Here is a 56037-nt window from a genome sequence, read left to right as displayed (position 1 = left end):
GTGTGGTGGGTATGCCGTGGAGGCGGACCGGCAAGGTGCCGACGCCCAGCGCGCACACGTCAAGACGTGCACACACTTTCCCAAGTGTAATGGTGCGTAACCTGCCGGTCAAATGGGCGGATGCTGCGCACCCCGGTGGGCCTTGAGCATCCGGCGCAGCAGAAGGAAGGCGCCTCCCTCGCGGGAGACGCCTTCCTCACTGGATCTGCCGGGGATTACTCCGCGGACCGGATCGCTGCGGTCTTCGCGCGCATGCGGGCGAAGATCATCAGCGCACCGGCGGCCGCGATGGCACCGAAGCCGAGCAGGGCACCGGTGAGCGCCGCTCCGGTGTCCATACCGGTGGCGGGCAGGTTGCCACTGCCATCGCCCGAGCCGCCGCCGTTGCCGCCGCCGTTACCGGGGGGAGGCGTGGGAACGACGGTGTCGGCGAGGATCGTCACGTCGACGGTCGTCACGGCACTGGACACGCCATCGACGACCTGGACGGCCTCGATCTTGTGTGCACCGAGCTTGAGCGCGGCGGGAAGGTCGATCGTCCAGACGCCGCCCTTGACCGTGGCGGTTCCGACCTCGACGCCGTCGACGGTCAGAGTGACCTCGGCGCCGTCGATACCGGTTCCGGACACGGCGGTCGGAGCCTTGGAGACCGGCAGCGTGCCGTTCACCGGGCTCGAGATGACCGGTGCGGCAGGGGCGACCGTGAAGTCGACGGAAGCCGCGGGCGAGGTCTTGCCGCTCTTCGACTGGATCGCCGTCACGGTGTACTCACCCACACCCAGGTCGACAGTGATGCTCCAGTTGCCGTCGGTTCCGACGGTCGTCGTGCCCGAGGCGTCGCCGCCGAGGGTGACGGTCGCGCCGGCGACGCCGGTGCCGGTGATCGCGGTGACCGGGGCGGTCGCGGTGGCGCCGTTGGCCGGCGACCCGATGACCGGTGCGACGATCGGCGGGATCGCGACGGTGAAGGCATGGTTCACGGTCTCGGACTCGTTGAAGCCCTGGACGGACTTCAGCGCGACGGTGTAGTCGCCCTCGGCCGCGGGGGCTGCGTAGGACCAGCGGCCATCGCCTCCGACCGCGATCTCGACGGTGGTGCCGTTCTGGACGACCTCGAGGGTCGCGTTCGCCTGAGCCGTGCCGGAGATCGCTGCGCCCGGTGCGACGGTCGCGCCGTTCGCCGGCGCGCTGACGACGGGCTCGGCCAGGTCGAGCATGACCGTGTAGCCGGGGGTCTGCTGGAGCGCATTCACGAGGTCGGTGGAGAAGAGCACGGTGCCCGCGTCGTTGCCGCCTGAGACGACGCCGAGAGCGGTGTTGCCGGAGAAGACAGCACCACCGGAGTCACCCCCGAAGACGGTTCCCGGGTTGCCGGTGCTGAGGAATCCGTACACGAACTGGCCGGAGACGGAAGCCCAGACGCCGATCTCTTCGACGGTGCTGGTTGTCAGGCCGGTCGTGCGACCGCTCTTGGAGATGGTCTGGCCGACCGCAGGAGAACCGACGGCCGTGACGGCCGTCGAGCTGGCGGCGAGGTCACCGCTCGCGTACGACGTCCAGTCGGTGACGGCGGGGATGTTCTCGAGAGCCGCGTTCGCGACCGAGATTCCGGCGATGTCCGTTGCGGCGGGGTCGTTGTTGGGGCCCCCGTAGATCGAGAAGTCAAACGTTCCGACGGGGGCGGCGTCGAGCGCGCTCGGGGTTGCCGGGCCGGGAGGGGTGGTCGGCTTGTCCGGAGCGTTGTCGTCGGCCGGCGTGGTGCGCCAGACCGTGTCACCCGCAACGCCGCAATGACCGGCCGTGAGGATGGCCGGAGAACCGGTGTTGGTCCACGCAGTGAAACCGAACGAGCAGACACCACTCGCGTCATCGTTGAGGTAGCCTGCGCCGCCGACGATCTGGTTCTGGTCCATGGCGATGATCTCGTCGCCCTTTTCCAGCACGACGTTGCCGTAAGCGTCGATCGCGGCCTGCGTCTCGGCGGAGATCACGTCATCGTGGGTCACGATGATCTGGCCGTCGGCCTGACCGACCGACACGAGTGCGTCGTCGCTCTGGAGGAGTCCGAGCGCGAACGAGTCGTACCCGTCACCCTCGACCGGCGCGTTCTGCGTCGTCACGCCCATGGCGGACTGGGCGAACAGTCCTCCGGCGGCGAGCGCGGCGGCGGCGCCGAACGCGGACAGCCGCAACATCTTCTTTCCTGAATTCTTCACTGTGCTCCTTGTCATTTACTGATCTGCTCGGTCAGTGGCAAGTCCCCCCGCGCACGTCCCCGAAAACACACAACCTCAGCCAACCTAGCGGAAGCGAGTAGGTTAGGAACACCGAATTGAGAAAATCGTCGTCACAAGCGGAACGTGCGGTATCCGGAAGGGAAACACCCGGTGTCCGAAGGTTCGCGATGATGCGGCCCGGGTTAGCGCGCCTATGACAAGGAGCACATGATGCACAGGCGACATGCATTCGTCCTGCCGACCGCGGTGCTCGCTCTCGTGCTCGCACTGAGTGGATGCGCGACAGGAACGACCGGCCCAGGCGAAGCGGAAGGAGACATCGTGATCGGCACATGGAGCAGCGCTGAGAAGGGCGAACCCCACCTCACGTTCCAGGAAGATGGCACCTACACCGGCAGCGACGGGTGCAACGGACTTGCCGGCAGCTACTCGCAGACCGATGAGACGATCGTGCTGGAGCCCGGCCTCGCTACCCGCAAGGCGTGCATCGGGGTGGATGCCTGGCTCTTCGGGGCGCACACAGCGTCCCTCTCAGAGGACTCCCTCATCGTGTTCTCGAAGGACGGCACGGAGATCGGCACTCTCACCCGCCAGGGCTGATCCTCAGCGCAGATCCCTGATCCGCGCCGCCATCGAGCTCTCCGTTCCGGTTCGTCGCTCCGCGGTCACGGCGATGATGAGCAGGACGGCGCCGATGACGGCGAGCGTGATCCACCACGGCATCGACTCGATGCCACGACCGATCTGCACCGAGAACACGAACACGTTCTCGATCGGCAGCACGATCAGCCCGATCAGGAACGGCGCAGCCAGCCGTCGGCCCGAGCCGACGAGGATCGCGGCGAGCGCGAGCACCATCACCAGGATCGCCCGCCACGTGAGCGGGTCGGTGAACGTCGACACGATGGAGGCGATCATCATCGTCACGATCCCGGGTGCGAGGAGGGCCCACGACCCGGTCCAGCGCCCCGGCCAGCTGTTCAGCGTCGGGCGCTCCCCCACAGCCGCGGCCTGCGATCCGTCAGCCGCGCGCGTCTCGGCATCCGCTCGCGTGCCACGCATCCCGTGCATGCCCGCGAGCAGCAGGAACGCACCCAGGGGAAGCGAGAACCACTCGACGCGGAGATCACGCGGGCTCCACGCGACGATCGCCGTCGTGAACGCGAGGGCGAACAGGAACCAGACAGGCGGCATCGTGGTGCGTTCGGCCCGCGCGGCGATGACGACGGCGATCAGGTACGCGATCATCAGCGCCCACATCGCCCAGATCGAGAGCCAATCGCGCTCGATCGAGCACCAGGTTCCCGCGGCGAGGGCCAGAGCCGCAGGAGCCTGCAGCCATCGCGTGGTCCGTCGGCGAGAGCGCTCCGGAGCTGCGGACCGGATGCCGCGCCCTGCCGCGGCGAGAGCGAGAGCGCCGACCGCACTGACGCCCAGGCACGCGAGGAACAGCGCCGCACCGTGCAGATCGGCGACATCGCCGCTCCATCCGATCCTGACGCCCAGAATGGACCCGGCGACACCGGCGAGACCGGCCGCTCCGAAGGTCGGCGTGCGGAGCGCCCGGAGACGCCGGAGCCGCGTGGTCCCCGTGGACGCACGCCCGAGGAGCGCAGCGAGTGCGAGCAGCGACCAGGCCGCGGCGAGCAGTCCGGCAGCCCGCCAGGGGACGGTGTCGTCTCCTGTACCGGCGAGGACGAGCGCGGCCAGCAGCGGCGTGATCGCGACGCCCATGCCGGCGGCGTACAGCCCCGTCGCCCGTCGGCCGCGGGCAGTGAGCACGACGGCCACTACGGCCGCGCCGAGCGCCGGCGGGAGCAGGTAGGCCTCGAGAAGATCGACGCCGATCAGGCCCCAGACGCACCAGAGCGCGCCGGTGAAGGAGGCCGACCCGACCCACCAGGCGTAGCGACGACCGGTGAACAGCGCACTGGCGATCGCGCCGACGCCGAGGATCAGCAGCACCAGGAAGGAGGTCCCCAGCCCTGCGGCTTCTCGCACCAGGGCGAGGCCGACCGCGATCGAACCGGTCAGGAGCGCGGATGCCTCGATTGCGATGCGAGCAGCATCCGACGCCTGGCGGCCGATGCCGTGCGTCGCGAGCGCATCACGGATCAGAGTGGTCGAGGGCAGCACGAGTGCGACCAGCACGGCGATGATCGGAAGCGTCACGGGAGAGGCACTGGCGGCGAGGAGCTGCGCGCCGAGGCAGACGATCACGACTGCCAGCGTGGGGACCAACATCGCCGAGGCGGCGGTGCGCACGGCCGCCGTGAGCCCGGGGCGCCGAGTGAGCAGCAGCGAGGCCGCGAGGACGAACATCAGCCCCGTCGACAGCGCGGTCCATCCACTGCGTTCGAAGACGACCTGCACGACGCCCATGCCGAACGGCACCACCGCGACGACCAGCACCGCCTGCCAGGCGCGGGCGCCGATGCGGGGCAGGTAGGTCGCGACGATCGCGACGGCGAGACCTCCGGATGCGGTGAGGCAGAGGAGCGCGATTCCGCCGACGCCGGCCTGCGCGAGCGCGGTCGAGGTGATGATGAGCGCATAGGCGAATCCCCCTCCGACGTGGAGGAAGCGGAGGCCTCGAGCCGACGCGGCACCGATGGCGGTGAGCCCGATGATGCTCGCGACTCCGGCGAGCGGCACGACGGCGGGGTCGCGCCACGCGACCATGACCGAGGCCACGATCGCGAGGTGAGCGCCGACGAGAAGCGGAAGGCGCAGTCCCGCACGCGATGCCGCCAGCGAAGGAACCATACGGAACGCGAGACCGAGGGCCACCGCGAATCCCGCGAGCACTGCGACGGACGCCGGCAGCGGCACGCCTCGCAGGCACCCGAGCGTCAGGATGACGACCACGCCGACGCTGACAGCTGCGGTGTCGGTCGCCCTGACGAAGCGGCGGATCTCGGGGCGCCGGCGCGCGACAACTCCGAACAGCGCGAGTCCGGCGGAGATCGCAGTCAGTCCGATCAGCGGCGCCCAGGCCCACTCGTCGAGCACGGTTCCTGTCGCATCTCCCCCGTCGAAACGAATGAACTCGTACACGGTGCCCGCACCGGTGAGCAGCGAGAGCTGAAGCGGGACGACGCTGATCGCTGCCAGCACGCTGAGCGCGCCGCCGACGACGAAGCCGCGCCGGGTCGCTTTCGGCAGGGGAAGCAGGCCTCCGACAAGCACCAGAGCTCCGGCCGCGGCCACGGAGACGATCGCGATGAACCAGCTGCCGTCCGCGTCGGCCGGCAGGCTCGCGCCGTACGCCCCGACGGTCACGGCGGTCACAGCCGTCGCTCCGGCCGCGAAGCTCCACAGCCACGTCAGCAGGTGCCGTGATGCCAGGAGCGCATGCACGGCGATGAGGGCGAGCACCCCGCTGACTGAGAAGGCGAAGATGGCGGGCTCGACGGAGGGGACGCGGAGCACCAGCACCAGCGCGCTGAGCACCGCCAGGAGTTGCACGAAGACCAGCGTCGTGCGCTCGGCTGCGAGCGGAACGCGAGGGGCGGCGTCACTTCCCCGCACATCGGCAACATCCGCGACGGCCGCAGTCACGCCCTCGGCATCGACATCCGCATCTGCACCGGCATCCGCGTCGGCATCCGCCGCTTCCCCGGCGCCGGCTCGCGGGAACCGCACAGCAAGCCGCGGGAGCACCTCGATGAGCCCGGCGGCTCCGAAGGCGACTCCCAGGTGGCCGAGCGCGGTGATGAGCGGTACGTCGGCGGCGTACCCGAGCATCGCGGGGGTGATCGCCAGCGCGACCAGCGCCGCCCACAGCCAGATCCGGATGCCGGATCGGAGCGCGGCCGCCAGCATCACCCCGGCCACCGCCGCCGTGGTGAGGGCCGCGGTGAGCCACGCGTTCACACCGGGCGCAGCGAGTTGAGTGACGGCGTGCACGTCGAGGCCGGCGAAGACCAGGCCGAGCCCGCCCACCGCCTCGGCGGAGAACTGCAGCCGGCGCCGCGCCAGCAGCCAGGCTCCCCCGAGGAACAGCAGGGTGATGAGGCCCGTGATCACGCCGCGCGTCGCACGATCGGCGAGGTCCGGGTTGAAGTAGGTGAAGACGATCGCCGCCACGGCGAAGAGGCCGGCGCCGGCCGTTGCCAGCACCGACTGCAGCGTCGCACTGTTGCGCGGGGGTGCAGCAGCAGGAGGAGCAGGGAGCACCGATGCCGGCTGCATCTCGGATCCCGGGACGGCGGGCGTCGCGGGTGAAGTCCGCAGCGGCACGCGCGGCACGCGGTGCAGAACCGCTTCCCGTGAGCGGATCTGCGCGGCGGCGACGACGGACGCGCTCCACAGCTCGGCCCCGATCGGACCCGTCAGATCCGCGCCGCATCGGGCGCAGCATCCCCCTGCCAGCCGTCCCTGCACGCACACCGGGCAGGCCTGGTCATCGAGCAGCCGCCGCGCGATGCTCTCTCCCCAGCCGGTCGCCGCCGGCACGGACATCGTCGTCATCGCGCTTCCCCGTCCGCTTCGTCGCCGGGAACCCAGCGCAGGATGTCGCCGGGCTGGCACTCCAGCACCCGGCAGATCGCCTCGAGCGTCGTGAAGCGCACCGCTTTCGCACGCCCGTTCTTGAGCACGGCGACGTTGGCGGGGGTGATGCCGATGGCGTCGGCGAACTCCTGCACGCTCATCTTCCGGCGCGCGAGCTGGACGTCGATGTCGATGACGATGGGCATCAGACGACCTCGGCCAGGTCCTGCTCCAATTCGAGCGCCTTGCGCAGGAGCCCCCGCAGCACGACGACCAGAAGAGCGAGCGCGGCGCTCACGACGATGCCGAGAACGGCGAGCAGGGTGAGCTGGAGAGACACGGCGCGGTTCGCGACGATCACGACGTATGAGGCGGTGATGAGCACGCCGGCGGTGATGAGGGCAGCGAGGATCACGTCGACGAAGCGGAACGCGTCAGGGCTGAAGATCCGTTCAGCCCGCACGAGTGAGAGCAACCGCCAGACGCAGACGAGGGTGACTTCGACCAGCAGCAGGAACACGGCCGCCCCGATGATGCCGGGCACTTCCAGGTGGGCGACGTCGGGATTGCGCAGCGCGGTGATCCGCGCCACTTCGGGGATCACGACGATCTGGCTGGTCAGGAGCAGGAGCAGCATCACGGCGATGAGAGCCTTGAGCAGGAAGGTGACGCGCGGTTGCATGATGTCCCTATCGACGATCGACGTATATCTATCGAAAAACGATAGTGATGGGCGTCGCGTGCCGCCAAGCCGAAACCGCATCTCACAGCCGATGCACGGCTTCGGGCGAAGCGGGCGATCGGCGCTACGGGAGATCCGGGTCGAACGGCGAGTCGAGCGACTCGGTGAGCTCGGCCAGCAGCGCCTCGATCTGCGGTTCTACGTGCTGCGAGACCGCTGCCTGGATGTACAGCCGGTGCCGCAGCAGGATGCCGCAGATCTCGCGCCCCACCATGTTCGCGTACTCGTCGGCGAGGGCGACCTCCTGCCGGAGCGCGGCCTTGGCCTCGTCGCTCAACGGCGGCAGGGGCGGCAGTTCATCCGCGGCCTCGTCCGCCATTCCGGCGATCGTGAACAGGAACGGCGCCCCCGGTACCGGATCGGGGTCGAGCGGCAGCCCGTCGAACTCGGGAGCGAGGTCTTCGGCCGGGCGGTAGCTGCGGGCCCGGTTGCGCTCCGCCTGCTGGTCGAGTTCGTGCTGCAGCATCGGGAGGTTGCGCGCCGTGTAATCGGCGACCGCGTGGTCGACGATGGTCTTGATGCGCGTGGAGAGCCCGTGCTGAACTCCGTGCGGAACGTTCCCGCCGATCCCGGCCGCAGACAGGATGGGCGAGCCGAGACAGCGGCGGCAGGGCGCGACGCGGCCGCGGTGGGTCGCCGGCTCCCAGCGCGGCACCCAGCGCAACCAGGCCTCGACGGCCTGGTCCACCTGCGTCTCCAATGAGCGCTCCACGTCTCCAGGGTACGGCGCGCGGGGCCCCGGCATCCTGATTTCCCGCATCGCGCCGCGGCGCGGTGTACCGACACGACCTGCGGCAGACATCACTCGTCTTCGTCGCGCTCCCACGGCCAGCGGGGATGCTCCGCGCGAGTACGACGCAGGGCGATACCGCCCCAGGCCGCGACCGCCGCGGCGACCAGGATCACCAGGCTCGGTCCGCCTTGCACCAGACCGCCGGTGACGGCTGTGGCGATCACCAGGTCGCCGGTGGACACCAGCACTGCGAACCACACGCCCATCAGGTGCACCAGCGCGGTCACCAGCGCCGTCACCGGCGCGGAGAGGAAGGACGGATGCTGCCGCCTCAGACTGCCGCGGAGTGTCGTCACGAACGCGGCGATGGCGGCGAGCATCCCGACGATCCCCGGCGACTGCCCGAGACCGGGGACCGCGATGACGTCACTGTCGGTGGCCACGCTCATCGCCCCGAGACCGAAGACCGTCAGCGCGAAGAAGCTCACAGCCGCCAGGGTCAGCGCCAGGACAGCCGAAACCCCCGCGGAGTCAGGTCCGCGGGGGTTCGGCGTGATGGTGTTCGTGAGACTACCTCGACAGCGTGGGTCCGGCTTCGAGGGTGCGCTCGTACTCGCGCTGCGCCTCGGCGTTGAGCTCGGTCTTGCGGGCGCCGCTGCGGGCGACCCAGGCGCCGAACCAGATGGTGAGCTCCCGCGCGAACACGAAGGCCGCGATCGCGAGAGGGGCGAGCAACTGCTCGCCGACGAGCTCGTTGCCCTGCGCGGCGGTGAGGGTCCAGAACGGCGCCTCGAACAGCTGGCCCAGGATGTGCCCGGCGTAGGCGATGAGACCGACGAGGATGCCGAGGACCACCCACATTCCCCAGCGTCCGCGGTTGATGATCGCGCCGAGCAGCCAGAAGCCGAGGAAGAAGACGGCGACCGGAACCCAGAAGCCCCACGTCGTCAGCGGCGCAAGGGCCGCCTCGCCGATGTTCTCGCCCGTGACGTCACCGGCGAGTGCGCCGAGCCCGAGCGAGGCGCCGAGGTAGAGGATCGCGAAGCTGAGCGTCGCCAGCAGCCCGATTCCTGCCGCAGTGCCGCGGTTGCCGAGCTCGCGCGGCGGCTCCGGAGCCTGGACGAAGATCGGCTGCTGCAGGACCGGGGAGAGCACCGGCTCCGAGGGGACCACCCGCGTCTCCGCGTCCTTGAGGGGCGCCGTGTAGGCGGCGTCGGCCATCGCCGACTCCTCGTGGACGTGTGCAGCAGGGAACACCCGGGTCTCGGACGCCGTGGCGTCAGCGACGACCGAGGTCTCGGCATCGGCGCGGGATGCGGCGGCGGCTTCCGCAGCCTGAGCGGCGGAGAACGTGCCGGGGTGGTCGCGCTCTGCCTCTTCGAACGCGGCGAGGTCGGGATCGACGCGCGCGTCGGGAGCGGTGTCGGCAGGGGCGTCGGGCACGTCGGCGCGGGCCGCCTCGGCCTCAGCGAGACCGGCGTTCGCGCTGTCGACGACGTCGTTCACGTCGTTCGGCTTCTCGTCCTTGGGAACGTCGGGGTCACTCATGGGGTGCGCCTCTCATGGGAAGTGTGCAGTGCGAGGATATCGCCGCCGACGGACACCCGCACGGAGGCGTGCCGACGTGTCGGGAATCGGCGTGTTTCCGCGGCATCCGACCCGGGAACCCGATCACGGACTGCGGCTCGGAGCCACCGGTCACGGGAAGAAGTCGCGGAGAGCCGCTCCGACGAACTCCACGAGCGCGGGCACGATCGGAAGGGCGAACCAGAGCAGCCCGCCGATCACGGTGGCGCACAGGACGCCGGCCACCCAGCTCACCGCGAGATTGCGACCCGCCACCTGTGCCATGCCCTCAGGGTAAGGCGCAGTTCCCCCGCCACTGATTCCAGCACGCCGGTTCTGACCGAACCGATCGACTTCGCGGGACCGTCCCGAAGGACGACGTTGCAGATGTCGGACGAAGTAGCAGATGTCGGACGATTCTCCGGCTTTTCGTCCGACATCTGTGCATCGGTCCTGCAGGTGGAACGCGGTCGCGCGGGTTCAGCGCTCGCCGCGCCCGCGAAGACGCCAGAGCAGCCAGAGAGCGGATGCCGGGAGGAGGAGAAATGCGAAGAGGAATCCGCTGTTCCACAGGTCGTACGCGGTCGGGACCAGCGGGTTGACGGCCGCGGGCGCGTCGAAAGCGCCTGAGGAGCCGCTGCTGGATCCGGCCCCGAAGCCCGACCCGAACCCCGACAGCAGGGAGATGATCAGGATGGAGACACCCGCGACGAAGAACGGCGCGGCAAAAGCGATGATCTTCTCGCCTCGTCTCCACAGTGGGCTCAGACACACCAGCACGGCGCCGATCACCCAGCCCACGACCGGAACGAGGAAGCCGCCGAATCCGAGCATCAGCGCAGCGATGATTGCGAAGCCGCGACTCTGGGTCATCGGCGTCCGAGGCGCTGCCACAGCGACCGGAGTGTGCCTATCCAGGCCTTCGGCCTGTGCTTCCCTAGCGATCAGCGCCGGGTCGCCGAGCGATGCGATGCGGTCGGCAGTCGCATCCGCATCCAGCCCGTCGAGCTCTTCCAGGATGCCGCGGCGGATGTCGTTCGCGACGCCGTAGGGCACTCCGCGCATCGCCTCGTCCAGACGGGCGAGGAACTCCTCGCACAGTCGCATGGCTTCGGACTGAGTCATGGTCATCCCTCTCCGATGAGCCCGGTGACGGCCCGGGCGAACGGCGCCCACTGCGCGCGGAACTGTGCGAGCTGGGCGGTACCGGCATCCGTCAGCCGGTAGTACTTGCGAACCGGTCCGCTGTCCGACGGCAGATCGAACGTGCTGACCCATCCGTTGTCGCGCAGCCGGGCGAGCAGCGGATAGAGCGTGCCGATGCTGGCGATGAGCCCGGCCCGGGTGAGCGCGTCGGCGAGCTGCCAGCCGTACATCGGCTCACGTGCGAGCAGGCCCAGCACGCAGTACTCGACCACGCCTTTGCGCATCTGCGCACCGACATCCGCTGTCATGCATGACAAGGTAGCATGCGATGCAGGCTACCGACGGGGCGGATGCCCCAGAGACCGCCCTCGCCGAGTCCGCTCAGCCGCCCACCAGGGCCGGCGACGAAGCATCCGGGGCGATCAACTTGGGCTCGCCGCTCCCGTCGGCCGGCACCGACCAGACATCGCCGTCGATCGCGTAGGCGACGGTGCCGTCGTCGAGCCACGCGGCCTGATCGTCGATGCTGCGATCCTCGGCCAGCGGGTCCTCCTCCATCGTCGCCAGATCGAGGACGTGCAGACGCCAGGGGTCCTCGACGCCGTCGCTCACGCGCTTCTTGAACACCAGCCGCGTTCCGTCCGGAGACAGGGACGGGCACTCGACGTTCTCGCGGATGGCCGTCGCCGACCAGGCCTCGACGTCTCCCTCGACGAGATAGGTCTTGCCGCCCGTCGCGACCGTCGCGTAGAACCTGTTGTCGTCGACGAAGGTGACGCCCCAGTAGTTCACGTCGGGCCGGCGCACGCGCGTGCCGTCGATGTACAGCTGCAGCCCTTCGACGGAGTCGACGAGGTAGTTCGTCTCGACGTCGTACAGCCCGGTCCGCGTCGAGAAGTTCGTTCCGGCATAGCTGTCGCCGGTGACGAACAGCGTCCACGCGATCATCCTCCCGGAAGGCGACACGCGCGCGCGGCTCGGCACCCCGTCGAACGTGAAGGTCTCCGCGACCTCGAGTCCGGCGTCGAGGATCTCGACCGTGGCCATCGGCTTCAGCCCGCCCTGCGGCCGGACGCAGACGGCGGCGTCACCGGCCGCGTAGAAACGGAGACAATCCAGTCCGGTTCCGGTGCGCGCCGGCGTGGTCGAACCGTCATCGATGGTGACCTTGCCAGCGCCGTCCTGGAGCACGATGTAGCCGCCTCGGTCGTGCAGGTACAGGCCCGGATCGCTCGCAGGAGCGGCATCGCCGGAAGCATAGGCGCTGTCCGACGGACGCCCGCCGGCCCACACCGTGTATCCGATGCCGAGCGCGGCGAGCGCGACTGCTGCTCCCCCGACGAGCAGCATCCGCTTCTTCAGCGACCGCCCGGCGGGCGCGACGTCGTTCTCGTCCTCGACCTCGTCGGGCGCGACAGCATCCGTCTCGATCGTCATTCGACCTCCTCCTGCGCGAGCGGCTCCGGCCGGATCAGCACGGCCGCGACGATCAGCACGAGGAGCAGCACGACGGCCGCGACCGCGAGCGCAGTCGTCACGCCCCAGAACGTCCAGGCGGCGCCGAACATGACCGCGGCGAAGAGCCGCCCTGTGGCCTGCCCGGTCTGCAGCAGTGCGAGACCGCCGGCGCGGCGCTCATGGGGGATGCCGGGGCCGGCAAGAGCCATCAGAACTCCGTCGGTGGCGGCGTAGAAGATGCCGAGCAGTGCGAGCAGCAGCACGAGCAGAATCGGTCCCTCGATCGGCAGCAGCAGAGTGGAGTACGCGCCGACGAGTGCGAGGTTGCCGAGCAGGAACGGAAGGCGACGCCCGATGCGGTCGGCGAGCCTGCCCATCGGCACCGCGAGCAGGAGGTAGACGAGAGCGCTGCCGAGGGGAAGCAGCGGGAAGAATGCGACGTCGAGCTGCAGCCGCTCCTGCAGGCCGAGGTAGAGGAAACCGTCGCCGATGGTCGCCAGGCCGAGGATCGTCGCGGCGATCAGGAGACGGCGGAACTTCGGCTCCGCCAGGATGCCGACGGTCTCTCGCAGCGTCGGGCGAGGAGCGCCGACCGGCATGGACTTCCGACCGGGCACGAACGCGATGAGCACGATCACGCCGAGCGTCGCGACGCAGAAGCTCACCATGAACACCGCGTCGAAGGCATCCGCCACGAGCCACAGCAGCGCGAACGCCACGAGCGGTCCCATCAGGGCTCCGGCCGTGTCCATCGCGCGATGGACGCCGAAGGCACGCCCCTGGTGCGCGTCGTCGACGGACAGCGAGATCAGCGCGTCGCGTGGAGCCGTGCGGATGCCCTTGCCGATCCGGTCGATGACGAGCGTCGCCGAGAGCGCGGTGGTCGATGCTCCGGAGAGCAGGAGGAAGGGCTTGCAGACGGCGGAGAGCCCATACCCGATGCCGGCCACGAGCTTGTGCTGCGACCAGCGGTCGGCGAGGTGGCCGCCGAGGAGCCGCACGAAGGCGGTGACGCCGTTGTACAGACCGTCGAGGAAGCCGAAGGCGAGCGGGCTCATGCCGAGCCCGACGACGAGGTACAGCGGAAGGACCGCCGTCACCATTTCCGAGGAGAGGTCGGTGAGCAGGCTCACCGCTCCGAGTGCGATCGCGGTGCTGCCGACTCCGGCCGCACGGCGGCCCACCTGAGGGTGGACCGCCGTGCCGCCTTCGTCCTGCCGCGCTTTGCTGCCGGCGAGATACATGTCGTCAGTGGCAGGTGATCGTGTTGCTGTCGAGCACGGTACCGCCGATGTCGACGAACTTGTGCGTCACGGTGGTGTCGGTGAAGTCCAGCTGTGACACCCCGTACGCGGTGTTGATGCGCTTCACGCTGTTGGGCTTGGTGTTGCTGAAGTCGCGCATCTCATGACCGCCGAGACCGCTGACGATCTGCACGGTCCCCGCCGACGACGCCGCACCCGATGCGTTCATCGCGGCGAAGCGCTCGTAGTCGTGGTCGTGCCCGCTGAGCACGATCTCGACATTCGCGTTCGCGAGCATCTTCCAGAAGGGCTGGGCCACCGGCTCGTTGCCGTGACTGCCCGAGCTGAATCCCGGGTGATGCATGTAGGCGGCCACGCACTGCTTGGTGTTCGATGCGAGGTCGGCCGCGAGCCAGTCGCGCTGCGCCTGGTCGTCGACGTTGTTGGAGTCCAGCGCGATGAAGTGCCAGTTGCCGTAGTCGTAGCTGTAGTACATCTTGCCCTGCGGCGTGGCGCGGTTTCCGAAGTAGGCGCGGTACGCCTTCGGGTCGAGGTTGTCGTAGTCGTCGTACGTCTCGTGGTTCCCGGGGACGGGCCAGGTGTTGTTCTTGACCGTGCCCCAGGTCTTGTCGTAGGCGGCCATGAAGTCCTCCATGTGACCGTCGTCGTACTGCATGTCGCCGAGGGTGATGTAGAACGCCGGGTTGATCGCCTTCGCACGATCGAAGGTCTCGAAGTGCTTGCAGTCCGACTGCATGTCGCCGTTGTCGGTCGGCACTCCACGTGTCGTGCAGTCCGGACCGGCGATGTCACCAGCGGCGACAACCGTGAACGACGTACCCGGGTTGGGGTTGCCCCCGCCGGTGCCGGCGACGCCATACGCCTCGAACTCATACAGCGAGTAGCCCCAGGCAGTGCCGCGAGCGGTGCCCTTGATGCGCAGGTACCGCCCGGTGCCGTTCAGGTTCAGGTGCTCATCGGTGCCGCCGTTGCCGGCGGACTCCGTCTTCAGGGTGCTCCAGGTGGTGCCGTCGTTGGAGATGTCGATCGTGTAGTTCTTGGCGTAGGCCGCCTCCCACTTCAGGACGACCTTGTTCACCTTCGCGCCGGTGCCGAGGTCGACGCTGATCCACTGGGGGTCGACGCCTTCGATACTCGCCCAGCGCGTGGTGGCATCGCCGTCGACCGCCTTGGCACCCTCATGACCTGCCGCCTCGACGGAGGAGGTCGTGGTGGTCTTGCTCTTGGAGATCAACACGTCCGCGGGGTTCGGGGTCTGGGTCGGAGTGGGTGTGGGGGTCGGGGTGGGGGTCGTGCCCCCGGCGGTACCGTAGGCCTCGACTTCGAAGAGCGAGTATCCATAAGCGGTGCCACGAGCCGTCCCGAAGATGCGCAGGTAGCGTCCGGTGCCGTTGAGCGCCGCGTGCTCGTCAGTGCCGCCGTTGCCGGCGGCCTCGGTCTTCAGGACCGTCCAGGTCGTGCCGTCGTTGGAGGTCTCGATGCGGTACTTCGAGGCGTAGGCGGCCTCCCACTTCAGGACGACCTTGTCGATCTTCGCTCCGGCGCCGAGGTCGACGCGGACCCACTGGTTGTCGACACCCTCGGTGCTCGCCCAGCGCGTGCTCGCATCGCCGTCGACCGCCTTGGCGGCCTCGTGGCCGGCTGCCTCGACCGTGGATGCCGTCGCCGGCCGGTTCTTCGAGATCAGCGTTCCCGTCGTCGGCGTGCCCGGATCCGTGTACGGGATGTCGGCCGGCCAGTGCGGCGTCACGGTGGCGGGGAGGGAGAAGGACTCTCCGTACACCGCCCAGGTCAGCGGCGTGTTGAGGTTGAAGTTGCCGTTGTTGAGGAACACGCGCTGCGCGGTGTCGATGCGGCTCGTGTCCTCCCAGGCGCCGTCGACGTCTTCCGGGGCGTTCTTCATGGTCGTGCGGCGCTCATCGAGGAACGCCTTCAGGTACGCGGCCTCGGTTCCGCCCGACGCGGGGGTCTTCGCCTTCGCACGCGTCCTGGTGCGCATCGCGTCGAAGCCGGTGTCGCCGCCGTCGCCGTGCATGACGTAGGCGTCGAAGTAGATGAACTGTCCGAGCGGGCCCAGGCCGTCGGCGATGGCCTGGTCGACCGAGACATCGAAGTACATCCGGTTCACCATGTCGCGCTGCGCCTGCTGCCAGCGAGGCTGCTGGGCCTCGGCCTCCCAGTCGGCCACGTATGCAGAGCCGAGCGGGCCGATGTCGTCGGTGCCGTTCACGTCCTCGAGCTCGTCGATCCACTTGGCGAGGTTGTTTCCCGGAACCTTGCTCGTGTAGTACTTCACGAGCTCGAGCATGTCGCCGGTGCCGGACGTGAATCCGACGATCCCTGCGGTGTAGCCGCGGTGGTCGTTGATCGGCTCGATGTAGCCGTACTTGGTCCACCATTCGATGTCCGAGTTCTCGGCGGAGATCATCACCGCCATCGCTACCTCGCGCTTGATGGGGTCGCGAAGGGTGATGGGCGCCGCCTGAGCGGTCGATGCCACCACCCCGGCGAGGGGGATGGCGATGGCCGCAGCCAGCAGCGCGAGCAATGGTCGACGATGACGCATGATTCCTCCGATGGGGGTCGGGCGGACGTTAGGAAACGTCCTTTACGAAGTTATACACCGAGTGCCTGCCCCGCGCAATGGCGAACTCGACACTTCTCTGTGCGTTAACCGCGGCGTAGCTTCGGTAGCATTCGATTCCACCCGACCCAGAATCTCCGAGGACACCGTGCCCACTCCTGCCCCCGGCGCCAGCGCTCCCATCGGCACCGGCGTGGTCCGTGCGATCAACGCCCGTGCTGCACTTCGCCTGCTGCTTGATCACGGTCCGCTGACCCGGCCGGAGATCGCCGCACATCTCGGGGTCTCCAAGCCCACGGCATCCCACCTCCTGGCCCAGCTGCGCGAGATGTCGCTCGTGAAGAGCGACGGCAACCGCGACGGCGCGATCGGAAGGGCAGCGGAGCTGTTCAGTGCAGATGCGCGCATCGCGCACACGGCGGCGCTGGATGTCACCCCCGAGCGGATCGCGGCCGCCGTGGTCGACTTCGCCGGCATGACCGTCGGCGAGTTCGAGCTGCCGACTCCGGCGGAGAAGAGTCCGGATCCGGTGGCCCACGTGCACGCGGCGCTCACCGGCGCCTGCGCGTCCGCCGCGATCGACCTCACCGAGCTCCGCCGGGTCGTCATCGGCATCCAGGGCGCGATCGACCCGACCACGGACCGCCTTCGCTTCGCCGCGCACATCCCCGGATGGCAGCGGGCCGGGCTCGCGAGCGCCATCGAGCAGCGCGTCGGCGCGCCGGTCGCCATCGAGAACGACGTCAACCTGGCTGCGATCGCCGAGAGGACGCGCGGTGCCGCCGAAGGCCTGGACAGCTTCGCCCTGCTGTGGGTGTCGGACGGGATCGGAATGGGCCTGATGCTCGGAGGCCAGATCCATCGCGGGCTGACCGGCGGAGCAGGCGAACTCTCCGACATGCCGGTGCCCGGCGCGCCCACCGTTCAGGAGTCGCCGGAGTACGGCACCAACGGGATGCAGGCTCTCGCCGGCGCTCCCGCTCTCGAGGAGGTGCTGCGCGCGCACGGGTTCTCGGGAGAGACCGTCGCCGACGCGCTGCAGGCCGCCGTCGACTCGGATGCCGAAGGGGCGGCATCCGCCCTCGATGAGATCGCCCGCCGCCTCGCCCTCGGCCTCTCCGCGGTCGTCGCGATCGTCGACCCGGAGCTCCTCGTGCTCGCGGGTTCGCTCGCCGCCGCCGGCTCCGACCGCCTTCGCAGCCTGGTGCAGCATCACCTGTACGCGATCGTCACCGCGCGCCCGCCGGTGCTGCTGACACGAGTCGAAGGCAACCCCGTCCTCACGGGCGCACTCTGGCTCGCCGTGACGGGCGTCCAGGACGAGATCCTGGCCTCCGTCAGCGGCGGCTCCAAGTCACCGGCCCCGGTCGACACCGTCGAGGGCTGAGAGCGTCGGCGCAGACGGCGCGACCACGCCCGGAAGACTCCAGACCGCGAACGCCGGGCCCTCCGCGACGATGTCGACGGAACCGTCGGAGGCCACGGCGAGCGTCGCGTCGCCGAACAGCGCCTGAGCGGCGGCGGCACCCGGAAGGGCGCCCGCTGGGAGCGCAGCGTCCACGCCCTCCCTCGTCGCCAGCACCAGCAGCGACTCGTCGGCCGACTCGCGCACGAACACGACGGCTGCGTCATCGACATGCGCCCAGCGCAGCCCGCCGGTTCCGAGGACCGGGTGCTCGCGCCGGAGACGCACCAGATCACGGTAGAGCGACAGTCGTTCGGCGACCTCTGGGACGGTCTCGGTGCCCCACGGGATCGGCGTGCGGCTCGCCTCACCGTCGACCCCGGTCAGGCCGAACTCATCACCGGCGAACACGACGGGCACGCCCGGCAACGTCATCGAGAGGCCGACCGCGACCGGTACGGTTCCGGGCGCGGCGTTCGTGGCGAACCTGCCGGTGTCGTGCGTGTCCAGCGGTTGCATGTTCGCCTGACGCACCCGCCACGGGATTCCCGCGGTGAACCGGGTGACGGCGTCGACGAAATCGCGCGCGGTGTACCGCGGGATGCCGCCGACGGGGATCCCGAAGAACCAGGGCGCCGTCTCCTCCTCGCCCTGCGCGTTCAGATAGGGCTCGCCGTTCGGTTCGCTCAGCCAGCCCCACAGCGGACGCGTGAAGGACGGGTAGGTCATCGCGCCGTGCCACCCGTCGCCCTGCAGGTCGCTCGCCGCATCGTTCGTCGACTCCCCCAGCAGGATCGCTTCGGGATCGATGCGAAGGATCGTCTCGCGCAGCAGCTGACGGACCTCGGCGTTGAGGTCGATGTCGCCGAGGCGACCGGTCATGTTAGCGACATCGATCCGCCAGCCGTCCGCGTTGAACGGAGGCCGGAGCCACCTCGCGACGATCGAGTCGGCATCGGTGATGAAGCGCGCCCGGAGCTCCTCGGAGGCCCAGTTGAACTTCGGCAGGCTCCTGGCGCCGAGCCAGCATTCGTACTCGGTGTTGTCCTCGTCCGTGAAGTAGTAGAAGTCCTCCTCGGGAGCACCCGGGTGACCGTACGCGGCACGGAACCACTCGTGACGATCGCCGGAGTGGTTGCTGGTGAGGTCTCCGATGACGCGGATGCCGCGCGCGTGCGCCGCCTCCACGAGCCGGATGTACGCCTCATCTCCGCCCAGCATCGGATCGACGGCGTCGAAGCTCGAGGCGTCGTAGCGGTGGTTGGATGCGGCGGGGAAGACCGGCGTGAGGTAGAGCAGATTGACGCCCAGTTCCACCAGATGATCCAGCTTCTCGGTCAGGCCGTCGAGGTCGCCGCCGTAGAACTGGGTCGCCCGCGCCGGCATCACCGGGTCGACGGGGTCGGTCCAGGCGGCCGGCAGGGCCCAGTCCGGGGTCGGCCGCCCATCGGCCAGCGCCGAGCGGGCGAACCGGTCGGGGAACACCTGGTACATGACGGCCTCGTTCAGCCATGCAGGAGGGGCGGGATTGGCGACGAGCGCGAAGTCCTCGGCATCCAGCGTCTCCAGCTTGTGGATGCCGCTCTGGTTCAGCCATTCCAGGCGGCCGTCGACGTGCTCGAGGGCGAAGCGGTAGCCGTGCCGGGGGTTGCGGACCGTGATCCGCGCCTCCCACCAGTCCCAGCCGTCGGCCGTGCCGATGCGCGCGGCGGTCGTCCACTCCGGCTCGTGGTCGGGGTTGGACCGGGTGCGCACGTCGGCGATCGGGCCGTAGCCCGAAGGCACACGCAGGCGCACGGTGACGATGTCTCCGAGACGCGGCGCGTCGTTCGATACGTAGAGCGGGGAACCATCGTGGTGCGGCAGCAGAACAGTCATGAGAGCTCCTCGGGGTCAGGCGGCGCGGTGCAGAGAGCGCCGAGGCAGGCGCGTCCATTCTGCAGGCCGGCCGCCCGTTCCGCAGAATGGCGTCCGGCTCACCGCGCTCGCCGCGCTCAGCCCTTGGTCGCACCGGCGGTGAGTCCGCCGACGATGTACTTCTGCAGAAACAGGAACAGGATCATCACCGGGATCGCCGCCATCACGGCCCCTGCCGAGAACGCCGACCAGTCCGCGTAGCGCGGGTTCGCGACGAGCTTGGTGAGACCCACGACCAGCGTCTGCTGCTCCGGCTCGATCAGGATGACGCTCGCGATCACGTACTCGTTGACCGTTCCGATGAACGAGAGCAAGCCGACGACCGCGAGGATAGGCGCGACCAGACGCAGGATGATCGTGAAGAAGATGCGGGTGTGGCCCGCGCCGTCGATACGGGCCGCCTCGTCGATCTCCTTCGGGATGGTGTTGAAGAAGCCGTACATCAGGTAGGTGTTCACGCCGAGCGCGCCGCCGAGGTAGACCAGGATCAGGCCGGTGTGCGTGTTCAGCCCGATCGCCGGGAACCAGTCGCTCAGCGTGGACATCAGCAGGAAGATCGCGACCACGGCGAGCAACTGCGGGAACATCTGCACGACGACGATCGTGATGAGGCCGACGCGGCGCCCGGTGAAGCGCATGCGCGAGAACGCATACGCCGCGCACGCCCCGATGAACACGGTCGTGGCGCCGGTGACGACAGCGACCAGCAGCGTGTTCATGAACCACAGCCCGTACGGGTTCTGGGGGTCGGAGAGCATGCGCACGTAGCTGTCGATGCCGATGGCGGAGAACAGCTGGTTCGAGCCGGTCAGCGTCCCCTTCGGGTTGAGCGACGCGGAGAGCACGTAGAGCAGCGGGAAGAGCGCGAAGACGCTGACGACGACGGCGACGACGTGGCGCCAGCCGGTGTCGGCGAACCAGGCTCCGAATCCGCGGCGGCGGCGCACGGTGATGTCGGTGCTCATCTCAGTTCAGCTCCTCGAGGGCCTTGGTCTTGCGGAAGCTGACGATCGAGATCGTCGCGACCACGATGAAGATCAGGATGGTGAATGCCGACGCCAGACCGTAGTCGCGCGTCTGCCCGGTGAACGCCACCTTGTAGACCATCGAGATCAGGATGTCGGTGTGGCCGACCGGGATGGACACGTCGCTGAAGCGTGGTCCGCCCTTGGTGAGCATGTAGATCAGGTTGAAGTTGTTGAAGTTGAACGCGAACGACGAGATCAGCAGCGGTGCCACCGTGACCAGCAGCAGCGGGAGCTTGATGCGCCGGAAGATCTGCCACGGATTCGCGCCGTCCATGACGCCGGCCTCGGTGACATCCTCGGGGATGCCCTGCAGCGCCCCCATGCAGACCAGGAACATGTACGGGAAGCCGAGCCACAGGTTCACGATCAGGATCGAGACCTTGGCGAGCACCGGGTCGGTGAGCCAAGGCACCTCCGCTCCCCCGAGCAGCACCTGGTTGATGAAGCCGAAGCTCTCGTTCATCATGCCCGCCCAGACGAGGGCCGACAGGAACGCCGGGAACGCGTAGGGCAGGATCATGATGATCCGGTAGCCGTTGCGGAACTTCATCTTGGTGTTGTTGAACACCAGCGCGAGAAGGAGTCCGAGGAAGAACGTCGAGGCGACGGAGATGATGGCGAAGACGAAAGTCCAGATCGTCACCGAGATGAGCGGCCCGCGGATGTCCGCGTCGGTCACCGCGCGGACGAAGTTGTCGAACCCGACGGTCACCTGCCAGCCCGGCAGCAGCTCGGTGCCGTCATCGGCGGTGAAGGCGCCCTTCCCTATGTCCGTGTACACGGTTCCGGTGCGCGTGTCGGTGACGGCATCCGCCTGGGCGTCGTACTCGAGCGTGGAGATGTAGAGGTAACCGCTCTGGCCGTCGGGCGCGCGCAGCGCGCCGTCGTTCGGGTCATCGCTGAAGGGCACCGCGAGCGTCTCGAGCTCCTCGGAGAGGGTGAACACCGTGGACAGCGGGAGTGTGGTCCAGCCGTCGACGGCGACGGCCTTGCCGCCCTCGAACTCCGCATCCACTTCCTGAAGCGGCTGCTCCGCCGTACCCAGGAGCGCGTCGCCGGAGTCGGGGTCGGTGGCCAGCAGGCCGTAGGTGCCGAACTGCTCGACCACGGTCACGGGGTAGGTCGCCGAGTCCTCGACGCGCTCCTGCGCCGACGCCATCAGCGACGAGATCGCCTGCTCCTTGGTGCCGTTGTGGCCGGTTCCGTAGTTCGTGAAGCCGATGTAACCGGTGTAGACGAGCGTGAACACCTGGAAGAGGAGCAGGAAGATGATGCCCGGCGTGAGGTACTTCGCCGGAACGGCTTTGTGGGAGAAGTAGATGTAGTTGACCACGACCGTCACGACCACGACCAGGCCGAGGACGATCCACTCCTGGTTCGTGAAGAGCACGAATGCCGCGTACAGCGCGACGGCATCGACCACCGCGAGCAGCACGATCTTGAGAAGCAGCCAGACGAGGCGACCCGAGGCCGCTTCGGCGATCTGAGCGGCCTGGCGCTGCCGCCTGGTCGGAGGAGCCGTGGGCTCGGTGGTGTCTGTCATCTCTTCCCCGTCGTGATTCTGCCGGGGCGGACGGCATACGTCCGCCCCGGCAGGGATGGTGCTGGGTGTGTTACTTGATCGCAGCGGTGACGTCGTCGACCAGCTTCTGCCAGGTGACGGTCGGGTCCTCGCCGTTGATGATCGCGGCCTCGGCGATGCCCCAGAACTGCCACACCGAACCCATCGCGGGGATGGCCGGCATCGGGACGGCGTCGGCGCCGACGGCCTGGAAGCCGGCGATGATCGGGTCGGATGCCGCGGAGTCCGCGGCGGCGGTCAGCGCGGGCAGGACGTTGCCGGCCTTGAACAGTTCGAGCTGGACGTCCTCCGTGCCGATGTAGTTGACGAGGAAGTCGTTCGCAGCGACCTTGTTCTTGGACTCGGCGCTGACGAAGAAGCCCTTCACACCGGCGAACGGCGACGCGGTCTCGGCCGTCGGGCTGGGGATCGGGTCGATCGCGACGTTGATGCCGGCGTCGACAGCGGCGCCGACGTTCCACGGACCGGTCAGCCAGAAGGCCGCGGTTCCGTCGAGGAACTGCTGCTTCGCGATCTCGCCGTCGATGTCGGTGTTCAGCGTGCCGGCAGTGCCCTGCGCGGCGAGCCAGCCGGCGAAGGCGAAGCCGCCCTCGCTGCCGAGCTGAAGGTCGGAGGAGTCGTAACTGCCCGAGTCGTCGGTGCCGAAGACCGGAGCGCCGAAGGCGGTCTGGAACGGGTACAGGTGGTAGGGGTTGCCCTCGGCGCCCTGCTCGACGACGAAGGCGCCCTTCGCGATCATGTCGTCGAAGCTCGTGGGGGCGGCCGGCACGAGGTCGGCGTTGCGGAGCACCGCGATGTTCTCGACGGCGTAGGGGAGCATGTAGACGGTGCCGTCGTAGGTGGCGGCCTGCAGCGCGACGGGCAGGTAGTCGGCCGACGAGTCGCCGAGTTCGAGCGGCGCGATGACGCCGTTGGTGGACAGCTCGCCCAGCCAGTCGTGCGCGCCCATGACGACGTCAGGGCCCTTGCCGGTCGGAACCTGCTGGATGAAGTCGTCCTTCATGTCATCGACGCTCTTGCCGACGAGGTCGACCTTGACGCCGGTCTTGTCCTCGTAGGCGTCGGCTGCTCCCTGCAGGGCGTCGACGCGCTCCGCGTCGACCCAGACGGTGAGCTTGCTGGACGCGCCGTCGGCGTTGTCGCCCTCGGTTCCGGTCGAGCAACCAGCCAGCGTCAGAGTCGAAACGATCGCGATCACGCCAGCGGCGACGACGCCCCTCTTGTTCACCTTCATTGGTGTGTGCCTCTCTCAGTGCTGATGGCCTGCAGGACTGCAAGCGCTTACAGTATGCAACGAGATGAAGGTGATTTGCAATGGAGATCAGGGTTGATACCAACCCGTGACCGCAGAGCGATGCCCGAAAGCAGCTGAAAGCGCTTCCATGGGCGCCGGACAACGGGAGTCTCGATACACTTTTCTCATGGCTGACAGCTCCTTTGACATCGTCTCGAAAGTGGATCACCAGGAGGCGGAGAACGCCCTGAACCAGGCCCGCAAAGAGATCGAGCAGCGCTACGACTTCAAGGGCACCGGCGCATCGATCGCGTGGAGCGGCGAATCGATCCTGATCATCGCGAACACCGAGGAACGCGCCAAGGCCGTCCTCGACGTCTTCCAGTCGAAGCTCATCAAGCGCGGGATCTCGCTGAAGAGCCTCGAGTCCGGAGACCCGTTCGCCAGCGGCAAGGAGTTCCGGATCGTCTCGACGATCAAGGACGGCATCTCCTCCGAGAATGCGAAGAAGATCGGCAAGCTCATCCGCGACGAAGGCCCCAAGGGCGTGAAGAGCCAGATCCAGGGCGACGAGCTGCGCGTGCAGTCCAAGAGCCGCGACGACCTGCAGGCCGTGATCTCGCTGCTCAAGGGCGCAGACCTCGACGTCGATCTCCAGTTCATCAACTACCGGTAGACCCTGTCCGTCGACCTGACCTTCGTGCCGCCGTGTCCCCCGAACGACTGACTTCCGCGTAACGAATGCGGCGTGGCCGCGTCTCTTACGTGGGGCGCCCATCCGGGCAGGCCTTGAGGTCGTCCGGAAGGTGTCAGCGTGTCCAGGCGGAGGGACGTCGGCGAGGGACGTGCGGATGCGTCCGTCGACGAGCCGCCGCGCAGATCCCCGTTCCTGGGACCGGCGTGGGACATCCGGATCATCGAGAATGCTGTCGCAGCGGAGGATCCGATCGACGTTCCGTCAGGCGAGGAACGCGACGACGCATGAACACCACCGCGTCACCGCTGCCCCTCGACGCGCGGTCGCGCGTCAGACCCTGGTCTTCCGCATCCGGCTGACGGCGAAGACGAGCGCCGCCACCACGATGATCACCACGAGGATCGCGACGCAGTAGATCGCGACGGTTCCATAGCCGGCGGCAGGGTCGAGGAACGGGTAGGGCACCCATCCGTCGGTCGCTCCGCGGATGAGGATCACGACCAGCCAGACGGCCGGGTAGATCAGCGCGACCCAGAGCTGCTTCCATGGCAGCGGGGCCCGATCGCCGAAGAAGACCCAGTCCACCGCTGCGTAGACCGGGAATGCCACGTGCAGCACCCAGTTCGCCCATTCGAGCGAGATGCCGCCTTCCAGACCGGTCAGCAACGTGTTGTAGACGATGCCGACGACCACGATGTACGTCGTCGCGCATGCACGGGCAAGCACCAGCCCCGGCGTCTGCGAGCGGCCGGCGAGGGTGGCCACGGCGGCGAGCAGCAGCACGACCGCGGTGATGATGTTGCTCTGCATCGTGAAGTACCCGAAGAAGTTGAACGGGTTGATCACGGCGCGGGATGCCGTGTCGAAGAACGTCGCCACGATCGCGGTCACCACCAGCGCGACGACCGCGAGACGCACGATCGCGAAGATGGTCGCGCGGGTGCGGCTCGGCCGGGTTACGGTGTCCGTCGTCGTCATCGGGTTCTCCTGTCGTCCGGTTCCGCCGTGGAACCCATGCGCATCGTATCGAGTCCCCTCGCCCGCGCGGGTCAGCGCCGAGCCGCCGCCCACCCTTTCACCCAACGGTCGAGCCGGCGATACGCGTCTTCCCTGGCCTCGTGCCGGGAGAGGAACACGTCGTGAAGCGCACCGTCGATGCGCTCCACGGTGACGGACGAGCCGAGTCTGAGCGCAGCGCGGGCGATGTCGTCGACGACGAGAACGCTGTCGGCGAAGGTGAGATCTTCGGACCACCGCGTCGGATTCGCGCTGCGCGCCGAGAGCAGCGTGCACACCGGGGCGTCGATCGTGAGACCCGCCGCGACCGCCTTGTGGCCGCTGAGGATCGCGTGCAGCCAGCCGGCATGGACGGCCATCGTCTGCACGGGGCGCCACAGCGGATTCACCTCCATCGGGTCATCCGGATCGGCGACCTCCTGCTGCGCGCGGGTGTAGAAGCCGAGGTCGACCTGCGGCGCGACGTCGAGCGGGCGCAGTCGCGCCTGCAGCTCTACCATCGGGGCGATCGCCGCCCTGGCCGGTGCGATCTGGAACTCCAGCCACGGGCTGTTGAGGATGACGGCATCGACGACGCCCTGATGACGCGACGCCCACAGGCTCAGGATCAGGCCGCCGGTGGAGTGGCCGAACAGCACCAGCCGGCGACCGGATGCCGCGGCATCCGTCCCGCGCCCCATGGCGTCGAGCGCCGCCTCGATGTCCTCGTCGTAGGTGGCGAGATCGGCGACGTAGCCGGGTGTCTGCCCATCGCGCAGGCTCCGGCCGTACTTGCGCAGGTCGAGCGCGAAGAAGCGGGCGCCGCGCGTGGTCCAGAACCGGGCCAGCCGCTTCTGGAAGAAGTAGTCGGACCAGCCGTGCACGTACAGCACATCGACGCCTTCGAGTGCACGCCGCTGCCCCTGCAGCCGCTGCCACCACGTCGCCTCAGCCGGAAGCGCACGCACGAGCGTCGCGACGACCGGTCCTTCGGTGTCATCGTCGAGCTCGAGCGTCCGCTGCTCGAACTCGTCCCCGAGCACATCCGGAATCCAATCGGCCATGCCGTCAGGCTAGCGGCCCTTCGAGACGGACGAGGCTCACTGCGGGGCGGGGCGGCCTTTGCTGAGGTACTCGACGATCTGCGGTGCGATCGCCGTGAGGTCGCGGCTGCCCTCTCCCGCTTCGTACGTGGTCAGGCGGATCCAATCGCTCCCGACGAGGAGGTCGAGGTACGGACGCCCCTTCGGAAGCATGTCGTCGGTTCCGGACATCGCGGCGTCGGCGCCGGGCACGTCCACCGGAGTACGCCCCTCGATGAGGTCGAAGGCCCATGCTCCACCCGGAAGCCCGGTGATCGTGAGATACGGGTCTGCCTCGTAGTCGCCGGCAGCAGAGCTGTAATAGCAGAGCGGCGCCTCGTCGATGACCTCGTAGATGTGCGCGGGCACGCCCCAGCCACCGAACTCGAGTCCGATCTGCAGTTCCGCGTGGATGCCCCAGGCCTGCGACAACTCCTCCGGACGCAGCAGCTGCAGGCAGGTGGTGCCGGCCAACTCGCTCTCCTGCATCTCGACCTCCCGCTGCGACTCGGAGGCGCGCACCGCCAGCCGAAGCGTCGCCGCGTCGACGCGAGCGGTATCAGCCGCAGACAGGGATGCACCGCGGATGCTGCCGCTCACGAGGACGTCGCCCTCCCTCGCCGTGATGTGGCATATCCCGCCGTCGCAGCTGGTGAGGTTGTCCGTGTAGCCGTGTTCGACGAGGCCGTCGACGGCGAGGCGGGCCCCGGGGATGATCGTGATCTCCCAGCCCGCCTCATCACCCCCGTCGGACGAGCAGGCGATCCCGCCGGGGCGCTGGAACATGTACTGCGCCGGTCCGGGGTACCAGCCCGGCGCCCCCCACAGAGAGAGCCTCTCCTGCACCGACGCCTCGGTTTCCCCGACGAGCTCCCTCAACTCCGCCGTGACGTCATCGCAGGTCACGTCGAATGCCGCTTCGGGTTCCACAGCGGGCGCCGGAGTCGGAGTGGCCGACGCGGATGGGGCCGCAGTCTGCGTCGTCTCGGGCTTCGGCTCGGGCGGGGCGGAGCATCCGCTCAGCAGCAGAACGGCCGCCAGGCCGGAGATGAGGACGGGATGCAGTCGCATGCGCTCAGCCTAGGAGCGCCACCGCGCCGACCCGGCGCGCCGGAGACAACGATCCGATGTCGAATCGCGCCTACTCGCCGCGGGAGATCCGCACCATCTCGTCGCGCGGCACGACCTTCACACGCGCACGCGCCTCGGGCGCACCGAGGGCGATCTCGTGCTCGTCGAGGCGGTGCCAGCCCTGCAGGTCGGTCCACTGCACTCCGCGCTCCTCCAGGAGAGCGGGGATCGCCGCCTCGGACGGATCCTCGGGGTGCCACCAGGAGCCCTGGTCGTTGATGATGTGGCGGACGGTCTCCATCGCGTCGGACTTGGTGTGGCCGATGAGCCCGACCGGTCCGCGCTTGATCCAGCCGGTCGCGTAGATGCCGGGCACCCGCTGGTTGGAGTCCTTGGCGAGCACCTGCCCCTCGCGGTTCGGGATGACGCCGTGCTTCTTGTCGAAGGGCACACCCGGAAGCGGGGAGCCGAAGTAACCGATGGCCCGGTACAGCGCCTGGATCGGCACTTCGCGCAGCTCGCCGGTGCCGACGGCCGCACCCTCGTCATCGGGCTGCGTGCGCTCGTAGACGAGCGCGGCGACACGGCCGTCGGCATCCTTGCGGATCTCGACCGGGCGCGCCCAGAAGTGCAGGTGCAGGCGACGGGATGCGGTCCCACCGGCGTTGTTCACCGAGTCGCGCTTGCGCCACGACTGCAGCACGCGGTCGATGACCATGACCTGCTTGTTGCTGGCAACGGCATCCTTCGATGCCTCGTCGTAGTCGAAATCCTCGTCGTAGACGACCATGTCGACGTCGCGCAGCTCACCGAGTTCCCGCAGCTCGAGCGGGGTGAACTTCACCTGAGCAGGTCCCCGGCGGCCGAACACATGCACGTCGGTGACGCGACTCGCCTTGAGTCCCTCGTAGACGTTGGCCGGAACCTCGGTGACGAGCAGGTCCTCGGCGTGCTTGGCCAGCATGCGGGCGACGTCGAGGGCGACGTTGCCGTTGCCGATGACGGCGACCGATTCGGCATCCAGCGGCCACTCGCGCGGCACATCGGGGTGACCGTCGAACCAGCTCACGTAGTCGGCGGCCCCGTACGATGCGACCGCGTCGACACCGGGGATGTCCATCGTGGTGTCGCGGACGGCGCCGGTCGCGAAGATGACGGCGTTGTAGTGCTTCTTGAGGTCGTCCAGCGTGATGTCCGTGCCGAAGCGCACGTTGCCGAAGATGCGGATGTCGCCACGGTCCAGCACGTCGCGGAGGGCGTTGATGATGCCCTTGATCCGCGGGTGGTCGGGGGCGACGCCGTAGCGGACGAGACCGTAGGGCGCGGGAAGCTGCTCGAAGAGGTCGATGGAGACGTCGAACTTGCGCTCGGCCTTGAGCAGGATGTCGGCGGCGTAGATGCCTGCCGGTCCCGCCCCGACGATGGCCAGCCTGAGCTTGGTCATGGGGATCCTTTCGTCAGCAGCGGCGTTCAGCTCGAGCGCTCTGCGAGAGTTTCTGCGAACCGTGTGAGCGCGTCGCGCACCGGTCCCTGAGGCAGCGGATCGAGAGCCGCGACGGCGTCTCGAGTCCAGGTGTGGGCGAGTTCGAGCGTCTTCTGCGTGACCGCGTGGTCACGCAGTTCCGCCAGCGGACCGTCGAGGATCGCGGCATCCGCGCCCTCCGCGATCTGCGCGACGCCGTCGTCGATGCGGGCGGCGAGATCGCCCGCCGCGGCATCCTGCTCGGCCTTCAGCAGCAGATACGGCATCGTCGGCACACCGGCGCGCAGGTCGGTGCCTGGTACCTTGCCGGTGTCCTCAGGCTTCGCCGACAGGTCGATGACGTCGTCGAGGAGCTGGAAGGCGACGCCGATCTTCTCGCCGTAGACGCGCATGGCCTCTTCGAACTCGCTCGGGGCGTTGGAGAAGATCACGCCGGCCTGCGTCGCGGCGGCGATCAGCGAACCGGTCTTGTCGGCGAGCACCTGGATGTAGAAGGCGATCGGGTCGTCGTCGGGCTGCGCCCCGATCGTCTCGTGCATCTGCCCGAGGACGAGGCGTTCGAAGGTGTCGGCCTGCAGGCGGATCGCGCGGTCGCCGTGCCGGGCCATGAGCTGGCTGGCACGGGAGAACAGGATGTCGCCGGTGAGGATGGCGACGCTGTTGCCCCACACGGCGTGCGCAGCGGGCACTCCGCGCCGGCGGTCGGCGCCGTCCATGACGTCGTCGTGATAGAGCGAGCCGAGGTGGGTCATCTCCAGGGCCTTGGCAACGTCGATCACGGCATCGGTGTTGCCGTCGCCGAGCTGAGCGGCCAGCAGGGTGAGCACGGGCCGGACGCGCTTGCCGCCCGCCTCGTAGAGATAGCGGCTGGCGGCATCGGCCAGGGAGTCCGCGACCCGCAGGTCTTCGGTGAGGCCGGCCTCGACGGCATCCAGTCCGGATTCGACGGCTCGCGCGACGCGACGCGCGGCAGGACCCACGAACACGCGGTCGCTGAAGCCGAGACGGCTCGCCAGGCGCGAACCCGGGGCGGCGGGGCTCGAAGTCACGTCTCTCAGCCTACCTGGCCGGGCCGCGGCACGATCACGCGGGCTTCGTGGCCCGGTGCAGCGCCACGATCCCCATCGCGAGGTTGCGGTACGCGACGTTCGTCCAGCCCGCTTCGCGGATCCACGCGGAGAACCTCTTCTGGTCGGGCCACTCGCGGATCGACTCGTTGAGATAGTCGTAGGCCTCGCCGTTGGTGCCCGCGACGCGGGCGACGCGGGGCAGCACCTGGTCGTTGTAGACGCGGTAGGCGCGGCGGAACAGCTTTCCGGGAGGCGTGGAGAACTCGTTGATCACGAGCCGCCCGCCGGGCTTGGTCACGCGGAACAGCTCGGCGAGCGCCTTCTTCGGCTCGTTCACGTTGCGCAGCGCGTAGGACATCGTGACGGCGTCGAACTCGGCGTCGCCGAAGGGAAGGTTCGTCGCGTCGGCCTCGACGAAGGAGAGATTGCGCATGCTGCCGTGACGGCGCTTCGCCTCGGCGAGCATCCCCGGCGAGAAGTCGGCGGCGACCACGTCGGCCCCGCTGCGAGCGAGGGATGCCGACGACGATCCCGTCCCGGCGCCGAGGTCGAGGATGCGCTCCCCCGGCTTCGGCGCGACGGCGCGCGTCGTCGCCGCCCGCCAGAGCGCGTCGTTTCCGAAGGTCATCGCGATATTGGTGCGGTCGTACCCGGCGGCGACCTGGTCGAACATCGCGCTCACGCGGGCGGGGTCCTTGCCGAGGTCGGCACGATTCGACTCGTTCGGGGTCATAGGTCGAGTTTAGGCGTCGGTGTCAGTGCGAGAGCTTCGAGCCGGTCGAGCCAGCGGTCGGGAACGACGTCGTCGAAGGGCGGACGCTGCGCGCGGACGCGCTCCTCGAGGTCGAGCGTGAGCGCCTCGAGCCGGGTCATGACATCGGCCGGGTATCCGTAGCGGATGCTGTGCTCCGCCCACTCGTCGCGGTCATCGACCCAGGTGCCCCGCTGGCCCTGGACGCGGACGACGTCGAGATCCATGTCGATCCCCGTGACGAGCAGCGGGTCCTCAGACCAGCGGATGTCCCAGCCGAGGTCGATGTAGATCCGCATTCCCGTGGGGTGGTCGCGGTTGACGGTGAGCGCGAAGTCGCCGCTCGCCGGCACCAGCGTGACATTCGGTGCTTCAGCGTGGAACTCGGCGCCGGGGCGGGCGCTGTGCCAGCCGGCGGGCTGACCGATCCAGTCGCCCCACTCATCGGAACCGAGGTAGACGCATTCGTGCCGCCAGTGCGGCGACTCGTCCCACTTGCGCCATTGGAAGACCATCTCGGAGCCGGGCTCGGGTCGTGCGTCGCTCATGGTTTCACTCTATGCACCCGGCATCCGATCTCGTCGGTGCCGAATAAACTGGCGAGGTGAACACCACTCACCTGGTCGTCGAGACGCGGGAGATCGATCCGGTCGAGGACCTTCTGGCCTACGCCGATCCGGCGCATCCCCTCGCGTGGCTGCGCCGGGGCGACGGAATCGTCGCCGCGGGCACTGCGGCGCCGCTCGTCATCCGCATCCCGGCCGACTCCGGCGCAGTGCGCACGCAGTTGATCGCCGAGGCGTGGCGGGATGCCGCTGCTTCCGCGCAGGTCGATGATCCCGTCGGCCTGCCCGGGTCCGGTCTCGTGGCGTTCGGCGCGTTCACCTTCGACGAGGATTCCACAGCCGACAGCGTGCTGCTCGTGCCCGCGCTGGTGTTCGGCCGGCACCGCGGGCGCTACTGGCGCACTCGCATCCGCTCGTCCATCGGCGAGTTCTCGACCGACCCCGGCATCCGCACCTACGGTCCGCACTGGGCAGGCACCGTCGGCCCCGGTCTGCAGACTCCGCAGGATTACCAGGATTCGGTGCGGCAGGCCCTCGAACGCATCGCGGAGGGCGAGCTCAGCAAGGTCGTGCTGGCGCGGGATCTCACCGGCTCGATCCCCGCCGGTTCCGACCTGCGCCGCCTGGTGCGGGCCCTCGCGACCGAGTATCCGGATACCTGGACGTTCGCCGTCGACGGCCTCATCGGCGCGAGCCCCGAGACCCTCGTCACCGTGAAGAACCGCACGGTCACCGCCCGCGTGCTCGCGGGCACCATCGGGCGGGGTGCGGATGCGGATGCCGACACCGCCGCCTCGGCGTCCCTCGCCTCCAGCGACAAGGACCTCGACGAGCATCAGTACGCCGTGCAGAGCGTGCTCGCCTCGCTCCGCCCGCACACCCGTGCACTCGCGTCGAGCGAGCAGCCCTTCCTGCTGAAGCTGCCCAACCTGTTCCACCTCGCCACCGATGTGGAGGGGGAGCTGTCGGACGGCGGATCCGCCCTCGATCTCGTCGGCGCCCTGCATCCGACCGCCGCCGTCGCCGGCACCCCGACCCCGGCCGCGATCGAGGCGATCCGGGAGCTCGAGCCCTTCGACCGAGGGCGGTACGCCGGGCCGGTCGGCTGGGTCGACGCTGCGGGCAACGGCGAATGGGCGATCGCGCTGCGCTGCGCCCAGTTCGATACCGGCGACGACGCCGGCGACATCGGGGTCACGGCGTACGCCGGCGCCGGGATCGTCGAGGGCTCGGACCCGGAGACCGAGCTGCTCGAGACCAGGGTGAAGTTCCGCCCTGTCGTCGACGCGCTGGCCTGAGCTTCGAGCCGAGCCCGCTCCGTTCCACACAGGTGGCACCTGCAGTCGCTATCCCGACGCGATTCCGACCAGAGGTGCCACCCGAGCCAGCGCCAGGTCCTTAGAGGTGGCACCTGCTGCCGCTTTCGCCCAGCCACACCGACCACAGGTGCCACCTGAACAGGGGATGACGAGAGGACGCTCGCCGCTCAGCTCGCGATGAGGCGCTTCTTCTCGGCCTCGACGTCGAAGTCGGCCGCGGGCCACTGGGGATCGATGTCCTGCAGCGCGGACAGCAGCAGCTCCTGCACGGCGAGGCGCGCGTACCACTTGTGATTCGCCGGCACGACGAACCACGGCGCAGCATCCGTCGACGTCCGCTCGAAGACCGTCTGATAGGCCGCCATGTACTCCAGCCACCGCATGCGCTCGTCGACGTCGCCCGGGTTGTACTTCCAGTGCTTGTCCGGGCGGTCGAGGCGCTCCATCAGCCGCTCCTTCTGCTCATCCGGCGAGATGTGCAGCATGACCTTGACGACTCGCGTGCCGGATGCCGCCACCCGGTCTTCGAAGTCGTTGATCGCCCCGTACCGTCGCTCGATCTCGTCGTCTGACGCGAGGGCGCGGACGCGGCCGATCAGCACGTCCTCGTAGTGCGAGCGGTCGAAGACGCCGATGAATCCAGCCTCCGGCAGGCGCTTCTCGATGCGCCAGAGGAAGTCGTTCGCGCGTTCCTCGTCGGTCGGCGCCTTGAACGCCGTGAGCAGCACGCCCTGCGGATCCACTCCCCCGACGACGTGCCGGACGATACCGCCCTTGCCCGCGGAGTCCATCGCCTGCAGCACCAGCAGCACCGCATTCGTCGTCGCGCCGACGCGGCTCTCCGCGTACAGCCGCTCCTGCAGGGCATCGAGCTGCTCGACGCGAGTCGCGAGCTCCTTCTTCCCCTGCGTCTTGCCGCCGCCGAAGCCCGGCGTGGTCCCCGGATCGACATCGCCGAGCCGGAACCCCTCGCCCACTCGGAGGATCTCGGAGGGTTCGGCGGTCCAGCTGTGCGCGGTCATGACCTCATCCTGCCCAATCCCGGGCCGATTCGGCACTCCGCGGCGGAAATCGCTCAGCGCGGGAGGGGAACCTCGATGAGCTGGCGGCCGCCGTTCGGAGTGGTCAGCACCTGATCGAGCGCCGTGCGCGTCGTCACGCGCTGATACTCCCAGCCGTAGGCGAGCGCGAGCTGCTCGAGGCGCACGGTGTGCGGTGTGTAGAACGCGCGGTCGAGGTCGGCGCGCGGGGCGGATCCGGCCACCTCGAGCCCGTCGAAGATCGTGCCGCCGCCGTCGTTGCCGACGATGACCTGCAACCGCGGCTCGGCCTCGTCCGGCGGCAGCAGCAGCGCCCCGACGTCATGCAGGAAGGCGAGATCCCCGAGCAGCACCCGGGTGACGCCCGGCGCGCCCTGAGCCTGGCTGGCGAGGGCGATGCCGGTCGCGGTGGCGATCGTGCCGTCGATGCCGGCGAGTCCGCGATTGGCATGCACCGGCACCTTCTTGCCGCCGAGCACCGCATCGGCGACGCGCACGAGGCGGGAAGACCCGAACATCAGGCGGTCGTGCGGCCAGGTCGCGCGCCACACCGCGTCGACGAGGAGCTGTCGGTCGAGGGGCCGGCGCACGGCATCCAGTTCGGCCTTCACCGCGTCGCGACGGGCGGCGAAGTCGGTCGATGCGAGGCCGTTCTGATCGGGCGCTCGTTCGCTGAGATCGACGGATGCGGCGGCCGACGCCTGCAGCCATGCGCCGAGCCAGGTGCGATCCGGCGCTCCGTCCTCGACGGCGACCGACGCGGCCTGACGCGTGCGGTGGTTGAGATTGAGCGCCTCACCCCCGCGGCGGATGGCGATCACGTCGACGTCGGGGCGGGAGAGGAGCCGCGCGACCTCACGGCTGAGGGTCGGATGTCCGAAGACGATCGCCCGCTCGATGCGGTCGCCGAGTTCGTCGGTGTTCAGCAGCTCCCGATAACCGTGGACCACCTGGCGGCCGAACCGCGAGCCGCTGACGATCTCGGCGATCAGCGGCCAGGACCCGGCGTGCGCGATCTCCTCGGCGTCGGCCCCTGCATCCGCGCCGGCGATGACGACGGTGCGCGGGCCCCGCCCGATACGGAGCGGCTCTCCTGCCAGCGGTCGCGGCGCGGCACCCGGCGAGACCTCGATCTCGGGCAGCGAGCCGGAGAGCGGCTCGCGCGAGGGGAGGTTCAGGTGAACGGGCCCGGCGACGCCCGGCAGCCCGTTCTCGACGGGGCCGCCCATCGCGGCGGCGACCGCGACCGCCGCCAGGGCGGACCAGTCTCCATCGCCGGGGACCGGAGCGTCGATCTCGGCACGCGCCCATGGTCCGAAGACTCCGGGCTGGATCGTGGCCTGATTCGCCCCGACGCGACGCAGCTCGGGCGGGCGATCCGCGGTGAGCAGGAGCATCGGAACGCCGGCGTGGAAGGACTCCATCACGGCCGGCAGCAGGTTCGCCACCGCCGTTCCCGACGTGCAGAGCACCGCGGCCGGCACTCCGCTCTCGCGCGCGATGCCCAGCGCGGTGAATCCGGCGACCCGTTCATCGATCCGCACGTGCACCCGCAGCGCGCCCTCACGGGCGAAGTGCGTGGCCGCAAGAGCCAGCGACTGCGACCGCGAGCCGGGTGAGAGCACGAGGTCGCGCACGCCGTGCGCGATCAGGTCCGCGATCAGAGATGCCGCAGCATCCGTCGCGGGCGACGAGGTCACGGGCGCGGTTCCGGCGTCGGACCCTCGTCGGTCTCGTCGTTCAGACGGGCGAGGTCCTCTTCGAGCTGCTGGATGCGGGCGTCCTGCTCGGTCTTGTTGATGCTGCGCAGGAACGCGGGGTCGTCGTCCGGCGGGATGTAGACGATCGCTCCGTTGTCGTTCGCCCGGCGACGGCCGATCACGAACCAGAGGATGCCGCCGATGACCGGGATGAGGATGACGATCGCCAGCCATGCAGCCTTCGACACGCCACGGTGCCGCGTCGCCGGCTGCACTGCGCAGTCGACGACACTGAACACCCAGAACACGGCGGCGAGGACGCCGCCGATGATCAACAGTCTCACCACCCCTTCAGTCTAGGCGTGCGTGCGGCGCCGGGATCGGGCGTTGACAACGCGGGCATGCGCGAGGACGGGCGCGGTCGCGCAGCCCCGTCGGCGACCTACGCTGGGAGGATGACCGTGGAACGTGGCATGATCGGCCCGGTGCAGCTCGCCTGGACTGTCGCCGCGCCGGACTCCGGGGAGACGGTCGCCCGGTTCGGCGAGTCCCAGCGGCTCCGCCACGCGGCGATGGATCCGGCCCGCGCCGCACGGTTCGCCACCGGACGCTCGCTGCTGGCGGAGGTGCTGTCGGCGCTCACACCGATCGACGGCATCCGTCTCTCGAGCACCTGCGAACAGTGCGGCGGGGATCACGGCCGCCCCCACGTGCTCGGCGACCGGTTAGGCGTCAGCGTCAGCTATGCCGGCGACATGGTGGTCGCGGCCGCCGCCCGCCTCGACCGGGTGACGGCGATCGGCGTCGACATCGAGCGGGTGACCTCGTCCGAAGGCGCGACCCTCACCGAGCTCGCCGCGTTGTTCGCTCCGCAGCCGCCGCCGACGCTCCGTGAGTGGACTCTGATCGAGGCCGCTGTGAAGGCCGACGGCCGGGGTCTGCGAGTACCGGTGTCGGAGGTGGGCCTCGACGAGGGGCACCTCGTCCTGCCCGGCGGGTTCGCGGTGCGGATGCCGGGGCGAACCGCCCCGATCGAGGCGGCTCCGGCACCAGGTCCTGCCGGCTTCGCGGTCAGTGTCGCGGTAGTGCCTGCTGCGGATGCACCGCGGTGATCGGTGCAGGCTCCGCGACGAGAGCGGCCGCGGGAAGGGCAGGGAGCGGTGCGCCGTCGACCCAGTCGTGGAACAGGCCGGCGAGCGGCCTGCCGGTCACCTCTTCGGCCAGCGCCAGGAAGTCCGTCGTCGTCACGGTCGCACCGCGGAACCGTGCGGTCCAGTGGCGCAGCGCGTCGAAGAACAGCGCGTCTCCGACGGTGAGCCGCAGGGCGTGCAGCGTCAGAGCGCCGCGCTTGTAGACCCGGTCGTCGAACATCAGGTCGGGACCCGGATCCCCCAGGATCAGATCCTGCGGAAGAACCGCCAGCCGAGCGTGATGAGCGAGCGCCTTGGCATGCGCGGTCGGTCCGCCCGAGCGCTCGGACCAGATCCACTCGGCGTAGCACGCGAATCCCTCGTTGAGCCAGATGTCTCGCCAGCGCGCGAGGCCGACGCCGTTGCCGAACCACTGATGGGCGAGCTCGTGCGCGATGAGTCGTTCGGATCCGCCGGCGCCGTCGATGTGATTGGCGCCGAAGATGCCCATCCCCTGCGCCTCGAGCGGGATCTCCAGATCGTCGGAGGTGACGACGACGGTGTAGTCGGGCAGCGGGTAGGGGCCGAATGACTCCTCGAAGGCGGACATCATCCGCGGAAGGCCGGCGAGGTCGGCGTGCACTCTCGCCGCGAGGGGACGCGGATAGTGCACTTCGCCCTTCGTCGCCCCCAGGGCGAGGGGCTCCGTCGTGTATCTGCCGATCTGGACGGTGACGAGATACGTAGGAGTCGGAGCGTTCCGCTCGAACGTCCACGTCGTCTTGCCCCCGCTGATCGTGCGCGCGGTGAGTCCGCCGGATGCGACCGTGTACGCCGTGTCGGTGGTGACCTTCAGCAGATATGTCGCGCGGTCGGACGGCAGATCGTTGCAGGGGAACCAGGTCGGCGCGCCGGTGGGCTGCGAGGCCACGAGCACGCCATCCTCGAGTTCCTCCCACCCGATCGTCCCCCATCTCGAGCGTCGGGGTCGCGGCGCACCGGCGTACGTGACCGTCGCGGTGAAGTGCGCGCCCGCCGCGAGCGGCAAGGCAAGCGAGATGCGCAGCTTGCGATCGCTCTGGTGGACGGATGCCGGCCGGCGGCCGTCGATGAGCACCTTGCTCGCCCGGATGCCGACGAGATCGAAGGACAACGAGGCCGCCGATGCGATGACGCGCCCGCGTATCACCGCGGTGCCGGCGAGACGGTTCGTGCTCACCTTGTACTCGAGCGCCAGTTCATAGTGCTCGATGTCGAGGTTCGCATCACCGGACTGGGCTGTGTACGGGTCGCCGGTCATGAGTGATCCGCCTGGTACGCGCGCACCTTCACCGCACGCCAGGGGCCGATCGGGTTCCCGCTCCACCTGCTGCCGACCGGTACGGATTCGCCGCGCATGACGAGCGAGGCCGGCCCCACCGTTGCGTTCCCGCCGATGGTCGCCGCGGGCAGGATCACGCTGTGCGGCCCGAGCGTGGCGCCGGCTTCGAGTGTCACGGTGTCGGTGCTCATCACTCGATCATGGAACAGATGCGTCTGAACCACACATCCGCGGTTGACGGTGGAGCCGTCACCGAGGGTGACGAGGTCGGGTTCGGGCAGCCAGTAGCTGTCGGTCCAGACGCCACGGCCGATCTTCGCGCCGAGCGAGCGGAGCCACAGCGCGAGGGCCGGAGTGCCGGCGGCCGCGTTGGCGAACCAGGGCGCGGCGACCATCTCGGTGAAGGTGTCGGCGACCTCGGTGCGCCACACGAAACTCGACCATAGCGGATGCTCACCTGGGCGGATCCGCCCGACGAAGCCCCACTTCGCGATCGTCGAGATGGCGGCGGCGATCGCACCGGCGAGCAGCATGACGAACCCGGAGAGCAGCCCCGCGAACGCGAGCCCCCACGTGTCGATCAGTGCGGCGAGCACGAAGAAGACGGCGAGTCCGAGTCCGCACGTGACGAACACGGCGATGAGGCGGCACAGCTCCCAGAGCGCCCTCGCCACCCGCAGAGAAACATGCGGCTTGTAGGTGCGGCTGAGATCGGAATCGTTCACGACCCGGCGCAGGCGCACGGCCGGAGACCCGAGCCACGACGAGCCCGGTTTCGACTTCTCCGGAGCGACCGACAGCACGGCGACGAGGCCGTCTTTCGGAACACGATGCCCTGGCCCCGCCATGCCGGAGTTTCCGAGGAAGGCGCGCTTGCCGATCCGGGCGTGTGCGAGCCGCATCCATCCGCCCTTGAGCTCGTATGTCGCGACCATCGTGTCGTCGGCGAGGAACGCCCCGTCGTCGATGGTGGTCATCGACGGCAGCAGGAGGACCGTGGATGCCTCGACCTCGCGGCCGACGCGTGCGCCCAGCATCCGGAGCCAGACCGGGGTGAACAGGCTGGCGTAGATCGGGAACAGCAGCGTGCGGGCCGAGTCGAGCAGGCGTTCCACCGTCCAGGCCTGCCAGGCGACGCGCCCGCGAACGGGGTGCACCCCCTCGGTCAGGCCGATCGACAGGAGCCGGGTGAACAGCAGCACGGAGGCGGCGAACGTGACGCCCGTCGCGAGGACAGCCGGGATCAGCCAGAACAGCGCGCCGGGGATCGCCGACGCCAGCGAGTCCGCGCCGCGGATGCCCTGGGCGATGATGAGGGCGCCGACGCCGAAGGCGCCGAAGTGCAGCAGCCCCAGTCCCGCGGAGGAGAGTCCGTACGCCCACAGCCACCGGCGACGCGCCGGAGGACGTTCGGGGGCGAGCGGCTTCGAGGTGCCGCCGACGCGCGCCGCCGGCGAACCTGCCCACCGCTGCCCGGCGCGCACCCTGCCGAAGACGGCCGAACCCGGGGCGATCTCGGCCCCGCGACCGATCCTGGTCCCCGGCGCCAGGGTGCTGCGCGAGCCGATGGTGGCGTTGGCACCGATGCGGATGCCGCCGACGCGCACCGTGTCGCCGTCGATCCAGTAGCCGGTGAGGTCGACCTCGGGCTCGATGGCGGCGCCCTCGGCGACGTCGAGCATCCCGGTCACCGGCGGAAGCGTGTGCAGATCGACGTTGGGGCCGATCTTCGCGCCCAGCGCCCTGGCGTAGTACGACACCCAGGGTGCTCCGGCCAGCCCCACGGGGTCGATCTGGTGGGCGACCTGCTCGGCCAGCCAGAGACGCAGATGCACTCCGCCGCCGCGCGGATAGTCGCCCGGCTCCAGTCCGAAGAGCAGCAGGCGGGCGAGTCCGGCCGATATCGCCATGCGTCCCCACGGCGTGACGAAGAGCAGCAGCCCGGCGGCGATGACCCATTCCGGCGCGGCCGGGAGGAAGTCGAAACCGGGAACGAGCCTCAGAATCCAGCCGGCGGTGAGCAGCCAGGTGATCCAGCGGAGCCCGGCGAGGAGGAAGAGCGGCACGCCGGCGATGCTCTGCACCCACTGCATCACCCGCGGTGTCGGGCGCGCCCGGCTGAAGGACTCGGAAGGGTCGTCGTCGGACGACGCGGCATCGACGGCATCCGCCATCTGCCTGAGGCGCGGCAGATCGTAGACGTCCGCCATCGTGAACTCCGGCGCGCGGGCGCGGATGCGCGAGACGAGCTGCGCGGCCGCCAGCGATCCGCCCCCCAGCTGGAAGAAGTCGGCTTTCTCGTCGGCGGGGCGGATGCCGATCACGGCGACCCACTGCTCTGCAAGCCAGGCGGGGGTGCCGGAAAGGGTCGAGTCCGCGGCATCGGTGTCGATGAGCGGCCACGGCAGCGCCGCCTTGTCGACCTTGCCGGAGGTGCGCACGGGCAGGTCGTCGATGACGGCCAGCAGCGGGATGAGCGGTGCGGGCAGGGTCTCCGCGAGTTCGGCTCGTGCGACCTGCCGGTCGAAGCCGTCGGCGGGGACGACGTAGCCGACCAGCAGCGGCACGCCGCCTTCCGAACGCTGCACGACGACGGTCGCGGCGGACACGGCTGTCAGCGCTTGTAGCGCGGATTCGACCTCGCCGAGTTCGATGCGCCGTCCGCCGACCTTCACCTGATCATCCGCGCGGCCCTGGAAGAGGAGCCCTTCGGTGTCGGCCCGGACGAGGTCACCGGAGCGGTATGCGCGGTCCCAGCCGAGGGAAGGCATCGGCGCGTACTTCTCGGCATCCTTCGCCGGATCCAGATAGCGGGCGAGGCCCACTCCCCCGATGATGAGCTCGCCCACCTCGCCGTCGGCGACCGGCTGATCATCGCCGTCGACCACGGCGAGCGCCCAGCCGTCGAGCGGGAGGCCGATGCGCACGAGACCTGAACCGTCGAGGAGCGCCGCGCATGCGACGACGGTGGCCTCGGTCGGACCGTACGTGTTCCAGACCTCACGGCCCTCGGCGACGAGCCGGGAGACGAGCTCGGGCGGGCATGCCTCGCCGCCGAAGATCAGCAGCCGTACGTTCTCGATCGCGTCCTGCGGCCACAGAGCGGCGAGAGTGGGCACCGTCGAGACGACGGTGATTCCGTGGCCGAGCAGCCAGGGACCGAGGTCCTCCCCGGAGCGGACGAGCGCACGCGGTGCCGGCACCAGGCAGGCGCCGTGCCGCCAGGCGAGCCACATCTCCTCGCAGGAGGCGTCGAAGGCGACGGACAGACCCGCGAGCACACGGTCGCCGGGACCCAGCGGCGATTCCTGCACGAACAGGTTCGCCTCGGCGTCGACGAACGCGGCGGCCGAACGGTGACTGACTGCGACGCCCTTCGGGACCCCGGTCGACCCCGACGTGAAGATGATCCAGGCGTCGTCGTCGAGAGTCGGCGGCGGCACCGTTGCGGTCATGCTCGAGTTCGGGTGCGGGTCGGCGCCGTCGAACAGGCCGGCGGTTGCCGCTCCCGGTTCGTCGGTACTCGGCCGATACTCGCCCCTGCCGGTGATCACACCGCGGACGCGGGCCTCGCCGAAGACCAGATCCGCGCGTTCCTGAGGATCGTCGGCGTCGACCGGAACGTAGGCGGCGCCGGCGGCCATGATGCCGAGGATCGCGAGGTAGAGCTCGCGGTCGCCCGACGGCATCCGCACGCCGACACGGTCACCGCGGCGAACACCCTGCACGCTCAGCCGCGTCGCGGTGCGCCACACGCCGGCAAGCAGCTCGGAGTAGCTGAGTGCACCCGCGGCATCCTCCAGCGCCGAGGCCTCGGGAAACCGCCGCGCGGTCTCCCTCAGCACATCGATCAGCGTGCGCGCCGCCGGTGCTGCATCCGTTCGGTCGAGATACTCCTGCGCCGTCATCGATCAGGCGGAGAGCAGAGCGAGCAGCTGCGCCTTGGTGAGCTTCGAGTAGCCGGTGCGCCCTGCGGCGCGCGCCCGCGTGCGCAGTTCGGCGACGGTGAGGGCGGCGAGATCTGCGGATGCCGGAGATGCCGCTGCGGGCTTCCGGGCCGTTGCCGGCTTGGCGGCCGCGGGCTTGGCTGCCGGCTTGGGCGCTGCCTCAGGTGCTGCTGCCGGCTTGCGAACTGCGGGCTTGCTGGCAGGTGCAGTCTCAGCCGCCTTCTCCGCCTTGACCTCGGTCGGCAGCGGGGCGGCGGCCTTCGCGGTCTTGGCGTCGTTGCTTGCGGACTTCTGTGCCTTGGCCGGTGCTTCGGTCTTGGCCGCATCCTTCGTCTTCGCGGCATCCTTCTTCGACGCGGCCTTCTTCAGCGCGGCGGCCTCGGCGGCGAGCTTGCTCTCGATCTTGTCCGATGCCTTCTCGATGCGGCCGATGGCGGCCACCGCCTTCTTCTCGACCTTGCGGGGCCTGCGCTCCACCTTCTTCTTCGGAGCGTTCGCGACGTCCTTCGCATCGTCGGCGAGAGCGCGCAGCTTCTTCGCGTCCTTCTTGGGGAGGGTCCTGCTCAGTCGCTTCGCGTCCTTCGCGGCATCCGCCGCCGCTGCCAGCGCTGCGTTCGCCGACTTCACGGCCTTCGTCGTCTTCGCCATCGCGATAACCTCTTCACTCATCGGGCACGCCGCAGAGGGTCGCGGCGGATACGGGCGCTAAGGCTACAGGCCGAAGAAGAACGGCAGGGAAACGGAGTCGCGCGGAGTCGGCCGAGTGAGAGGGCGGATACCTCCCGCTCGACGAGGCACCGCGGCACGGCACAGAGGTGCCCTATCGGCCGAACCGCGCCGGGTGCACAATGTCGATATGAGCGAGGGCTCACTCCCGGAAGAACCGCCACCCACGGGCGGGGTGTCCCCCGAGATCGTCGACGGAGATCCATCTCCGTCGACGGAATCGGATGCGGCGCTCGCCCGACGCGCGCAGATACTCGCGACCGAACACTGGGGTCTGCTCGCGGCGCGCAGCACCGCGCAGAGCGAGGTGCTCACCCGCATCACGATCTTCCTCACCCTCGTCTCCGCCGGCCTCGTCACGATCGGGCTCCTCGGCCAGGCGTCGGATTTCCGCGGCTGGTTCGGGGGTGCTTCGATCGCGATCCTGGGGTTCCTCACGGTGATCGGCTTCATGACCCAGACGCGCGTCATGAACGTCTCCGAAGAGGACATGATGTACGTCGTCGCGATGAACAGACTCCGCGGCGCCTATGTCGACCTCGATCCGTACGTCCGCGATGTCTTCCTCGCCTCGACCTACGACGACCTCGACGGCATGAAGCAGACATACTCTTTTCTGCGCCGCCGCGGCGCGAGCATCCTGATCGGCAGCTCGGTCATGCTGCTGATCGTCGTCAACGCATGCGTGATCGGACTCTTCGCCGGATCGGCGATCATCGCAGCGGGTGGTGCGTTCGAGTGGGCGGTCGGTGTCGGGATCGTGGTCGGCCTGCTCTACGGCACCGGGTTCGCGGCCTTCGGCGGATTCGGCTTCCGGTGGGCATGGAGCCACTACACACCACGCCGGGCGACACCGGACGCGAGAACGGCATCGCTACGCTGAACGCATGAGCGAGCCACTGCCCCGCACGCAGAACAGATTCCTGTCCGTCGTGCGGCGGATGCCGGCGACCCTGACCATGGTCGCGTTGATCCTCGCCGTCGGCGTCGCCTGGCAGGGGCTGTGGAGCCCCTTCGAACGCACCGGCCTCTACGACGCGGTCGCCTACGGGCTCCCGAACCTCACCGACGGCAAGTGGTGGACACCACTCACCGGCACGTTCTTCGTGAACCAGCCCTGGGTGTACGTCTTCACGATCACCGGCTTCTGGGGCATGGCCTACCTGGAGTTCCGCCGCGGCTCCCGTGTGGCCCTCGCGTACTACTGGGTCGGGCAGCTCTTAGCGATCCTCGCCACCGCCCTCGTGCTGCTTCTCCTGTCGCAGCTCGAATGGGAGTGGGCACAGGCTCAGGCCGCAGCGCTCGACGTCGGCGCCTCCGGAGGGACGATGGCGTGCATCGCCGCTGCGATCGGCCTGTTCCGGCCGCCATGGCGCGTGCGCGGCTGGCTCATCCTGCTGGGATTCGTGTTCATCGCGATGCTGTTCTGGGGCGCAGTGGCCGATGTCGAGCACCTGCTCGCCGTGCTGCTCATCCTCTTCGTCGACAGGACGCTGCGCATCCGGCGGACCACCGTGCGCGAGCAGCGGCTCATCGCCGTCATGGCGGTGCTGGTGCTCGGCGTGACGCAGATCATCACGATCCTCGTACCCACCGACGGACCGTTCGGCCCGACGGAGCCGGTATCGGGCGGGTTCCTCGACGTGGCGCTCGACACCGTGGTGATCCTCCTGGTCGTGAACGGGCTGCGCCGCGGCCGCCGCTGGTCGTGGGTGCTCGCGATCATCCTCGGCGCCTTCAACGTGCTTCTGGCAGCGCTCGTCCTCGCCGCGATCATCATCACGAGCGAAGCGCAGATCGAGGCCCAGATCGACGGCGAGACCGAGCTCGCGCTCGGAAGCGGGTTCCTGTGGCTGCTGGTGCTCATCTACCTGATCTGGGTGCGTCCGGCGTTCCGCGCTCGACGGTCCTCCACGATCGGGTTGCAACCCTCTCCTGACGTCGACGAGGTCAAGGCGGCGTTGCACGCGCACGGCGGCGGGACGCTGTCGTGGATGTCGACCTGGGAGGGCAACAGCTACGCCCGCACTGAGAACGGCATCGTGGTGTACCAGCGGCGCGGCGGGGTGGCGCTGGCGCTCGCCGATCCCATCGGCCCTGCCGAAACGCGCGAAGCGGCGGTGACCGAGTTCATCCACATGGCCGAGCATGCGGGCCTCGTGCCATGCTTCTTCAGCGCTGATGACGACACTCGCGCCGCGGCGCCGTCGACCTGGCGCAGCATCGTCGTCGCCGACGACACCATCGTCGACCTGCCCGGCCTGGCGTTCACCGGCAAGCAGTGGAACTCGGTGCGTTCCTCCCTCAACCGCGCTGGGCGGGAGGAGATGACCTTCCGGATGACGCACCTCAAGGACGAGACGTGGGGGGTGCGGCAGCAGCTGCGTGCGATCTCGGAAGCGTGGGTCGGCGACAAGGACCTTCCCGAGATGCGCTTCACCCTCGGCACCCTCGATGAAGCTGAGGACCCCGAAGTCCGGCTGGCGATCGCGATCGCGCCGAACGGCGACGTCGACGGATTCCTGTCGTGGCTTCCGGTGTACGGGAGCGACGGGACGGTGCGTGGCTGGACGCTCGACCTCATGCGACGCCGCGACGGCGGATTCGGCCCGGTGATGGAGTTCCTCATCGGCTCGTCGGCGAAGCTGTTCTCCGAGGAGGGTGCGCAGATCATGTCGCTCTCCGGGGCTCCGCTCGCCCACGACTATCCGCCGGATGCCGGCATGATCGCGGCGCTGAGCGACAAGCTCGCCGAGTCTCTCGAGCCGGTGTACGGGTTCGGATCGTTGCACAAGTTCAAGCAGAAGTTCAACCCGCGGTACGAGACGATGTACCTCCTGTTCCGCGACGAAAGCGACCTCACCCGCATCGGCGGAGCTCTGACGCGCGCGTTCCTCCCGGATGCGACGCTGCGTCAGTTCGCCGGGGCCGGCCTCGAGCTGGTGCGCGGGCGGGACTGAATCAGGTGTCGCGCGGCCGCCGACGCAGCTGTTTGACGTCGGTGCGCTGCTGCTTCGCTTTCAGTCGTCGCTCCTTCGAGCCTCGGCTCGGCTTCGTCGGGCGGCGAGGTGGCGCGGGTGGACGCAGGGCCTCCTCCACCAGCGCGGCGAGGCGTGCCCGCGCGGCGTCACGGTTGCGCAGCTGCGCGCGCTGTTCCGAGGCGGCGATGGTGAGCACTCCGTCCACGAGACGGTTGTCGAGCCGCTCGAGCAGCCGCTCCCGTTGAGCAGGCGACAGCACCGCGGAGCCCGCCGCATCCCACACGAGTTCCACCCGCGAATCCGCGGTGTTCACGCCCTGCCCGCCGGGACCCGACGACCGCGAGAATCGCCACGACAGCTCGGACTCGGGGATCGTGATCCCCGCCGAGATCCGCAGTCCGGGACGATGAGCAGCAGGCATGGAACCATCTTGCCCCTGAAGGTTCCGAAGTGGACGCGACGGCGGGAGTCGAACCCGCCACGCCATCAGGTATGAGCTGAAGCCCGGGACCGCCCGGATCGCCGCGATGGCATTGACGTTACCCCGCCGTGACCTGGGTGGCCAGGACCGTTTCCTGGGATAACCCTATGAGTCAGACGATGACACCCAGGTCAGCCGCGGGCGGGCGGGGCGGGGGCGTCGATCGCGCGGAGCATCCGCTCCAGTGCCTCGCGAAGCTCCGCGCGCTCCGGTTCGGGAAGATCCGTCGTGTACTCGACGCCCGCCGGTATCCACAGCAGTGCGTACATCGCTTCACGCCAGTCCGAGCCCCCGACCGGCCACCGGGTGCGCGCCTCCCCCTCGGCGCTGGCGCCCTGCGACCACACGCCGAACCACTCCTGCATCTCGGAGAACGGCAGCTCCATGACGGCATCCGCCTCGACTTTCTGCGGCGACCACGACGAAGCGACCAGCACCCGCTCCTCGATCTCCTTCTCGCTGATGTCGCGCGGCGCGAACAGCACGCGCGTGTGCTCGACGGACTCGATCCGGTCGATGCGGAAGGTACGCCAGTCGTCGCGATCGAGATCCCAGCAGAGCAGGTACCACTTGCGGCCGGCGGGCGCGAGCACGTGCGGTTCCACCCGGCGGATGCTCTCCACCCCGGCCCCGTCGACGTAACGCAGCCGCAGCCTCTCGCTGTCGCGGGCGGCGAGCGCGATCTCCCCGATGATCGCCGGGGAGACGACGGGACTCTCGCCGATGCGCGCCGGCTGCACCGAAGCGGCGAGCGCATTCACCCGCCGCCGGAGTGCCGACGGCAGCACCTGCTCCAGTTTCGCCAGCGCGGCGAGCGTGACCTCAGCACCTCCGACGAGCTGCTGCGTCGCGGCGACGCGGAGGCCGATCGCCATCGTCACCGCTTCGTCATCGGTGAGCAGGAGCGGCGGCACGGCACTCCCCGCCTCGAGGCGGTACCCGCCGGCCGCGCCGGGGGTCGATTCGACGCGATAGCCCAGCTCGCGAAGCCTGTCGACGTCGCGGCGCACGGTGCGTTCGGTGACTCCGAGGCGGCCGGCCAGCTCGGTGCCCGGCCAGTGGCGGTGGGTCTGCAGCAGGTTGAGCAGGGCGAGCGCTCGGGAGGTGGTGTCGGACATGATTCAAGATTCGCAGAGATTGCGGACAGAATCTGTCCTGGTTGCTTTCTATTGTCGCCCCATGGCAAACGAACCCATCATCGAAACCGAAGGCCTGACGAAGGTCTTCACCGTCAAGAAGAAGCCGGTGCAGGCTGTCACCGACGTCTCCTTCACCGCCGTGCGCGGCGAGCTCGTGGCGTTCCTCGGCCCGAACGGCGCAGGCAAGTCCACGAGCCTGCGGATGCTCACGACCCTGATCCCGCCTACCTCGGGAACGGCTCGGGTCGTCGGCCACGACATCCGGACGGATCCGGCCGGAGTGCGGGCCCGGATCGGATACGTCGGCCAGCTCACCAGCGGCAGCTTCTCACAGCGCGTCCGCGATGAACTGCTCAGCCAGGGGGCGTTCTACGGGATGTCGCGGCGCGACAGCATCCGCCGGGCCGACGAGCTGATCGAATCGCTCGACCTCGGCGGCTTCGCGACCCGCAGCGTGCAGCAGCTCAGCGGCGGGCAGAAACGGCGACTGGACATCGCGCTCGGCCTCATGCACGCTCCGCCGCTCATCTTCCTCGACGAGCCGTCCACAGGACTGGATCCGCAGAGCCGGGCGAACCTCTGGGATCACATCCTCGACCTGCGTATCCAGCACGGCACCACCGTCTTCCTCACCACGCACTACCTGGAAGAGGCGGACCGCTATGCCGAACGGGTGATGGTCATGGACAAGGGACGCATCATCGCCGACGACGCCGCTACGGCGCTCAAGGCGACTCTCGCCGGCGACCTGCTCACGTTCGGATTCGCGGATGCTGCGGATGCGACCCGGGCGCGAGCGATCGTCGCCGGGCTCAGCCATGTCGATGTCGCGCTCGATGACGCATCCCTCTCGCTCGCGGTACCGGACGGAGACCGGCTGCTGCCCATCGTGATCCGTGAGCTCCACGCCGCCGGAATCTCCGTGCAGAGCGCGACCGGCGTTCCGCCGACCCTCGACGACGTGTTCCTCGCCCTCACCGGCCGCACGCTCCGCGAGGCGGGCGAAGGCACCGCCGAACCCGAATCCGAATCCGAATCCGCCGACACCGCGACCGCGGCGCCGGCGGCCCAGACCGAGAAGACCGGAGTCCTGTCATGACCATGAACGAAACCCTCGTCCGGCCGAATCTCGCCCGCGACACCCGCAACGTCCTCGTCCGCGAACTCCGGCCAGTGGTCCGCGATCCCTTCACGCTGATCTTCAGCCTGCTGCAGCCGTTGGTCTTCCTCGGCTTGTTCGGTCCCCTGCTCGTCGGGAGCTCCGGCGAGCCGGCGGGCGAGACGCTGGCGTGGTTCGTTCCCGGCGTGCTCGTGATGATCGTGCTGTTCGGCACCGGCGCGACCGGGTCGAACCTGCAGTACGAGATGATGACGGGTTCGCACGAGCGCACCCTGGTGGCCCCGCTCGCACGGTCCTCGCTCCTCGTCGGACGAGCGCTGAAGGAGATCGCACCGATCGTGATCCAGGCGCTCGTGATCGTGCTGATCGCCTGGCCGTTCGGGTTCGCCGTCCACGTCGGCGGACTCCTCATCGGGCTCGCGCTGCTCGCGGTGTTCGGTGTCGGCCTCGGCTCACTGTCCTACGCGCTGGCGCTGGCCACGAAGGATCGCGAATGGCTCTTCTGGGGTGTGCAGCAGTCGCTGATCTTCCCGTTGCTCATCCTCTCCGGCATGCTTCTGCCACTCGACGACGGGCCCGCGTGGATGCGCGCGGTCGCGTCGGTGAACCCGGTGAACTGGATCGTCCAGGCCGAACGAGCGCTGTTCGCCGGCGACCTCGGCAGCAGCGCCGTGCTGTGGGGCGCCGTCTCAGCGGTCGCGGTGGCCGTGGTCGGGCTGATCGTCGGAGTCCGCTCTATCCGCCGCAGCAGCTGAAGACGGCATGCTCCCTCGTCGCGGCGTGCAATCCGCCTGCGGATCGGCGACGATGGGAGCATGCTCTGGCCATTCGGAACGACCTGGCGTCCGATGCGGCAGAAGATCCGAGGCACCGTCGATCTGCGGTGGCTGACCGCACGATCCTGGACGACGAAGTGGTATCCGCAGGGCATCGATCTCGGCACCTGGCGGGGCCGGCGCACGCTGGCCGTCAGCTGGTTCCGCCAGGACCGGATGCGCAGGCACGTCGCATCCCGCATCGCGTTCGTCGACCTGGAGCGCTCGCGCCACCTCGACGTCGCACTCGCGATCGAAGGTGACGACGGAGAGCTGGTCCCAGCGCAGATCCACGCCGGCGGGCTCGCCTGGTTCGGTGATCGCCTGTTCGTCGCGGCGACCGGACAGGGGATCTGGGAGTTCGACCTCGCAGCGCTCCGCCGCGTCCGCGGTCCGATCGCGCGCCGGCTGGCTGGGTCGCGGGGCCGGGGCTGGCGTGCTGTCGCACTCGTCGCGGTGCGCACACGCGTGCACCCTGTGGCGCTGAGGTGCTCCTACCTCGGACGCGTGTTCGATGACGCCGGCGAGCCGCTCCGCCGGGTTCTCATCGGCGAATACCGGGCCGACGAGAACGGCCGGATCGGCGAGTTCGTCGTTCCCGGGGGCCCGGACGACCGGTTCGAGAGGGTTGACCTGTACACTCCGGGCATCGCGAACATGCAGGGCGCGGTCCGCTGGGGTGACCATCATCTCGTCTCCCAGTCCGATGAGCAGCGGGCCGGTGTCCTCTGGAGCGGACATCGTGATTCACTGTCACGCGACCGGATCCCGCTCCCCATCGGCTGCGAGGACCTCGCACTCGATCTGGAGGCGCGACTGCTGTGGTCGCTGGGCGAGCACCCGTGGCGTCGCGTGGTCCGCGGAATCCCCTTCGCTCAGCTCGGATTCGACGCATAGAGACGCGAACGTAGACTGATCGGGTGAAGCTGCCACCCCTCCTCGTCTACACCGTGCTGCGGTTGCTGGCGTTCCTCGTACCGCTCGCGATCTTGTGGTTCTTCTTCCCGATCTTCCGCGAGTTCTGGTGGCTGGCGGCGATCTTCGCCGCTCTCATCGGCACCAGCATCTCCCTGCTCTTCCTGCGCGCGCCGCTGTCCGGGGCCTCGACGGAGCTGCACGAGCGGCGCAGCGCACGCGCGGCGGAGCGACAGCGCGACGAGGATGCCGAGGACGAGGCGACCGGACAGGCCTGACCTCGGTCAGCCCACGAACGCCCAGAAAAGCGCACCGGCGTAGAGCAGCGCCCCCAGCGAGGTCAGCCCCAGGGCGACGACCAGTTCCTGCGCCCTGCGGTAGGTCCAGACGATGAGGATGGCCGGGAGCGCCGCGAGGAGCGCCATCAGCGCCAGCCACGCGATCGGGAAGAGCAGCGCGAGGAAGCTGGAGATCGCGAACGGCACCAGCACGAACACCGTGTACAGCACCTGGGTCGCACGCCGCCCGATGAGCACGCTCAGCGTGCGCTTGCCGACGGCACGATCCTGATCGATGTCGCGGAGGTTGTTGGCGAGCAGCACGGCGCAGGCGAAGAGGCCGGCAGCGATCGCACCGAGCCACGCCTGCTGCGGCAGGTCGAAGATCTGCACCCAGGTCGTGCCGAGGGTCGCGACGAGCCCGAAGAACGCGAAGACGAAGACCTCACCGAGGCCGTAGTAGCCGTAGGGCCGCTTGCCGCCCGTGTAGAACCACGCCGCGGCGATGCACACGGCGCCGACGGCCAGCATCCACCACTGCCCGGTGCGGATGATGATCGCGAGGCCTGCGGCTGCGGCGAGCGCGAAGAAGATCAGCCCGATCACCAGCACGGTTCGCGGCTTGACCCGTCCGGATGCGGTGAGCCGGGCGGGCCCGACGCGCTGCGCGTCGGTGCCGCGGATGCCGTCGCTGTAGTCGTTCGTGAAGTTCACGCCGATCTGCAGCAGCACCGCCACGGCGAGGCAGGCGAGCGCGATGACCCAGTGGAACTCCGGGCCGGTGCTGCGCGCGGCACCGGTTCCGATCAGGACCGGTGCGACGGCGAGCGGAAGTGTGCGCAGCCGGGCGGCACCGATCCAATCGCGGGCCGTGACCGGACCAAGGTCCGCCTCCACGATGGGACGCTTGGCCGGGTTTCCGCTGGTGCGCTTCGGCTTGCGCTTCTGGGCGGTGTTCTTCTTGCGCTGGGAGGATGCTGCCACGCAGGGAATCCTACTGGCAGCATCCTCGCTGGTCCGTGCGCGGGCGACCAGGGAGCCGCGTCGATCCGGCGTGCGACCGTCGTCAGCGCCGGGTGAAGGTCACATGCGTGACGCCGCTCTCGGCGACCTCGCTGCTGATGTCGTAGTCATTCTCGAGCCCGCGCAGATCGTCCCAGATGCGCTGTCCGCGCCCGAGCACGATCGGCACCACCGCGAGGTGGAGACGATCGACGAGGCGTGCCGCGATGAAGGCGCGCGCGACCTCGACGCCGCCGCCGATCCGCACGTCCTTGCCGCCTGCAGCCGCAGTCGCGCTGGCGAGCGCCTCTGCAGGAGTGGCATCGAGGAAGTGGAAGATCGTGCCGCCGAGCATCTCGATGGCGGGCCGCGGTGTGTGGGTGAGCACGAAGACCGGCACATGGAACGGCGGCTCGTCGCCCCACCATCCCCGCCAGTCCGGGTCGTCTGGGTTCGCGTGCAGCCCGAACATCCCGGCTCCCATGATCTCGGCGCCGACGCCCTCGAAGTACGCGCCCGCGTACTTCTCATCGATGCCGGTCGTGCCCGCACCGGACGTATCGCCGAGTACGCGCTCGCGCATCGTCCTGGTCGCGACGTATGCGGCCACCAGGCGCCCCCAGTCGTCGCCGAACGGGTTCTCCGGCGTCTGGTCTGTCGTCGACGCGAATCCGTCGAGGGAGATGTTCAGGTCGATGCGGACTGCCATGTTCGTGCTCCTCTGGTGTGTGCGGGTCAGGGGTTCGGGTTGCTGTCTTTGCCGTCGAGCCAGAGCGTGTCGGACTTGTCGCCGTGCGGACCGCTTCTTCCGACATGCTTGTCGCCGATCTGCGGGCCTTTCGTGATCACGTGCACGAGGGCCATCGCATGTCCCTGACCGAGCGCGTAGTCCTCCTTCAGCCAGGCGACGATCGGCGTCGCCTTCGTGGTCTCGTCGAATCCCTTCGCCGTGGCCAGCTCGATGAACTGGCGCGGGGTGAGCCCGGTCTTGGTCTCGATGTTGTCGAGATATGCCTGGAACGACATTCGTACTCCTGTGTCTCAGTCCTCGTCGAGGAACGTCTGGATGATGGTCGGGGAGGCGTGGATGCCCATGATGCGCAGCGTCCCCTCTCCGATGTTGGTGAAGCAGTGCGGCACGTACGCCGGTCCGGTGGCGGTGTCGCCGGCACCGGCAGTGAACGTCTCCTCGCCGATGGTGATCCGGGTCGCGCCCTCGAGCACGACCCAGGTCTCGGAGTACGGATGCCAGTGCATCCCCGGCCCTTCGCCGGGCTGGTTCTCCACGTAGAAATATGACACGTCGGCGTCATGCTCCGCACCGACGAACTTGCGACTGCGGCCCGTGCCGATGCGGATGTCAGCCTCGGCGACGACCCCCTGGGGAAGTGATGTGCTGTTCATGTCCCCAGTCTCGACAGCGCACGTTGGACGTCCTAGAGTTTCGATGTGGATCGAAACATGGGCCCGATCGAGGGCATCGAGCATCCCGACCACCGCGTCGAATTCCAGCTGAGTCCGGGTGACATCCAGGCCGTCCGCTTCGGCATCTCCCCCGGGCATGAGCTCGCGCACGCCGTGCGAGTCCTGCTTCGTCCCCAGCAGCATCCTCTGCAATGGGGATGGCTGCGCGCGGTGCGCGACCGCCTTCCCCGGGAGAGCTTCGAGCTGCTCGCCGCCGTCATCGGCGACGACGGCTATCTGCCTGACTTCCTCACGGCCGCGCCCCACTGGGACATGACGCCGGAGGCCGAGCTCGCCGCCCTGCGCGCGACGGCGCTCGAGCCGATGCGCGTCGACTTCGGCAAGATGGTGCTGCGCTCGACAGGTGCACGACAGCAGGCGCTGAGAGGCATGCAGCAGCATCCTGCCCGGGCGCGGAGCATGATCGCCGAGGCCTGGTCGGTCGTGTGGGACGCCGCGCTCGCCCCGGTGTGGCCGCAGCTCGAACGCCTGCTGCGTGCCGACATCGCCGTGCGTGCTCGCACCATCGCCGCGTCCGGCCTCTCCGGGATGGCGAACGATCTGCACCCGAAGGTCAGCTGGGGCGACGGCGCCGTGCGCGTCTCGCTGCGCAAACACAGCGAACAGGTCGACTGCCACGGGAGCGGGCTCGTGCTGGTGCCGTCGGTGATGTCGTCGTGGGGATGCATGGTGCTGACCGAACCGCCGGCGCAGCCGACGCTGTTCTATCCCGCCCGCGGTGTCACGGCCGGGTGGGCCCGTGATCAGGTCGAGATCCAGGCGTCGCTGGGAGCGCTGCTCGGACCCGCTCGCGCGGGCATCCTGTTGGGCGCCGGAACCGCGCGCACGACCTCCGAGGTGGCGGACGATGCGGGGATCGCGGCATCCACGGCGTCCCACCACCTGACCGTGCTGCGCAAAGCCGGTCTCATCGGCAGCGCACGCGACGGCGCCCGGATGCTGCATCTGCGCACCCCGCTCGGAGAGGCGATGGTCGGCGCCGTGCTGTGACGCTTACGTCGCCTCGGCCGACACGATGGGCCGGTGCTCGTAGTAGGTCTGCAGCACCACGGTCGTACGGGTTCTGACGTTGGCGGCGAGACGGACGTCGCGAACCAGTTCCTCCAGCGCACGCGGCGAGGCGACGCGCACGAAGAGCATGTAACTGGCGTCGCCCGCGATCGAGTGGCACGCCTCGATCGCCGTGAGGTGCTCGAGCAGCTCGGGCGCGTTGTCGGGTTGAGCAGGATCGAGCGGCGTGATCTCGATGAACGCCGACAGCGGCGTGCCGACGGCTTCGGGATCGAGGATCGCGCGATAGCCGGTGATGACACCCCGGGTCTCGAGGCGGCGCAGGCGCGACTGCACCGCAGACACCGACAGCCCGACGGCGTCCGAGAGCTGCGCCAGCGTGGCGCGTCCGTCCCGCGAGATGGCAGCGAGGATGGCGTGGTCGACAGGATCATCCATGCATGGAAGAATAACTGTAGTTACCGGCAATCGCCGGAATATTTCCTGCATTCAGCGATCGGAGGTCCCGATGTCCCTCACCACCACCCACAGCAACGCTTTCATCGGCGAACCCGAGGTCGTCGAGGACGCTTCCCTCGCCGAAGCATCCGCCGCCTGGATCCAGCTCAAGGACGCGGCGATCGCGATCCGCGAGCTGCAGGTCAAGGACGGCTCGATTCCGGATGCCGAGCACCAAGCCACCGCCCGCGAGCTCGTCGCCGTCATCACCGCGGGCATCCGCGCGCTCGCACCGGCGTTCCCGCACGATGCCGACTACCTGACCGCTTCCGTCGCTGACTTCGACCGCTGGGTCTCCGAGGACTTCGGCGTGCCGGACTTCTACGACTCGCTCGTGGCGTTCCAGCCGCAGCTGCACCGCGTCGACGGCATCCGCCACCTCGTCGTGTTCCCGATGTACACCCAGAACGGCTCCAGCGATCGCCTCGTCGAGGCGCTCATCGTCGAGGCGATCTGGCCGGACTTCATCGCGGAGCTCGAGGCGGGCGACTACGGCAACAAGCTGTTCCTCTCGCTGCGCCTGGTGGACTTCACTCCGGGGTACGACACGAACTCCGCGGTGCTGTTCCCGGAGACCGTCGCCATGCGCGAGATCCCGACCTTCACCTGGGGCGCCATCTTCCAGGACCGTGAGGCCGCCCGCTACCGTCGGGTCACCCGCGCGGCAGCCGAGATCACCAAGCTCGACATGCCGGCCGCTGCTGCCGCGATGCTCGACGACCAGGCGCTCACCGAGCGGGCGTTCGTGATGTGGGACATCATCCACGACCGCACGCACATGCGGGGCGACCTGCCTTTCGACCCGTTCATGATCAAGCAGCGGATGCCCTTCTTCCTGTACTCGCTCGAGGAACTGCGCTGCGACCTGACCGCGTTCAGGGAGTCGGTGAAGATCCAGCGCGCGCTGTCCGCACGCGTTTCGGCCGGCGAGGCGCTCACCGCCGCCGAGCAGGAGTTGCTCGAGCACGCTCCCCTCGCGCAGTACGCGGTGATCTTCGACCGGATCTTCCGGTTTTCGATCACCGGCACCCGGGTGCGCAACTACGACGGTCTGGGCGGCCAGCTGCTGTTCGCCTGGCTGCACCAGCGCGGCGTGCTGCACTGGACCGACACCCGGCTGGCGTTCGACTGGGAGGGCGTGCCGGATGCGGTCGTCGCCCTAGGCGACGCGATCGACGAACTGTACTGGCGCTCGATCGACCGTCCGAAGACGTCGCACTGGCTCGCCGCCTACGACCTGGTCCGCAGCGTCCTCACCCCGCACCCCGCGTCTGTCTGGGCGCGCGGTCTGCCGGACGAGGTGCTCATGGGCGCGCCGAAGGGCTTCACCGACGCGGTGCTGGACGACGAGTTCCCGCTGTCGATGTTCTTCGAGGCGCTCGACAAGAAGATGAAGCCGGTCATCGAATCGACGGTCGGCATCCGCGGCACGGACGATTGACCGATTCGCATGAATGGGCGGGAGTCCTCTCCCGCCCATTCGCGTCCGAGGAGTGCAGATGAGCACCACTGACCGTACGGTACTGCTGGCCGGCGCCACGAGCGCGTCCGGCCTCGCTGTCGCCGCCGCTCTCGTCGACGCAGGCGCACGCGTCATCGCGACCGGCCGATCGGCCGAACGCCTCGAGCCTCTGCGCGCGGCCGGCGCCCACGTCGAGGTCACCGACGCGACGTCGCTGGATGCGATGACCGCGCTGGCCACCCGCATCGGGGCGGTGGACGCCGTCATACCGCTGGTCGGAGGCTGGCGCGGCGGTGGCGGCCTGGCCGGCCAGACGGATGCCGACTTCGAGGCGCTGCTGCCCGCGCTGCAGGCGGTTCGTGCGACGAGTCGCGCCTTCGACGAGGCGCTCCGGGTCTCGGACGCCGGACGCCTCGCGATCGTGTCATCGACCGCTGTCGCGCGTCCGCTGGCCGGCGGTGCCAACTACGCGGCCGTGAAGGCGGCGAGCGAGGCCTGGACCCGTGCAGTCGCACAGGGGTTCGCGAAAGCGGCTCGAGATGCCGGCGAGCCGCTGCGCG

52 protein-coding genes and 1 tRNA gene (1 of these 53 running past the window's edge) are annotated in these 56037 nt (G+C 69.1%); 15 read left to right on the top strand and 38 right to left on the bottom strand.

Translation table 11 applies throughout. The features are described 5' to 3' along the window. Window positions 1-215: 215 nt before the first annotated feature. Window positions 216-2216 carry a S1 family peptidase gene (locus CUR96_RS02120; RefSeq protein WP_146008111.1) on the bottom strand — a complete coding sequence of 667 codons (2001 nt, stop codon included), beginning with the start codon at window positions 2214-2216 and terminating at the stop codon, window positions 216-218. A 231-nt stretch (window positions 2217-2447) separates the two neighbouring features. On the opposite strand from CUR96_RS02120, the gene CUR96_RS02115 reads away from it, so the two are divergent. After that, entirely contained in the window at window positions 2448-2837 is a 390-nt protein-coding gene (locus CUR96_RS02115; protein WP_180968909.1) for an META domain-containing protein, read from the top strand. Window positions 2838-2840: 3 nt separating this feature from the next. Here the strand turns inward: CUR96_RS02115 and CUR96_RS02110 are convergent, their stop codons facing one another. From CUR96_RS02110 to CUR96_RS18680, 12 genes are all read right to left on the bottom strand, one after another. Further along, window positions 2841-6710, bottom strand: coding sequence for an SCO7613 C-terminal domain-containing membrane protein (locus CUR96_RS02110; protein ID WP_102191650.1), 3870 nt, complete (start codon window positions 6708-6710; stop codon window positions 2841-2843). Then, on the bottom strand, window positions 6707-6937 hold the full coding sequence (locus tag CUR96_RS02105) for a helix-turn-helix domain-containing protein (RefSeq protein ID WP_102191649.1): 231 nt from the start codon (window positions 6935-6937) through the stop codon (window positions 6707-6709). The genes CUR96_RS02110 and CUR96_RS02105 overlap by 4 nt, the downstream gene beginning before the upstream one ends. Continuing rightward, window positions 6937-7413, bottom strand: a complete 477-nt coding sequence (locus CUR96_RS02100) for a DUF2975 domain-containing protein (protein ID WP_180968908.1) — start codon at window positions 7411-7413, stop codon at window positions 6937-6939. Before CUR96_RS02100 ends, CUR96_RS02105 begins: the two co-directional genes overlap by 1 nt. Before the next feature lie 124 nt (window positions 7414-7537). Continuing rightward, a complete protein-coding gene (locus CUR96_RS02095; RefSeq protein ID WP_180968907.1) occupies window positions 7538-8185 on the bottom strand; it encodes a spermidine/putrescine ABC transporter substrate-binding protein in 648 nt (215 codons plus the stop codon). Window positions 8186-8274: 89 nt separating this feature from the next. Then, window positions 8275-8694, bottom strand: a complete 420-nt coding sequence (locus CUR96_RS02090) for a hypothetical protein (protein ID WP_245861056.1) — start codon at window positions 8692-8694, stop codon at window positions 8275-8277. 82 nt (window positions 8695-8776) lie between these two features. Beyond that, window positions 8777-9754 (bottom strand): ABC transporter, encoded by a 978-nt coding sequence (locus CUR96_RS02085; RefSeq protein ID WP_102191647.1) that lies wholly within the window; start codon window positions 9752-9754, stop codon window positions 8777-8779. A 150-nt stretch (window positions 9755-9904) separates the two neighbouring features. Further along, window positions 9905-10057, bottom strand: a complete 153-nt coding sequence (locus CUR96_RS18550) for a hypothetical protein (protein ID WP_180968906.1) — start codon at window positions 10055-10057, stop codon at window positions 9905-9907. Window positions 10058-10252: 195 nt separating this feature from the next. After that, a complete protein-coding gene (locus CUR96_RS02080) occupies window positions 10253-10897 on the bottom strand; it encodes an HAAS signaling domain-containing protein (RefSeq protein WP_102191646.1) in 645 nt (214 codons plus the stop codon). Between the two features lie 2 nt (window positions 10898-10899). Next, a complete protein-coding gene (locus tag CUR96_RS02075; RefSeq protein WP_180968905.1) occupies window positions 10900-11226 on the bottom strand; it encodes a PadR family transcriptional regulator in 327 nt (108 codons plus the stop codon). Between the two features lie 73 nt (window positions 11227-11299). Further along, entirely contained in the window at window positions 11300-12355 is a 1056-nt protein-coding gene (locus CUR96_RS02070; RefSeq protein WP_146008110.1) for a TolB family protein, read from the bottom strand. Then, window positions 12352-13620, bottom strand: a complete 1269-nt coding sequence (locus CUR96_RS02065) for an MFS transporter (RefSeq protein WP_102191645.1) — start codon at window positions 13618-13620, stop codon at window positions 12352-12354. Before CUR96_RS02065 ends, CUR96_RS02070 begins: the two co-directional genes overlap by 4 nt. A 4-nt stretch (window positions 13621-13624) precedes the next feature. Beyond that, entirely contained in the window at window positions 13625-16207 is a 2583-nt protein-coding gene (locus CUR96_RS18680; RefSeq protein WP_219721950.1) for a chitosanase, read from the bottom strand. Between the two features lie 166 nt (window positions 16208-16373). On the opposite strand from CUR96_RS18680, the gene CUR96_RS02055 reads away from it, so the two are divergent. Further along, window positions 16374-17612, top strand: a complete 1239-nt coding sequence (locus tag CUR96_RS02055) for an ROK family transcriptional regulator (RefSeq protein ID WP_219721949.1) — start codon at window positions 16374-16376, stop codon at window positions 17610-17612. Here CUR96_RS02055 and CUR96_RS02050 read toward each other — a convergent pair. The 4 genes from CUR96_RS02050 to CUR96_RS02035 form a co-directional block, all read right to left on the bottom strand. Then, window positions 17580-19508 carry a glycoside hydrolase family 13 protein gene (locus CUR96_RS02050; RefSeq protein ID WP_102191644.1) on the bottom strand — a complete coding sequence of 643 codons (1929 nt, stop codon included), beginning with the start codon at window positions 19506-19508 and terminating at the stop codon, window positions 17580-17582. The two genes, CUR96_RS02055 and CUR96_RS02050, sit on opposite strands and share 33 nt — an antisense overlap. Before the next feature lie 116 nt (window positions 19509-19624). Then, window positions 19625-20512 carry a sugar ABC transporter permease gene (locus CUR96_RS02045; RefSeq protein WP_102191643.1) on the bottom strand — a complete coding sequence of 296 codons (888 nt, stop codon included), beginning with the start codon at window positions 20510-20512 and terminating at the stop codon, window positions 19625-19627. Window position 20513: 1 nt separating this feature from the next. Beyond that, the gene (locus tag CUR96_RS02040; protein WP_102191642.1) at window positions 20514-22118 is read right to left on the bottom strand and encodes an ABC transporter permease subunit; all 1605 of its coding nucleotides are present in this window, start codon (window positions 22116-22118) and stop codon (window positions 20514-20516) included. A 70-nt stretch (window positions 22119-22188) separates the two neighbouring features. Beyond that, window positions 22189-23391 (bottom strand): sugar ABC transporter substrate-binding protein, encoded by a 1203-nt coding sequence (locus tag CUR96_RS02035; protein WP_102191641.1) that lies wholly within the window; start codon window positions 23389-23391, stop codon window positions 22189-22191. Between the two features lie 187 nt (window positions 23392-23578). On the opposite strand from CUR96_RS02035, the gene CUR96_RS02030 reads away from it, so the two are divergent. Then, complete coding sequence (locus tag CUR96_RS02030) at window positions 23579-24067, top strand: YajQ family cyclic di-GMP-binding protein (protein WP_102191640.1); 489 nt, start codon at window positions 23579-23581, stop codon at window positions 24065-24067. A 138-nt stretch (window positions 24068-24205) separates the two neighbouring features. Continuing rightward, window positions 24206-24376, top strand: a complete 171-nt coding sequence (locus CUR96_RS18540; protein WP_180968904.1) for a hypothetical protein — start codon at window positions 24206-24208, stop codon at window positions 24374-24376. Window positions 24377-24418: 42 nt separating this feature from the next. On the opposite strand, the gene CUR96_RS02025 is transcribed toward CUR96_RS18540, so the two are convergent. The 7 genes from CUR96_RS02025 to CUR96_RS01995 form a co-directional block, all read right to left on the bottom strand. Further along, the gene (locus tag CUR96_RS02025) at window positions 24419-25066 is read right to left on the bottom strand and encodes a Pr6Pr family membrane protein (protein ID WP_102191783.1); all 648 of its coding nucleotides are present in this window, start codon (window positions 25064-25066) and stop codon (window positions 24419-24421) included. A gap of 71 nt (window positions 25067-25137) precedes the next feature. Further along, window positions 25138-26148, bottom strand: a complete 1011-nt coding sequence (locus tag CUR96_RS02020) for an alpha/beta hydrolase (protein WP_102191639.1) — start codon at window positions 26146-26148, stop codon at window positions 25138-25140. Between the two features lie 36 nt (window positions 26149-26184). Then, window positions 26185-27237 (bottom strand): hypothetical protein, encoded by a 1053-nt coding sequence (locus CUR96_RS02015; protein WP_102191638.1) that lies wholly within the window; start codon window positions 27235-27237, stop codon window positions 26185-26187. Between the two features lie 70 nt (window positions 27238-27307). After that, window positions 27308-28681 (bottom strand): FAD-dependent oxidoreductase, encoded by a 1374-nt coding sequence (locus CUR96_RS02010; protein WP_102191637.1) that lies wholly within the window; start codon window positions 28679-28681, stop codon window positions 27308-27310. A 26-nt stretch (window positions 28682-28707) separates the two neighbouring features. Next, window positions 28708-29769 (bottom strand): polyprenyl synthetase family protein, encoded by a 1062-nt coding sequence (locus tag CUR96_RS02005; RefSeq protein ID WP_102191636.1) that lies wholly within the window; start codon window positions 29767-29769, stop codon window positions 28708-28710. Between the two features lie 34 nt (window positions 29770-29803). Further along, the gene (locus tag CUR96_RS02000; RefSeq protein ID WP_102191635.1) at window positions 29804-30523 is read right to left on the bottom strand and encodes a class I SAM-dependent methyltransferase; all 720 of its coding nucleotides are present in this window, start codon (window positions 30521-30523) and stop codon (window positions 29804-29806) included. Next, window positions 30520-31089 carry a DUF402 domain-containing protein gene (locus CUR96_RS01995; protein ID WP_102191634.1) on the bottom strand — a complete coding sequence of 190 codons (570 nt, stop codon included), beginning with the start codon at window positions 31087-31089 and terminating at the stop codon, window positions 30520-30522. Before CUR96_RS01995 ends, CUR96_RS02000 begins: the two co-directional genes overlap by 4 nt. A 56-nt stretch (window positions 31090-31145) precedes the next feature. Here CUR96_RS01995 and CUR96_RS01990 point away from each other — a divergent pair, with 56 nt between their 5' ends. Further along, window positions 31146-32405: an isochorismate synthase gene (locus tag CUR96_RS01990; RefSeq protein WP_102191633.1), complete on the top strand. Its 1260-nt coding sequence runs from the start codon at window positions 31146-31148 to the stop codon at window positions 32403-32405. Window positions 32406-32593: 188 nt separating this feature from the next. On the opposite strand, the gene CUR96_RS01985 is transcribed toward CUR96_RS01990, so the two are convergent. Genes CUR96_RS01985 through CUR96_RS01975 form a run of 3 tightly spaced genes read right to left on the bottom strand, consistent with a single transcriptional unit; the run spans window position 32594 to window position 35513 of the window. Continuing rightward, window positions 32594-33448: a PPK2 family polyphosphate kinase gene (locus CUR96_RS01985; RefSeq protein WP_102191632.1), complete on the bottom strand. Its 855-nt coding sequence runs from the start codon at window positions 33446-33448 to the stop codon at window positions 32594-32596. Window positions 33449-33501: 53 nt separating this feature from the next. Further along, the gene (gene menD, locus CUR96_RS01980; protein WP_102191631.1) at window positions 33502-35166 is read right to left on the bottom strand and encodes a 2-succinyl-5-enolpyruvyl-6-hydroxy-3-cyclohexene-1-carboxylic-acid synthase; all 1665 of its coding nucleotides are present in this window, start codon (window positions 35164-35166) and stop codon (window positions 33502-33504) included. Continuing rightward, window positions 35163-35513 (bottom strand): PLD nuclease N-terminal domain-containing protein, encoded by a 351-nt coding sequence (locus tag CUR96_RS01975; RefSeq protein ID WP_102191630.1) that lies wholly within the window; start codon window positions 35511-35513, stop codon window positions 35163-35165. Before CUR96_RS01975 ends, menD begins: the two co-directional genes overlap by 4 nt. Before the next feature lie 108 nt (window positions 35514-35621). Here CUR96_RS01975 and CUR96_RS01970 point away from each other — a divergent pair, with 108 nt between their 5' ends. Next, on the top strand, window positions 35622-36278 hold the full coding sequence (locus CUR96_RS01970; RefSeq protein WP_146008109.1) for a 4'-phosphopantetheinyl transferase family protein: 657 nt from the start codon (window positions 35622-35624) through the stop codon (window positions 36276-36278). Here the strand turns inward: CUR96_RS01970 and CUR96_RS01965 are convergent. From CUR96_RS01965 to CUR96_RS01955, 3 genes are read right to left on the bottom strand one after another with little or no spacing between them, the layout of a single operon-like run. Continuing rightward, window positions 36238-37596 carry a M1 family metallopeptidase gene (locus CUR96_RS01965; RefSeq protein WP_102191628.1) on the bottom strand — a complete coding sequence of 453 codons (1359 nt, stop codon included), beginning with the start codon at window positions 37594-37596 and terminating at the stop codon, window positions 36238-36240. The two genes, CUR96_RS01970 and CUR96_RS01965, sit on opposite strands and share 41 nt — an antisense overlap. Further along, a complete protein-coding gene (locus tag CUR96_RS01960; protein ID WP_102191627.1) occupies window positions 37593-41525 on the bottom strand; it encodes a Pls/PosA family non-ribosomal peptide synthetase in 3933 nt (1310 codons plus the stop codon). Before CUR96_RS01960 ends, CUR96_RS01965 begins: the two co-directional genes overlap by 4 nt. 3 nt (window positions 41526-41528) lie before the next feature. After that, a complete protein-coding gene (locus CUR96_RS01955) occupies window positions 41529-42212 on the bottom strand; it encodes a histone (RefSeq protein WP_102191626.1) in 684 nt (227 codons plus the stop codon). Window positions 42213-42420: 208 nt separating this feature from the next. Between CUR96_RS01955 and CUR96_RS01950 the strand changes: the two genes are divergently transcribed. Both CUR96_RS01950 and CUR96_RS01945 read left to right on the top strand, forming a co-directional pair. After that, on the top strand, window positions 42421-43173 hold the full coding sequence (locus CUR96_RS01950; RefSeq protein ID WP_146008108.1) for a hypothetical protein: 753 nt from the start codon (window positions 42421-42423) through the stop codon (window positions 43171-43173). Between the two features lie 4 nt (window positions 43174-43177). Next, a complete protein-coding gene (locus CUR96_RS01945) occupies window positions 43178-45250 on the top strand; it encodes a bifunctional lysylphosphatidylglycerol flippase/synthetase MprF (RefSeq protein WP_102191624.1) in 2073 nt (690 codons plus the stop codon). Window position 45251: 1 nt separating this feature from the next. Here CUR96_RS01945 and arfB read toward each other — a convergent pair whose 3' ends face one another. The 3 genes from arfB to CUR96_RS01935 form a co-directional block, all read right to left on the bottom strand. Then, a complete protein-coding gene (gene arfB / locus CUR96_RS01940; protein WP_102191623.1) occupies window positions 45252-45692 on the bottom strand; it encodes an alternative ribosome rescue aminoacyl-tRNA hydrolase ArfB in 441 nt (146 codons plus the stop codon). A gap of 30 nt (window positions 45693-45722) precedes the next feature. After that, window positions 45723-45798, bottom strand: a tRNA-Met gene (locus CUR96_RS18535). A gap of 85 nt (window positions 45799-45883) precedes the next feature. Continuing rightward, a complete protein-coding gene (locus tag CUR96_RS01935; RefSeq protein ID WP_102191622.1) occupies window positions 45884-46870 on the bottom strand; it encodes a helix-turn-helix transcriptional regulator in 987 nt (328 codons plus the stop codon). Window positions 46871-46931: 61 nt separating this feature from the next. Between CUR96_RS01935 and CUR96_RS01930 the strand changes: the two genes are divergently transcribed. Genes CUR96_RS01930 through CUR96_RS01915 form a run of 4 tightly spaced genes read left to right on the top strand, consistent with a single transcriptional unit; the run spans window position 46932 to window position 50019 of the window. Next, window positions 46932-47990, top strand: coding sequence for an ABC transporter ATP-binding protein (locus CUR96_RS01930; RefSeq protein WP_102191621.1), 1059 nt, complete (start codon window positions 46932-46934; stop codon window positions 47988-47990). After that, window positions 47987-48766 carry an ABC transporter permease gene (locus CUR96_RS01925; protein ID WP_102191620.1) on the top strand — a complete coding sequence of 260 codons (780 nt, stop codon included), beginning with the start codon at window positions 47987-47989 and terminating at the stop codon, window positions 48764-48766. The genes CUR96_RS01930 and CUR96_RS01925 overlap by 4 nt, the downstream gene beginning before the upstream one ends. Before the next feature lie 60 nt (window positions 48767-48826). Beyond that, the gene (locus CUR96_RS01920) at window positions 48827-49723 is read left to right on the top strand and encodes a hypothetical protein (protein ID WP_102191619.1); all 897 of its coding nucleotides are present in this window, start codon (window positions 48827-48829) and stop codon (window positions 49721-49723) included. A 23-nt stretch (window positions 49724-49746) separates the two neighbouring features. Next, window positions 49747-50019 carry a DUF4229 domain-containing protein gene (locus CUR96_RS01915; protein WP_102191618.1) on the top strand — a complete coding sequence of 91 codons (273 nt, stop codon included), beginning with the start codon at window positions 49747-49749 and terminating at the stop codon, window positions 50017-50019. A gap of 6 nt (window positions 50020-50025) precedes the next feature. Here the strand turns inward: CUR96_RS01915 and CUR96_RS01910 are convergent, their stop codons facing one another. The 4 genes from CUR96_RS01910 to CUR96_RS01895 form a co-directional block, all read right to left on the bottom strand. Further along, a complete protein-coding gene (locus CUR96_RS01910; RefSeq protein ID WP_102191617.1) occupies window positions 50026-51003 on the bottom strand; it encodes a 1,4-dihydroxy-2-naphthoate polyprenyltransferase in 978 nt (325 codons plus the stop codon). An 82-nt stretch (window positions 51004-51085) separates the two neighbouring features. After that, window positions 51086-51730: a dihydrofolate reductase family protein gene (locus CUR96_RS01905; RefSeq protein WP_102191616.1), complete on the bottom strand. Its 645-nt coding sequence runs from the start codon at window positions 51728-51730 to the stop codon at window positions 51086-51088. Between the two features lie 26 nt (window positions 51731-51756). Further along, window positions 51757-52047: a DUF4287 domain-containing protein gene (locus CUR96_RS01900; RefSeq protein ID WP_102191615.1), complete on the bottom strand. Its 291-nt coding sequence runs from the start codon at window positions 52045-52047 to the stop codon at window positions 51757-51759. Window positions 52048-52062: 15 nt separating this feature from the next. After that, the gene (locus CUR96_RS01895; protein WP_102191614.1) at window positions 52063-52425 is read right to left on the bottom strand and encodes a cupin domain-containing protein; all 363 of its coding nucleotides are present in this window, start codon (window positions 52423-52425) and stop codon (window positions 52063-52065) included. Window positions 52426-52482: 57 nt separating this feature from the next. Here CUR96_RS01895 and CUR96_RS01890 point away from each other — a divergent pair, with 57 nt between their 5' ends. After that, on the top strand, window positions 52483-53496 hold the full coding sequence (locus tag CUR96_RS01890; protein ID WP_102191613.1) for an ArsR/SmtB family transcription factor: 1014 nt from the start codon (window positions 52483-52485) through the stop codon (window positions 53494-53496). A 3-nt stretch (window positions 53497-53499) separates the two neighbouring features. On the opposite strand, the gene CUR96_RS01885 is transcribed toward CUR96_RS01890, so the two are convergent. Further along, window positions 53500-53955: an Lrp/AsnC family transcriptional regulator gene (locus tag CUR96_RS01885; protein ID WP_102191612.1), complete on the bottom strand. Its 456-nt coding sequence runs from the start codon at window positions 53953-53955 to the stop codon at window positions 53500-53502. 70 nt (window positions 53956-54025) lie between these two features. Between CUR96_RS01885 and CUR96_RS01880 the strand changes: the two genes are divergently transcribed. Both CUR96_RS01880 and CUR96_RS01875 read left to right on the top strand, forming a co-directional pair. Further along, a complete protein-coding gene (locus CUR96_RS01880; protein WP_102191611.1) occupies window positions 54026-55456 on the top strand; it encodes a DUF6421 family protein in 1431 nt (476 codons plus the stop codon). A gap of 58 nt (window positions 55457-55514) precedes the next feature. Beyond that, on the top strand, window positions 55515-56037 hold the 5' portion of the coding sequence (locus tag CUR96_RS01875; protein WP_102191610.1) for an SDR family NAD(P)-dependent oxidoreductase. The gene runs 119 nt beyond the window's last position; 523 of the gene's 642 nt are visible here — the first part of the coding sequence; its start codon is at window positions 55515-55517; its stop codon lies beyond the right edge, outside the window.

The sequence above is a fragment of the Microbacterium aurantiacum genome, assembly GCF_002872075.1.
In the GTDB taxonomy this organism is placed as follows: Bacteria; Actinomycetota; Actinomycetes; order Actinomycetales; family Microbacteriaceae; genus Microbacterium; species Microbacterium aurantiacum_A.
This window is presented reverse-complemented; position numbering and strand designations above follow the sequence as displayed.

What these genes read in the sequence shown, in the direction of transcription:
- CUR96_RS02115 (WP_180968909.1), top strand. Translation starts at nt 2,448, where the DNA reads ATGCACAGGCGACATGCATTCGTCCTGCCGACCGCGGTGCTCGCTCTC.
- CUR96_RS02110 (WP_102191650.1), bottom strand. Translation starts at nt 6,710, where the DNA reads ATGACGACGATGTCCGTGCCGGCGGCGACCGGCTGGGGAGAGAGCATC.
- CUR96_RS02105 (WP_102191649.1), bottom strand. Translation starts at nt 6,937, where the DNA reads ATGCCCATCGTCATCGACATCGACGTCCAGCTCGCGCGCCGGAAGATG.
- CUR96_RS02100 (WP_180968908.1), bottom strand. Translation starts at nt 7,413, where the DNA reads ATGCAACCGCGCGTCACCTTCCTGCTCAAGGCTCTCATCGCCGTGATG.
- CUR96_RS02085 (WP_102191647.1), bottom strand. Translation starts at nt 9,754, where the DNA reads ATGAGTGACCCCGACGTTCCCAAGGACGAGAAGCCGAACGACGTGAAC.
- CUR96_RS18550 (WP_180968906.1), bottom strand. Translation starts at nt 10,057, where the DNA reads ATGGCACAGGTGGCGGGTCGCAATCTCGCGGTGAGCTGGGTGGCCGGC.
- CUR96_RS02080 (WP_102191646.1), bottom strand. Translation starts at nt 10,897, where the DNA reads ATGACTCAGTCCGAAGCCATGCGACTGTGCGAGGAGTTCCTCGCCCGT.
- CUR96_RS02075 (WP_180968905.1), bottom strand. Translation starts at nt 11,226, where the DNA reads ATGACAGCGGATGTCGGTGCGCAGATGCGCAAAGGCGTGGTCGAGTAC.
- CUR96_RS02070 (WP_146008110.1), bottom strand. Translation starts at nt 12,355, where the DNA reads ATGACGATCGAGACGGATGCTGTCGCGCCCGACGAGGTCGAGGACGAG.
- CUR96_RS02065 (WP_102191645.1), bottom strand. Translation starts at nt 13,620, where the DNA reads ATGTATCTCGCCGGCAGCAAAGCGCGGCAGGACGAAGGCGGCACGGCG.
- CUR96_RS18680 (WP_219721950.1), bottom strand. Translation starts at nt 16,207, where the DNA reads ATGCGTCATCGTCGACCATTGCTCGCGCTGCTGGCTGCGGCCATCGCC.
- CUR96_RS02050 (WP_102191644.1), bottom strand. Translation starts at nt 19,508, where the DNA reads ATGACTGTTCTGCTGCCGCACCACGATGGTTCCCCGCTCTACGTATCG.
- CUR96_RS02045 (WP_102191643.1), bottom strand. Translation starts at nt 20,512, where the DNA reads ATGAGCACCGACATCACCGTGCGCCGCCGCCGCGGATTCGGAGCCTGG.
- CUR96_RS02040 (WP_102191642.1), bottom strand. Translation starts at nt 22,118, where the DNA reads ATGACAGACACCACCGAGCCCACGGCTCCTCCGACCAGGCGGCAGCGC.
- CUR96_RS02035 (WP_102191641.1), bottom strand. Translation starts at nt 23,391, where the DNA reads ATGAAGGTGAACAAGAGGGGCGTCGTCGCCGCTGGCGTGATCGCGATC.
- CUR96_RS02030 (WP_102191640.1), top strand. Translation starts at nt 23,579, where the DNA reads ATGGCTGACAGCTCCTTTGACATCGTCTCGAAAGTGGATCACCAGGAG.
- CUR96_RS02025 (WP_102191783.1), bottom strand. Translation starts at nt 25,066, where the DNA reads ATGACGACGACGGACACCGTAACCCGGCCGAGCCGCACCCGCGCGACC.
- CUR96_RS02020 (WP_102191639.1), bottom strand. Translation starts at nt 26,148, where the DNA reads ATGGCCGATTGGATTCCGGATGTGCTCGGGGACGAGTTCGAGCAGCGG.
- CUR96_RS02015 (WP_102191638.1), bottom strand. Translation starts at nt 27,237, where the DNA reads ATGCGACTGCATCCCGTCCTCATCTCCGGCCTGGCGGCCGTTCTGCTG.
- CUR96_RS02010 (WP_102191637.1), bottom strand. Translation starts at nt 28,681, where the DNA reads ATGACCAAGCTCAGGCTGGCCATCGTCGGGGCGGGACCGGCAGGCATC.
- CUR96_RS02000 (WP_102191635.1), bottom strand. Translation starts at nt 30,523, where the DNA reads ATGACCCCGAACGAGTCGAATCGTGCCGACCTCGGCAAGGACCCCGCC.
- CUR96_RS01995 (WP_102191634.1), bottom strand. Translation starts at nt 31,089, where the DNA reads ATGAGCGACGCACGACCCGAGCCCGGCTCCGAGATGGTCTTCCAATGG.
- CUR96_RS01985 (WP_102191632.1), bottom strand. Translation starts at nt 33,448, where the DNA reads ATGACCGCGCACAGCTGGACCGCCGAACCCTCCGAGATCCTCCGAGTG.
- CUR96_RS01970 (WP_146008109.1), top strand. Translation starts at nt 35,622, where the DNA reads ATGACCGTGGAACGTGGCATGATCGGCCCGGTGCAGCTCGCCTGGACT.
- CUR96_RS01965 (WP_102191628.1), bottom strand. Translation starts at nt 37,596, where the DNA reads ATGACCGGCGACCCGTACACAGCCCAGTCCGGTGATGCGAACCTCGAC.
- CUR96_RS01960 (WP_102191627.1), bottom strand. Translation starts at nt 41,525, where the DNA reads ATGACGGCGCAGGAGTATCTCGACCGAACGGATGCAGCACCGGCGGCG.
- CUR96_RS01955 (WP_102191626.1), bottom strand. Translation starts at nt 42,212, where the DNA reads ATGGCGAAGACGACGAAGGCCGTGAAGTCGGCGAACGCAGCGCTGGCA.
- CUR96_RS01950 (WP_146008108.1), top strand. Translation starts at nt 42,421, where the DNA reads ATGAGCGAGGGCTCACTCCCGGAAGAACCGCCACCCACGGGCGGGGTG.
- CUR96_RS01945 (WP_102191624.1), top strand. Translation starts at nt 43,178, where the DNA reads ATGAGCGAGCCACTGCCCCGCACGCAGAACAGATTCCTGTCCGTCGTG.
- arfB (WP_102191623.1), bottom strand. Translation starts at nt 45,692, where the DNA reads ATGCCTGCTGCTCATCGTCCCGGACTGCGGATCTCGGCGGGGATCACG.
- CUR96_RS01935 (WP_102191622.1), bottom strand. Translation starts at nt 46,870, where the DNA reads ATGTCCGACACCACCTCCCGAGCGCTCGCCCTGCTCAACCTGCTGCAG.
- CUR96_RS01930 (WP_102191621.1), top strand. Translation starts at nt 46,932, where the DNA reads ATGGCAAACGAACCCATCATCGAAACCGAAGGCCTGACGAAGGTCTTC.
- CUR96_RS01925 (WP_102191620.1), top strand. Translation starts at nt 47,987, where the DNA reads ATGACCATGAACGAAACCCTCGTCCGGCCGAATCTCGCCCGCGACACC.
- CUR96_RS01920 (WP_102191619.1), top strand. Translation starts at nt 48,827, where the DNA reads ATGCTCTGGCCATTCGGAACGACCTGGCGTCCGATGCGGCAGAAGATC.
- CUR96_RS01905 (WP_102191616.1), bottom strand. Translation starts at nt 51,730, where the DNA reads ATGGCAGTCCGCATCGACCTGAACATCTCCCTCGACGGATTCGCGTCG.
- CUR96_RS01900 (WP_102191615.1), bottom strand. Translation starts at nt 52,047, where the DNA reads ATGTCGTTCCAGGCATATCTCGACAACATCGAGACCAAGACCGGGCTC.
- CUR96_RS01895 (WP_102191614.1), bottom strand. Translation starts at nt 52,425, where the DNA reads ATGAACAGCACATCACTTCCCCAGGGGGTCGTCGCCGAGGCTGACATC.
- CUR96_RS01890 (WP_102191613.1), top strand. Translation starts at nt 52,483, where the DNA reads ATGGGCCCGATCGAGGGCATCGAGCATCCCGACCACCGCGTCGAATTC.
- CUR96_RS01885 (WP_102191612.1), bottom strand. Translation starts at nt 53,955, where the DNA reads ATGGATGATCCTGTCGACCACGCCATCCTCGCTGCCATCTCGCGGGAC.
- CUR96_RS01880 (WP_102191611.1), top strand. Translation starts at nt 54,026, where the DNA reads ATGTCCCTCACCACCACCCACAGCAACGCTTTCATCGGCGAACCCGAG.